A 56,439-nucleotide genomic window follows, 5' to 3' on the forward strand; every position below is an offset into this window, starting at 1 on the left:
CGAGCGAATAGGCATAGCCGCCGCCGGGAAGGCCGATCTGGCCGAGCGCCGCCGCCAGAACCATACCCATCCACACCGGCTGCTCGCCATGCTCGGCGCGCTGCAGCGAATGAGAGACGGTGATCAGTGCGCGCTTTCCGGCGAGCCGGCGCGCCAGCTTGCGGATCGTCTCCGCCTCGACGCCTGAGATCGCGGCAGCCCATTCGGCATGCTTTGCCTGCCCGTCGCTCTCGCCGGTGAGGTAGCGCAGGAAGACCGGCCATCCCTCGGTGTAGCGATCGAGGAAGGCCTGATCGTGCAGGCCTTCGCTGACCAGCGTGTGGACGAGGCCGAGCATCAAGGCGGTGTCGGTGCTCGGCACGCAGGTCATCCACTCCGCACCGGCCTCGACGGGCAGGTCTTCGCGAAGCGGGCTGACCAGGATGAACTCGCAGCCGCGCTTGCGGGCCGCCGCCATGGCGCCGCGCTCGACATGCTTGCTGATCGAGCCGCCGGCCACCATGGAGTTCTTCAGCGCCATGCCGCCGAAGGCCAGCACGATGTCGGTGTGATCGGCGATCTGCTCCCAGGTGACGTTGCGCTTGGTGATGTCCTCATAGCCGGCGAGGATTTGCGGCAGCAGCACCGAGGACGCGCCGGAGGAATAGGAGTTGACCGAGCGCACATAGCCGCCCATCGCGATGTTGAGGAAGCGATGCACCTGGCTCTGGGCGTGATGAAAGCGGCCGGCGCTCGACCAGCCATAGGAACCGCCGAACACGGCGCCAGGCCCGCTTGTATCGCGGATGCGCGACAGCTCGTCGCCGAGCAGGTCAAGCGCCTTCTCCCAGCTCACGGAGACAAATTCGTCGCGGCCGCGGCGATCGTCGGGACCCGGCCCGCGCTCGAGCCAGCCGCGGCGGACCGCCGGCTGGGATATGCGCGCCTGATGGCGGAGCGCACCAGGGAAATTGTCGATGATGCCGTTCGGATCGGGGTCGCCCGCATAGGCCCTGACCTCCAGCCCGGCCGCGCCCTGACGCGCGGAAAACACGCCCCAATGCGAGGTGTGCGGCTTGAAGCCATCCGACAGGTCGAGACCGGGATCGGGGAAGCCAATCGTATCGTCCATCGCGTGATCCTTGTTCCGGCGTCCGGCCTGCTAATCGGGGTGGTAATATACCGATCCGATCGTGAGGTCGTCGAGATCAGCGTTGACGGAAACGCTGGGCTGCCCCGCGATGCCAGAAGTCGTTTCAGGAGGCGTTCGCCCAAGCCCGGAGCTGTCGGCCGCACCGCGAGGAACGAAAGCGGTTTCAAAGGTGCCGCGGAGCGCCCGGGATCTATCTGACCACAACTATTCGACGGGCGCTTAAAGGGGGGACCACGACAGTTTGGCTTCGGCCCAAATCCGCCTGAGGCTCGGCATCACTCCCCTGCGCAGCAATCCACCAACAGCTCCCAGATCCGCTGCGCCTCGCGTCTCTCGTGGCTCTCCGGCACCTTCTCGGCGCCGGACTGACCATAGCCGGCGATGGCGCGCGCTTCACGCGGCACGATCCACCGTTCCGAGATCGGGTCGTACCATTTTCCGATGTTTACCTCAGTCACGGCGATCGACTCACAAATTTTCCAACGGCCGAGCGACGCGCCTCCCGCGGCCCCATGCGAGCCATTCGGCGACGCGTCGCTCAGTTTACCAATCAGCGGCGCGTACGATCGTTCCACCCGCTGCATCATCCCGGCCGGGCCGGATGAAGCGTGCGCGGATGGCGCTCGTGCAGTAGCCGTGCAAGCTCCTCGCGCTCGCTCTCGCGTCCCTTCATGGCGGACTCGAACAGCGCTTCCTGGATGTCGCGAGGCATGTCGCCCCACACGTCCATCGCCGCGCGTCCGAGCAAGCCAGCAAGATGATCAATTCCATCGCTCATTCGGCTCTCCCGATCTGCACACCGGAATGGAACAGCTGCGGCCGCGCAGCGTTCCAGTGTCATCATTGTGAAAAGGAGACGTCTTTTATGGGATTCTTCACTAAGGACATCAAATCGATGGAAGACCTGCTGCTGCACGGGCTGCAGGACATCTATTACGCGGAGCAGCAGATCCTGAAGGCGCTGCCGAAGATGATCGACAAGGCGACCAACAGGGATCTCGCCGCCGGCCTGAAGGCTCATCTGGACGAGACCAACAAGCAGGTCGAACGGCTCGACAAGGTGTTCGCCAAGCTCGGCAAGGAGCCCAGCGGCACGCAGTGTTCGGCCATCGACGGCCTGATCGAGGAAGCCGACGCGACCGCCGGCGAGATCGAGGACAAGTCCGTGCTCGATGCCGCGATCGTAGCCAACGCGCAGGCCGTGGAGCACTACGAGATTTGCCGCTACGGCACGTTGATCGCCTGGGCGGAAGAGCTCGGCCACGACGACATCGTGCGCTTCCTCACGACCAATTTGAACGAAGAGAAGGCGGCCAACACCAAGCTGAACACGGTGGCGCTCCGCAAGGGAGTCAACGCCAAGGCGTCCAACGCCGCCTGATCGATCTGCTGACCAGGACGTGGCGGCCCGGCCCCCGGCGCCGCCACGATTCTTGCGCTGCACTCTCAACGTCGCCGACGCTGACGAGGCGCGTCCAATCAGATGAACGGCTTCCCGCCGGTGACGGCCAACGTGGCCCCCGAGGTGTAGCTCGAGAGCGGATCGGCCAGCATGACGTAGGCGGTTGCGAGCTCGGCCGGCTGGCCGGCGCGCTGCATCGGGACCTGCTTGCCGAAATTCTTGACCCTTTCCTCCGACATCGTCGAGGGGATCAGCGGCGTCCAGATCGGACCTGGAGCGACGGCGTTGACCCGAATGCCCTTCTCGGCGAGCATCTGGGCCAGCCCACCCGTGAAATTCTGGATGGCGCCCTTGGTCGTGGCATAGGCCAGCAAGGTCGGGTTGGGCATATCCGAGTTCACCGACGCCGTGTTGATGATCGCAGCTCCCGGCTTCATATGAGGGACCGCAGCCTTGGTCAGATAGAACATGGCGTGGATGTTGGTCGCGAACGTGCGCTGCCACTCCTCGTCGCTGATGTCGGCGATGTCCTTGAACGTGGCCTGATGGGCCGCATTGTTGACGAGGATATCGATGCCGCCGAGCTCGTCGACGGTGCGACGCACGATGCCGCGGCAGTGCTCGGGATTGCTGATGTCGCCGGGAATCAGGACGACCTTGCGTCCGGCCTGCTCCACCAGCGCCTTGACCTCGGCTGCATCCTCGTCCTCGTTCAAATAGGAGATGACGATGTCGGCGCCCTCTCGGGCATAGGCGATCGCGACCGCACGGCCGATGCCGCTGTCGCCTCCGGTGATCAGCGCCTTTTTCCCGGCCAGGCGTCCGGCGCCCTTGTAACTCTCCTCGCCATGATCGGGACGTGGATTCATCGCACGCGTCGAACCGGGCATCGGCTGCTGTTGCGAAGGATAAGGCGGCTTGGGGTATTCGATCATGGACAACTCCAGCGATTTGCTCCGCTAACGGACCCCCGCCGGAAGCGTTCCTGTGACCGCCTGTTGCACCGCGAAACCATTTGCGCCGCACCATTCAAAAATGAGACTGCCCGTCAAACCAAAGGGGGCGCCAACGCATGCACCGCATCCGACTTCGGTTAGCTTTCCCATCAAAGCCGCGGGCCGAGAGCCACGCGGCGACAAAAGACGAACACACAGGGAGGAGCACAATGTCGAAATGCAGTGTGGGACTGCTCGCGCTGAGCAGCTTGTTTCTTTCAAGCGCAGCGATCGCCCAGGAAAAGATCAAGGTGGGCGTAACCGCAACCCTCGAAGGCACGTACACGGTGCTCGGCGAGGACGGCATGCGCGGCCACCAGACGGCCCTCAACGTCCTGGGCAAGAAGGTCGGCGACAAGGAACTCGAATTCATCGTCGCCTCGACCGACGCGACGCCGGACAGCGCGGTACGCGCCGTGCGCAAGCTGATCGAGCAGGACAAAGTGCAGATCCTGCTCTCGCCGCTCTCCGGCGACGAGGGCATCGCGGTGAAGAACTTTGCGAAAACCCATCCCGAGCTGACCTTCATCAACGCGGCCTCCGGCGCGCAGGAGACGACCTATGTCGATCCCGCCCCGAACTTCTTCCGCTACAACATGGACGGCGCGCAGTGGCAGGTCGGCCTCGGCAAATATGCCTATGAGGAAAAGAAGTATCGCAAGATCGCAACCGTGGGCGAGGACTATTCGTTCATCTACACGCAGGTATTCGGCCTCGTGCTCGAGTTCTGCGGCGCCGGTGGACAGGTCACCAACCGGCAATGGGTGCCACTCGGCACCAAGGATTTCGCCTCGGTGATCGCCGCACTGCCCGACGATGTCGACGCGATCTATCTCGGGCTTGGCGGCGCCGATGCCGTCAACTTCCTCAACCAGTACCAGCAGGCCGGCGGCAAGGCGCATCTGATGGGCGGTTCCATCATGATCGACCAGACCATCCTGTCGTCGAAGGGCAACGCCAAGAACGCCCTGGTCGGCACCATCGCGGCGAGCGGCCAGGCCGATACCTGGGAGGATCCGGGCTGGCAGAAATTCGTGAAGGCCTATCAGGACGCTTTCCCGCCCAACAAACGCTTCCCGAGCCCGTCGCTGCTCGCCACCAACTATTATGACTCGACCATGGCGCTGATCCTGGCGCTGCGTCAGGTCAATGGCGATCTCTCCAACAACCAGGCCAAGTACAAGGAAGCCCTCGCCAAGATCGAGATCGACGCGCCGAACGGCAAGATCAAGCTCGACTCCAACCGCCAGGCGATCGGCACCAACTTCGTCACCGAGGTTGTCGATGACGGCAAGGGCGCGCTGTTCAGCAAGGTCGTGAAGGTGATCCCGAACGTGAACCAGACCCTCGGCTACGACCCGGCCGTATTCTCCAAGATCGGGCTGCCGAGCCGCACCGTGCCGGAATGTAAGAAATACTGACGCATCACCCCTGCGATGCGCAACGCGGGGAGCGACTTGCTGACGCGGTCGCTCTCCGCTCTTGCAATCTCGTCGGCGTTGTTGAACGCTGAGCGAAAAGACAAGAACATTCGGGAGGGGAAGGCATGAGCCGTGCGCTCGCCGTCTTCCACGGCCGGTTCGGCCGGGCGACGGTTTATCAGTTGAACCGCCCTTTCAATATTCACGCCCATCGTGAAGGTCATCTGATTTTCCATGTTGGCGGCATGCCCGCATGCATCGACGTCTCCGACGGACACCACGATCTCAACGAGACGTCCGTCGTCGCGGTCAATCCCTGGGAGCCGCACAATTTCCTGCCCGCCGATCTCGACGGCGGCGCGATCTTCTTCGTGCTCTATGTCAACGCCGAATGGTTTGCACCCGATGCCTCCGGCACCCACCGGATGCGTTTCGGCCGCACCCAGTTCCGGCGCACGCCGGCGCTGGACAAGCACATCAGGCGGACGGCCGCGCTCGTGTGCGGCGCACCATCGCTCTCCAGCCTGGATTCCGAGCTGCGGCGGCTGATCGACATCTGCTACGACGAAAGCTGGCAGCAGGCCGAGATCGCGCGCGATCCACGCGCAAACGGCTCCGTCACCGATTTCCGCGTGCGCAAATGCATCAAGATGATGTCGGAGAGCCCCGGCGCCGAGATCGAGCTCGATACGATCGCGCGGGAATCAGGACTGTCGCGACCGCATTTCTACCGGCTGTTCCGCGTCCAGACCGGCGTGACGCCGAACCTCTATCTCAACACGCTGATCATGGAACATGCGCTCGAAGCGCTGGTGGCGAGCGAGACGCCGATCGCCGATATCGGCTTCGATCTCGGCTTCTCGTCGCAGAGCGGCTTCACCCGCTTCTTCGCCGCCAATGTGGGAATGGCCCCGACCGATTATCGTCGCGCGGCCAAGATTTTGCGCGCCTGAGCGGGCCACGAAAAGATACTCACAATCAAACGTCGTCCTCGCAGCCCCGCTAGGATGCGGGCAACGCGATCCCGAAAGAGGGTCGCGACCGACGGGAGCGCACGTTCATGGCGAGGCTAGCGGCCGGCGCAAGGCTGCCTGACCTGTATTTGGTGGACCTTCGGGATGCGCCCTGGCCAAGCGGGTGGCGCACATGAGCCGCTTTGTCGAACGCCACCCGGCCTGGGCGCTGATCTCGATCATTGCCATTGCCATCGCGCTCTGGCTGGTCTTCGCGGTCTGGCCGCCCGGCCTCGAAGAAGCCATCGGCCGCAAGCGCGTCTTCCTCAACGCGGTCTTCAACGGCATCACGCTCGGCGGACTCTACTTCCTCGTCGCCAGCGGCTTCACGCTGATCTTCGGCCTGATGCGCAACGTCAACCTCGCGCACGGCTCGCTCTATCTGTTCGGCGGCTATGTCGGCTACGCCATCAGCACGGCGACCGGCTCCTGGCTGCTCAGCTTCATCGTCGCCTTCATCCTCACCGCCCTGGTCGGTGTCCTGCTCCAGTTGATCGTATTCCGCCGGATGGAGGGCCAGGACCTCAGGCAGACCATGGTGACGATCGGGCTCTCGATCGTGTTCGCCGATCTCATGCTGTGGGCCTGTGGCGGCGACTTTTACCAGATCCAGACGCCGAACTGGCTGATCGGCCCCATCGAGCTGCCGCTGGTCACGGCGATCAAATCATCGGGCGAGCCGGTCTATCTCCGGTATCCCCTGGTGCGGCTGGTGATCTTCGCCGCCTCCGTCGTGATCGGCGTGGCGATGTGGCTCGCGCTCAATCGCACCCGCGCCGGCATGATCATCCGCGCTGGCGTCGACGACCGCGATATCCTCGCCGCGACCGGGGTGCGCATCCAGCTCGTCTTCGTCGCGGTGTTCGCGTTCGGTGCGGGACTTGCGGGCATTGCCGGCGTCGTCGGCGGCACCTTCCAATCATTATCCCCGGGCGAGGACATCCGCTTCCTGCTCGCCTCCCTCGTCGTCGTGATCGTGGGCGGCATGGGCTCGATCCCCGGCGCGGCGCTGGGCGCGCTGATCATCGGCCTCGCCGAGCAGCTCGGCTCGGTCTACATCCCGACCTATGCCATCGTCGTGACCTTCCTGATCATGGTGCTGGTGCTGGCGATCCGGCCGCAAGGCCTGTTGGCGAGGCGCTGACATGTCGCTCACCCACGATGCCCGCGTTGCCGTTCGCCCCGCCGATGTCGCGCAGCGCCCGGCGCGGACATGGCCGGAGATCAACAATCCCGCCGCCTGGATCGTCGCGATCATTCTCCTGATCATGCCGCTGATCGCGAGCGGCTTCTTCCTGATCGAGATCTTCGCGACCACGCTGATCCTCGGCATCATGGCGCTCAGCCTGATGTTCCTCGCCGGCTATGGCGGCATGGTCAGCCTGATGCAGCTCACGATCGCGGGTTTCTCGGCCTACATGGTCGCCGTGTTCGGCGTCAGCGGCAACGCCAATATCAGCCTGGGCTGGCCGTGGTGGCTCGCGGTGCCCATGGCGCTGGCGCTGGCGACCGCGTTCGGCACGCTCGGCGGTGCGCTCGCGGTGCGCACTGAAGGCATCTACACCATCATGATCACGCTCGCGATTGGAGCTGCCTTCTATTATTTCACCAACCAGAACTGGGCGATCTTCAACGGCCATACCGGCATCAACACCGTGGCCACGCCGCACTTCTGGGGCGTGAACTGGCGCGCCGACATTCCCTTCTATTATGTCGTGCTCGCGGTTGCCGCGCTCTGCTACTTCGCCGTCGAATATATCTCGCGTGCCCCCTTCGGCCTTGCGCTGCAGGGCGTACGCGATAATCCGCGCCGCATGGCGGCGCTCGGCTTCAACGTCAATGCGCACCGTGTCGCCGCCTATGCCTTCGCCTCCTTCGTGGCCGCACTTGCCGGCGTGCTCCAGGTCTGGAACTACCGCCAGATCTCGCCGGGCTCGGTCAGTGTCGGGGCCTGCATCGACGTGCTGATCATCGCCGTCGTCGGCGGCATCACGCGTCCGATCGGCCCCTTCATCGGCGCGCTGATCTTCGTGCTGCTGCGCACCTTCGCGCTCGACTTCCTGGTCAGGCTCGGCCTCGACGGCAACCGCTTCCGGCTACTGATCGGGCTCGGGTTCCTCGCCATCGTGTTCTGGTCCTCGGACGGCGTCATCGGCCTATGGCAGCGCTGGCGCCAGAGCCAACGCCCCCGCACCGACCGCCAAAACGGAGGACGCGGTCATGGATAGCGTCGCGCAGCGCCTCTCGGCCGTCGGTGCCGGTGCCGCGCTGGAGCTGCGCGGCGTGACAAGGCTGTTTGGCGCGCTCGCGGCGCTGACCGACGTCACCATCACCGTGCGCCCCGGCGAACGCCGCGCCGTGCTCGGCTCCAACGGCGCCGGCAAGACCACGCTGTTCAACTGCATCACCGGCGACTTCGCGCCCTCCTCCGGCACCATCCGCTTCTTCGGCGAGGACGTCACCCACTTCCCGCCCTATGAACGCATCCGCCGCGGGCTGCGCCGGACCTACCAGATCTCAGCGTTGTTCCCCGGCCTCACCGTGCAGGACAATGTCTATCTCGCCTGCCGCGGCGTCTCGCGCGGACGGTTCTCGTTTCTGCGGCCGGGACAAAACGATGCCCTGATGCATGCGGCCGACAACCTCGTCCAGGCCGTGCATCTGGCCGCCGTAAAGGACCAGCGCGTGGCCGAGCTCGCGCACGGTCAGCAGCGCCAGCTCGAGATCGCGCTCGCGCTCGCCGGCGCCCCGCGCTTCGTCCTGTTCGACGAGCCGGCCGCGGGCCTGTCCCCCACCGAGCGGGCCGAGCTGATCGAGATCCTGACCTCGCTGCCGGCGCATATCGGCTACATCATCATCGAGCACGACATGGACGTCGCCTTGCGCGTCGTCGAGAGCGTCACGATGATGCACAACGGCCGCATCTTCAAGGAAGGCCTGCCGGAAGAGATCCAGTCCGACCCCGAGGTGCAGGAGCTTTATCTCGGAGGCGGCCATGAATGAGGCCCGCCGCTCCGCCGCCGCGCTCGAGGTCCGCGGGCTCGACGTCTATTACGGCCACTCGCACGCCCTGCAGGGCGTCGACCTGACGCTGGAGAGCGGCGTGTTCTCCGTCGTCGGCCGCAACGGCATGGGCAAGACCACGCTGTGCAAGGCGATCATGGGGCTGGTCGGCGTCAGCGGCGGGTCGATCCGTGTCCGCGGCGAGGACATCACGCGGCGGCCCTCCGCCCAGATCGCCCGGCTCGGCGTCGGCTACGTGCCGCAGGGACGCCGCCTGTGGCGTTCGCTCAGCGTCGACGAGCATTTGCGGCTGGCCGGCGGCATGCGTTCCGGCGCATGGACGGTCGAGCGCATCTACGACACCTTCCCGCGCCTCGCCGAGCGCAAAGATCACGGCGGTGGCCAGCTCTCGGGCGGCGAGCAGCAGATGCTGGCGATCTCGCGCGCGCTGCTCACCAATCCGCATTTGTTGATCATGGACGAGCCGACCGAGGGACTTGCGCCTGTCATCGTGGCGCAGGTCGAGGAGATGCTGCTGCGGCTCGGTGAGGACGGCGACATGTCCGTGCTGGTGATCGAGCAGAACATCGGCGTCGCCACCGCTGTCTCGCGCAACGTCGCGATCATGGTCAATGGCCGCATCAATCGCATCATCGACTCCGCGCGGCTCGCCGCCGACCGCGAGCTCCAGCAACGCCTGCTCGGCGTCGGGCTTCACGCCGAGCTCGAGCCGGATATCGAGATCCCCGCATCCGGCCCGGACGCTAAACCGGCGCCGGCGCCGCGCCGCGACGGGCCGATCCGCATTTACGTCTCCAACCCAACGCTGCCGACGCGATGGTCGCAGCCGGTGCCGATCGCCCGCATCGAGGCGGCGGCGCGCACACTCTCGACCCAGGTCGCGCGGCTCGACGAGACCGCGCGGCGCAAGCGCGAGCCGATGGCGGCGCAGACCGCCGGCCCGCCCGTCGTGCTGGTCGTCGGCACGCTCGACACCAAGGGCCTCGAGCTGCGCTTCATCCGCGACATCATCGCCGAAACCGGCCTGCGCACGCGGCTGGTCGACGTCTCGACCAGTGGCAAGCATTCCAGCTGCGATGTCTCCGCGCAGGAGATCGCGCTCAACCACGGCCGCGGCGGTGCCGCGGTGTTCGGCCCCGACCGCGGCGCTGCCGTGACCGCGATGGCCGACGCGTTCGCCAGCTGGCTGCGGCGCCAGGGCAATGTCGCCGGCGTGATCTCGGCCGGCGGCTCGGGCGCGGCGTCGCTGGTTGCCCCGGGCATGCGCGCGCTTCCCGTCGGCGTGCCGAAGCTGATCATCTCCTCCGTCGCCTCCGGCGAGGTCGGGCCCTATGTCGGTTCGGCCGACATCACGATGATGCACTCGGTCACCGACGTGCAGGGGCTGAACTCGATCTCGCGCGCGGTGCTCGCCAACGGTGCCAATGCGCTCGCCGGCATGGTCAAGGCGCGGCTGGATGTGCGGGCCGCGACGGCACGGGAGGCCGGCGGCCTGCCGTCGGTCGGCATCACCATGTTCGGCGTGACGACGCCGGCGGTGCAGAAGATCGCTGCCGAGCTGCGCGACGATTTCGAGTGCCTGGTCTTCCATGCCACCGGCGTCGGCGGCCGCTCCATGGAGAAACTCGTCGAATCCGGCCAGCTCGCCGGCGTCATCGACCTCACCACGACGGAGGTCTGCGATCTCCTGATGGGCGGCGTGTTTCCTGCAACCGAGGATCGCTTCGGTGCGATCATCCGCACGCGCGTCCCCTATGTCGGCTCGGTCGGCGCGCTCGACATGGTCAATTTCGGCGCGCCCGACACCATTCCCGAGCGCTACCGCGGCCGCAAATTCCACGTCCACAATCCGCAGGTGACGTTGATGCGGACGAGCGTGGAAGAGAACGAGCGCATCGGCCGGTGGATCGGCGAGCGCCTCAACCAGATGGACGGCCCGGTGCGGTTCTTCCTGCCCGAGGGCGGCGTCTCCGCACTCGATGCGCGGGGCCAGCCGTTCTGGGATCCGGACGCCGATGCCGCGCTGTTCCGCACGCTGGAGCGCACCGTGCGGCAGACCGGCAATCGGCAGCTCATCCGCACGCCCAAGAACATCAACGATCCCGACTTCGCCGCCGCCATCGTCGGTGCGTTCCGAACCCTGTTCGGTCGCACCGGCGCGCGGCGGAGACTAGCGAGGTAAGCGATGCCAAGGTTTGAACGCGCAGCACTCCTGAGGCGGTTCCGCGAGATGGCGAAGCGCGGCGAGCCGATCGTCGGCGGCGGCGCCGGCACCGGGCTGTCAGCCAAATGCGAGGAGGCCGGCGGCGTCGATCTTATCGTGATCTACAATTCCGGACGCTACCGCATGGCCGGTCGCGGCTCGCTCGCGGGCCTGATGGCTTACGGCGACGCCAACGCCATCGTGCTGGACATGGCCGGCGAGGTGCTGCCCGTAGTCACGAAGACGCCGGTGCTCGCGGGCGTCAACGGCACCGATCCCTTCCGCGACATGGACGCGTTTCTCGACCAGCTGAAGGCGCTTGGCTTCGCCGGCGTGCAGAACTTTCCGACCGTCGGCCTGATCGACGGCACCTTCCGCGCCAATCTCGAAGAGACCGGGATGTCCTACGCGCTCGAGATCGACATGATCGCCAAGGCCCACGACAAGGACATGCTGACGACGCCCTATGTGTTCAGCGAGAAGGAAGCGGCCGCGATGGCGATCGCCGGCGCCGACATCGTCGTCTGCCACATGGGGCTGACGACCGGCGGCACGATCGGCGCGCAGACCGCATTGAGGCTGAAGGACTGTCCGGCGCAGATCGACACCTGGGCCTCCGCCGCGCTCAGCGTCAACCCTGATATCCTGGTGCTGGCGCATGGCGGCCCGATCGCTGATCCCGCCGATGCCGATTTCATCATGAAGAACACCCGCCATTGCCACGGCTTCTACGGGGCCTCCTCGATGGAGCGGCTTCCCGTGGAGCGGGCGCTGACGGAGCAGGTACGTCAATTCAAGGCGATCGGCGCGCGGTAACGCCTGAAGGTTCGAGGGAGGAAAAGATGTCGGGGATGTTGGTCGGTGAATTGATCCTCTGGCTGATCGTCGCGGTCGTCGTGATCGTGGTCGGCGTCTATATTGTGAACTGGCTCTACCATCGCTCCTCCAAGGAGACCTCGTTCGTCCGGACCGGCTTCCTCGGCGAACGCGTGGTGATCAATGGCGGCGCGTTCGTGCTGCCGTTCATCCACGATTACACGCCCGTCAACATGAACGTGCTGCCGATGGGCATCGTCCGCTCCAGGCAGGACGCCGTGATCACCCGCGACCGCATGCGCGTCGACATCGAAGCCGATTTCTATGTCCGGGTGCAGCCGACCCGCGAGGCCGTCTCGATCGCGGCTGCCACGCTCGGCCGCCGCACCATGGAGCCCGGGCAGCTCCATGCGCTGCTGGCCGGCAAGTTCATCTCCGCGATCCGTTCGGTCGCCTCCGAGATGACCATGGAGGAGATGCACGAGCGGCGCGGCGACTATGTCGTGCGGGTCAAGACCAACGCGGCCGAAGCCCTCGCCCAGAACGGCCTCGAGCTCGAATCGGTCGCCATCACCGATCTCGACCAGACCGATCTCGAATTCTTCAACCCGTCGAACCGGTTCGACGCCGAAGGCCTGACCCAGCTGATGCAGGACATCGAGGCCAAGCGGAAGCTGCGCAACGACATCGAGCAGGATTCGATGATCAAGATCCGGGCGCGCAATCTGGAGGCCGAGCGGCAGGCGCTGGAGATCGAGCGCGAGAGCGAGACAGCACGCCTGGAGCAGGAACGCGACATCGAGATGCGACGTGCGCTTCAGCGCACGGAAGTGGCCCGCGAACGGGCGCTGCGCGAAACCGAGGCCGAGCAGGCGCAGATCTCCGCGCGCGAGGCCATCGAGCGCGCCCGCATCGCCAACGACCAGGCGATCGCGGAAGCCCGCATCGCCTCGGAGCGCGAAACCCGCCAGAAGGAGATCGAGCGGACCCGCACCATCGAGGAGAAGGAGCTGCTGGCGCGCGAGGAGATCGAGAAGACCAGGATCGCCAACCAGCGCTCGATCGACACCACCCGCATCGCATCCGAGCGCGACGTGCGCCAGCGCGAGATCGAGCGGATGCGCACGGTCGAGGAAGCAGAGATCGCGGCCCGTGAAGCCATCGAGAAGGCGCGGATCCAGCAGGACCGCGTCGTCACCGACGCCCGCATCGCCAACGAGGAGGAAACCAGGCGCCGCGAGATCGAGCGCACGCGTGCCGTCGACGAGGCCGAGATCGCCGCCCGTGAGGCGACCGAGAAGGCCCGCATCGCCCAGACGCTGATCGTCAATGTCGAGCGCATCTCTTCCGACGAGCGCACCCGCGCGCTGGAGATCCAGCAGGTGCGCACCATCCAGGAGGCCGAGATCGAGGCCCAGCGCGCGGTCGAGGCCGCCCGCATCGCCCGCGAGCGGACGCTCGCCGCCGAGCGCATTGCCGCCGAGCAGAACACGCGGCAGCTGGAGATCGAGCGCAACCAGGCGCTCGACGTCGCCGGCATTGCGGCGCGCGAGACCACGGAGGCCAGCCGGATCGCCCAGGAGGAGCGCGTGCGCTCACTGGAGATCGCCCGCAACCGCGCCGTCGAGGAGGCCGACATCGCCTCGCGCGAGGCGATCGAGGCGGCCCGCATCGCCCAGGAGAAGGCGGTCGCGGCCGAGCGGATCCAGGCCGAGCGCGACACCCGTTCGCTCGAAATCGAGCGCACCGGCGTGCTGGAGGCGGCCGAGCTCAAGCGGCGCGACGCCATCGAGCGCCAGCGCATCACGGTCGACCTGGCGCTCGAGGCCGAGCGCATCAACTCCTCCAAGAAGCGCGAAGTGCTCAACATCGAGCAGAAGAAGGCGATCGAGATCGCCGACGAGGACCGCGTCATCGCGCTGTCGACCAAGAAGTCCGAGCGGATCGATGCCGACCGCCAGGTCCGGCAGGCCGAGATCGTCGCGCGCAAGGAGGTCGAGACCACCGACGTCTCGCGCGAGCAAGCGCTGGAGGCCGCCCGCATCGAGCGCCGCCGCGCCATCGAGCAGCTCGAGGTCGCCCGCGTCCAGTCGCTGCAGGAGGCCGAGATCGCCTCCCGCGAGGAGGTCGAGCGCGCGCGCATTGCATCCGATCGCGGCCTCGACGAAGCCCGCGTCGGCCGTGAGCGCGAGCTGCGCAAGCTCGAGGTCAACCGCGAAAAGGATGTCGAGACGGTGCTGATGGAAAAGGCCATCGCCATCCATCAGAAATCGCTGGAAGAGTCCGCGGCTCGCGCCGCCGCCGAGGAAGCGCGGATGCGCGCGACCGAAGCCACTGAGCGCGTCATCACCGCGCGCGAGAGCGAGATCGCCAAACGGCGCAAGACGGTCGAGGTGCTGCTCGCAGAGAAGCAGGCCGAGGAGACCCGGATCGCCGCGGAAGCTGAGCGCGTGCGCGCGGCCGTCGAGGCGGAAGCGCAGCGGATGCTGAATGAGGCCGAGAACGTGCTGACCGATCAGGCGCGCTACTCGCTGTTCCGCCGCAAGCTGCTCGACCGGATCGAGGGCATCGTCCGCGAGAGCGTCAAGCCGATGGAGAAGATCGAGGGCATCCGCATCCTCCAGGTAGACGGCCTCAACGGCAACGGCCATGGTGGCAATGGCGGCCGCAGCGCCACCGACGAGGTGATCGATTCCGCCCTGCGCTACCGCGTCCAGGCACCGCTGATCGATTCCATCCTTTCCGACATCGGCGTCGAAGGCGGCAGCCTCGCCAAGATGCCGGGCCTGATCCGCGAAGCCCGCGACATGCAGGGCATCAAGGACTCCGCCCGCAAGAGCGGTGGTGGCGGAGGTGGCGGCGACAAGCCGGCGGCCGCCCCGCCCGCGGCCGAGGGCGGCGAGCCGCCGGCCGAGCGCGGGCCGCGGAAGAAGAGCTGAGGTCGCGCCATGGCCCGCGTCTACGTCTCCACTGTCGTCAATGCCCGCAACGACCGCGTCTGGGCGCGGGTGCGCGATTTCAACGGCCTGCCGAACTGGCATCCGGCCATCGCCGAAAGCCGCATCGAGGGCGGCGAGCCCGCCGACAAGATCGGTTGCGTCAGGGATTTCCGCCTGCGCAACGGCGACCGCATCCGCGAGAAGCTGCTCGGCCTCTCCGACTACGACATGTTCTGCACCTATTCGATCCTGGAATCTCCGATGGGTGTCGAGAACTATGTCGCAACCCTGCGGCTGACCCCCGTCACCGACGGCGACCAGACCTTCATGGAATGGACCGCCGAATTCGATTGCGCGCCGGAGCGTGAGACCGAGCTCGTCAGCAATATCGGCGGCGGCGTGTTCCAGGGCGGATTTGATGCGCTCAAGCGCGTGTTCGGAGGCTGACCGTGCCGCATGTCGTCAAGAGCACGATCCTGGACGCACCGACCGATGCGGTGTGGACCGTGCTGCGCGATTTCAACGGCCATGATCGCTGGCATCCGGTTGTCGCGACGTCCTCGATCGAGCGCGCGCAGTCTTCCGACAAGATCGGTTGCATCAGGCGGTTCAAGCTCAACGACGGTTCCGAGCTGCGCGAGCAATTGCTGGCGCTGTCGGACCTGGAACAGTCCTTCAGCTATTGCCTGCTCGATACGCCGGTGCCGATGTTCAACTACGTCGCCCATGTCCGGCTGCTGCCGGTCACCGACGGCGACCGCACCTTCTGGCACTGGGAATCCCGCTTCACCACCAAGCCGGAAGATCGCGACCGCATCACCCACATGGTCGCGGAAGACATTTACCAGGCCGGGTTCGAGGCAATCCGCCGGCATCTGAGGGAGGCCGCATAGTCATGGCCGTGACAGTGAAGACGTTTGCAAGCGCCAGCGAGGCGGCGGGGGCGCTGTCCTCGGACCGCACCGCGCGGTATCTCGGCGGCGGCACGCTGGTGATGCGCGCGCTGAACGAAGGCGATGTCGCGATCTCGACCGTGGTCCGCGCCCAGGACCAGGCGCTGACCCGGATCGACGCGTCGGGGCCGCGCATCACGCTCGGCGCCGGCGTCACCTTCGCGCGCATCCTTGCCGAACGAGACCTTGCCTTCCTGCACGCGCCCGCCCGTTCGATCGGCGGTCCCGCCGTGCGCAACATGGGCACGGTCGGCGGCAATCTTTTCGCGCCGAGTCCTTACGGCGATTTCACCGTGGCGCTGCTGGCGCTCGACGCGACCGTCGCCGTCGCGGGCGGCTTTGGCGCGCGCGACATCCCGATCGAAGAGTTCCTGCAGGCGCGCGAACGGCAGGCCGGAACATTGGTGCTGTCGGTCTCCTGCACCCGGCCGGCGAGCAGCGACGCGTTCCGCTACCGCAAGATCGCGCGCATCAAGCCGAAGGGCGGCTCGATCGTCACACTCGCGGCGCATCTGCCGATCAGCGGCGGACGGATTGCGGGCGCCCGGATCGCGCTGGGATCGATGGCGCCGACCCAGATCCGCGCCCGTGCCGCCGAGCGCGCGCTGGAGGGCCGCTCGCTCGATGCCGCGACCATCGCGGCCGCCGCATCCGCGGCGACCGAGGGAACATCGCCATCCGACAACGCGCTCGGCAGCGCCTGGTATCGCCGCGAGATCGTCGGCGTGCATCTGCGGCGCCTGCTGTCAGGCCAGGAATAGATCGCCATGTCAAAAATCCCCCTGCAGTTTCGTCACAACGGCCGCGATGTCGCGATCTTCGTCGACGGCGGCACCAATCTCCTGGTGGCGCTGCGTGAGCTGATCGGCGACATGACGCCGAAATTCGGCTGCGGCCAGGGCGGCTGCGGCACTTGCAGTGTGTTGATCGACGGCGAGCTTCATCTCTCCTGTCTGACGCTGGCAGAGACGGTGGCCGGCCGCTCGATCGAGACGCTCGACGGCATGAAGCAGGGCCCGAACCTGCACCCGCTGCAGCGCGCCTTCGCCGACCATTTCGCGGCCCAGTGCGGCTATTGTACGCCGGGGATGCTGATGGCCGCCAAGGCGCTGCTCGACCGCAATCCCTCGCCGAGCCGCGACGAGGTCATTGAGGCCATCTCCGGCAACATCTGCCGCTGCACCGGCTATGAGCCGATCATCAATGCCATCCTTGCCGCCGCGAGCGGCCGGGTCAGCGCCTGAGGTAGATCATGCTGGAACTGCGCAAGGACATCTTCGCCGACGAGCGCGACGATAACTTAAAAGAAATCGGCAAGGGCACCCAGCGTCAGGACATGCTCGGCCATGTCACGGGCACGTCGAGCTACTTCAACGATCACAAGCTGCAAGGCATGCTGCACCTGAAGGTCGTACGCTCGACGCAGGCCCATGCAAGGATCCGCCGCATCGATACCACCGAGGCCGAACGTTCGGCCGGTGTACGCCGGATCATTCGCGGCACCGATGTGCCGGTCAATCTCAACACGCTTCTCAGCCTGATCAATTTCGGCAGGGATGACGAGCCGTCGCTGGCGGTCGACAAGGTCCGCTACAAGGGCGAGCCGATCCTCGCCATCGTCGCCGACAGCGAGCGCGAGGCGTTCGAGGCCATCGCAAAGGTCAAGGTCGATTACGAGCCACTCCCGGCTGTGTTCGACGTCGAGGACGCTCTGAAGCCTGGCGCGCCCGTGGTCAACGAGACCTATCCGAAGAACGCCTTCATCTATCACGACGTCTACGACCACCAGCGCCTGCGCTTCGGCGATGCCGACGCGGCGCTCGCGAGCGCCGACCACGTGCTGGAGCAGCGCTACCAGATGTCGCCGATCGAGCACGCGCCCACCGAGACCAACGGCGCCATTGCGGCGCCCGACACCAACGGCCGTTACGTCGTCTACACCTCGACCCAGGCGTTGTTCTTCTCGGTCGATACCTGCGCCAAGATTTTGGACGTGCCCTCCAACACGTTCCACTTCATCGGCGGCACCGTCGGCGGCGGCTTCGGCGGCAAGGTCGACACCTTGACCGAGCCGCTCGCCATCCTCGGCGCCATGCTGACGGGACGGCCCGTCCGCTACGTGTTCGGGCGCGAGGAGGAGATGCAGTACGGCCCGCCGCGCGGGGCTGAACGCATTTACATCAAGGACGGCGTCATGCGCGACGGCCGCATCGTCGCGCGCAAGATCCGCGCGTTTTTCGACAGCGGCGCCTATACGCGGCTGTCGAGCTACGCCGCCGTGAAATGCGCCGCGCATCTGCCGGGCCCCTACACCATCCCGAACGTCTATGGCGACGTCTATTGCGTCTTCACCAATCGCACGCCCGCGACCGCGATGCGCGGCTTCGGCGTCACCGCGATGGACTTTGCGATCGAATGCCAGATGGACAAGCTCGCGAACCTCGTCGGCATGGACCCGATGGAGTTTCGCATCCTCAACGCCTATCGCGACGGCGACATGAAGGCGCACCGGCGCGAGGCCAAGAACACCGCGCTGATCGAATGCGTTCAGGTCGCTGCCGAAAAGGCCAAATGGCCGATCCGCGACGAGTTCAAGCGTGCCTCCTCGCGCAAGGACGGCGGCGGCGGCCGCGCCGCGATCCCGCCGACGCCAACGGAGTCGCGTGTGCGTCCGGCTGCGCCTGCACAGCAGCGCACGAGCTATGACCGCGCGCCGGTGACCGCGACACGGGAGCCGCCGCGCGATCCGCCCCCGCCGGCACCGCCGCCTCCCCCACCGCGCCCGGCCGCGCCATCGCATGGCGCAACACGGTTCTCATCCGTGTTCGGCACCAGGAGACGCTGACATGACCAGGCATCGCGGACGCGGCATGGCGTCGATCAACTATCCCATCGGCATGAACCTTGGCGGCGATCCAAGCCAGGCCCTGGTTCACTCCAATCCCAGCGGCAAGTTCACGGTGGCGCTGTCGTCGATCGACCTCGGCCAGGGCATGAAGTCGGTGACGCGGCAGATCTGCGCCGAGACGCTGGGCGTGCCGGTCGAGGACGTCTATGTCGACACGGCGGATTCCGACACCGGCCCGCATTGCATGGGCTCGTTCGCCTCGCGCGGCACCCACCGGGTCGGCAACGCCGTGATGGCCGCGGCGCGAGAGGCCCGCGGGGTGATGATGGAGGCGGCAGCCGAGGAGCTCGAGGTCAATGCCGCCGATCTCGAAACCGACGGCCGCGGCAATATCCACGTCAAGGGCGCGCCGCATCGCTCGATCTCGACCAAGGATGTCGCGATTGTCGCGCAGTTCAAGCAGGGCAAGACCATTTCGGGCCGCGGCATCTTTCTCGTCCCGCTCTCCAACGTCGATCCGGAGACCGGCGAGATGTCGCCGGCCACATGCTACGCCCATGCCTGTCTCGTCGCGGAAGTCGAGGTCGACGACGAGACCGGCGATGTCGCGATGGTGCGCATGGATTCCGCCTATGAGCTCGGTCGCGCGCTGAACCCCCGTCTGGTCGAGCAGCAGCTGGTCGGCGGCGCCTGGATGGGCGTCAGCCACGCGCTCTACGAAACCCCGGAGCCCTATTATCCCGATCCCGTTCACGGCCCGCGCGACTTCGTCGAATACCTGATGCCCGGCCCCGGCGACATCTGCCCGCACGATATCGCCGTGCTGGAACGGCCCGCTCCCGACGGTCCGTTCGGCGCCAAGGGCCCCGGCGAGATGTGCGCCAATCCGGTGCTGCCGGCCGTCGCGAATGCGATCTTCAACGCCGTCGGCGTACGCATCGACGACCTGCCGATCACGCCCGAAAAGGTGTTGCGCGCAATCAAGGCCCAGGGCGGCGCGCGGCCGCAGGCGCGGCGCTAGAGGATCGGTCGTGGCGGTTCGCAGCAACATCGTCGGCATCGACAGTCCGGAGGCGCTGGAGAGAGCGCTTCGGGCGGCCTATTACCTTGCCGACGAAGGCCTTGCGACATCAGCCTATCTCGGCCTCGCGCTCGGCAAGCCGCTGCTGCTCGAAGGCGCGCCGGGCGTCGGCAAGACGGAAGCCGCCAAGGCGATCGCCGCCGTGCTCGGCCGGCGCCTGATCCGCCTGCAATGCTACGAGGGCATCGACGCCTCCGCCGCACTCTATGAGTGGAATTATCCGCGCCAGATGCTGGCGATCCGCCAGGCCGGCGACGAGAGCATCGACATCTATGGCGAGACCTTCCTGATCGAGCGGCCAATGCTTGCCGCGCTCCGCGCGCCCGATTCCACCGTGCTGCTGATCGACGAGATCGACCGCGCCGACCAGGAGTTCGAGGCCTTCCTGCTCGAATTCCTCTCCGACTTCCAGATCTCGATTCCCGAGCGCGGCACGGTGCGCGCGGCCGAACGCCCTGTGGTCGTGCTGACCTCGAACCGGACGCGCGATCTGCATGAGGCTCTGCGCCGGCGCTGCGTCTACCACTGGATCGACTATCCGACCGCCGAGCGCGAGGCGCGGATCATCATGATGCGCGCCTCCAGCGTCGCCGAGGCCACCGCCCGCGCCGTCGTCGCAGCCGTGGAGAAGTTGCGGCGCGAGCCCCTGAGCAAGGCGCCCGGCATTGCCGAGGCCGTCGATTGGGCCGAGGCCGCGACGCTCCTGCACAAGGGCGGCGCGCGCTGGCCGGACGCGTTCAAGCGCTCGATCGGCGTGGCGCTGAAGGACGAAGAGGATCTGCATTTCATCTCGCCGCGGCTCGATGCCATGCTCGCGGAGGCGACCGCATGAACCCCAAGCCGCAGCTTCCGCGCGCCGCGCGCATCTTCGTCGCGTTCGTCCCGCTGCTGCGCGCGAACGGCTTTGCGGTGGCGCCGGAGCAGACCACGACGTTCCTCGCCGCGATCGAGCTGCTCGGCCCGCGCGACATCGAGCACGTCAGGCAGGCCGCCCTGGCGACGCTGGCTCCGCCGCCCGAACGCCGCGCGACCTTCGACCGGCTGTTCGATCTCCACTTCCGCGGCAGCGAGGCCATCGCACGAGACGACGAGGGCGAGGATGACGAGACAGTCCGCCTCCAGGAGGAGGGCCGCGGCGACGAGGCGCCCCTGCTCTCCGACGAGACCAACGAGTCAGGCCTCGCCGCGAGCCGAAGCGAGGCGCTGGTCGAGCGCCACTTTCGGATGACCTCAACCGCCGACGCCCTACGCCGCCTGGCGCGCGAGGCACCGCGCCGCCTGCCGCGACGGCGCGGCCATCGCCGCATGCGCGCACGTCGCGGATCGTTTGCCGATCTCCGCCGCACTTTACGCGACTCTGTCCGCAGCGACGGCGAGATCCTGCGGCTCCGTCACATGAAGCGGCGCCAGCGTCCGCGCAAGATGCTGCTGCTGATCGACGTCTCCGGCTCGATGAAGAGCCGCACCGAGGAGAACATGAAGCTCGCGCATGCACTGGTGCAGGCCGCGCCTGGTGTCGAGGTCTTCACCTTCGGCACGCGGCTGACCCGCATCACCCGCCCGTTGCGGCTGAAGCGCCGCGAGCAGGCCATGAACGCCGCCGCGCACCTGGTCAGCGACTGGGACGGCGGCACCCGCATCGGCGACGCGCTCCAGGCCTTCCTCGCCGTGCCCCGCTTCGGCGGCTATGCGCGCGGCGCCGCGGTGGTGATCGTTTCCGATGGACTCGAGCGTGGGGAGACCGATGCACTTCGCGACGCCGTCGCGAAATTGTCGCGGCGGGCCTGGCGCTTGAGCTGGCTGACGCCGCTGGCGACAAGCCCCGGCTTCCGCCCGCAGACCGAAGCGCTCGTCGCCATCGAGCGCTTCGTCGATGACCTCGTGGATGGCGGTTCGAGCGCGTCGATCGTCGCGCATATTCTGGCGTTGGGACGAAGGAGAGCGGCGTGACCGATATTGTCGACGGCCATCATCACATCTGGCGGCAGGCCGACCTGCCCTGGCTGATCGGCCCCATGCAGCCGCGCATCTTCGGACCTTACGAGCCGATCCGGCGCGACTACCCGATCCAGGAATATCTCGACGACCTCAAGGGTACCGGCGTCACGCGCTCGGTCTATGTGCAGACCAACTGGGCCAACGACCGCTTCGAGGACGAGGCCGCCTGGGTGCAGCAGACTGCGGACGAACACGCCTGGCCGCACGCGATCGTCGCCTATGCCAATTTCGCCGTGGACGACGTGCGTCCGCAGCTCGACCGCCTGAAGCGTTACAAGCTGGTGCGCGGCGTGCGCATGCAGCTGCACTGGCACGAGAACCCGCTGTACCGCTTTGCGGCCCGGGTGGATCTCTGCGCCGATCCGATGATCCGCCGCAACGTCGCGCGTCTCGCCGATTATGGCTGGAGCTTCGATTTGCAGGTGTTCACCCCGCAGATGCCGGACGCCGCAGCGCTGGCCGAGGCCTGCCCCGACGTGACCTTCATCCTTCAGCATGCCGGCATGCTGGAGGATCTCTCGCCGGCAGGCCGCGCCGCCTGGCGCGGCGGCATGGCCCGGCTCGCGGCCTGCCCGAACGTGGTCTCAAAGCTCTCCGGGCTTGGCACTTTCATCCATCGCAACGATCCCGCACACATCGCTGCCGTACTCGCGGATACCGTCGCGATCTTCGGCGCCGAGCGCTGCCTGTTCGGCTCCAATTTCCCGATCGAGAAATTGTGGACCAGCTATCGCGAGCTCGTCGGCGCCTTTCGCACGGCCGCGGCGCCGTTCAGCGCGGAGCAGCAGGACGCCATCTTCAGGACGACGGCGACGCGCGTCTACCGGCTTTGACCGACAAGAATCAGATGAGGGAGGGCAACGAATGGCGCTGGAGATCAAGATCCTGGACTATGGCGATATCGAGCTGGAATCGAGCTTTCTGGTTCTCGGCCGCGACTGCGGTCGCACCCGCCGCGTCCTCACCCTCGGCTTCCTGATCCTCGGGGGGAAATATCCGGTCGTGGTCGACACCGGCTACCGCTCCAACCAGATCATGGAGACGCTGGGCATGCGCGGCCTGCAGTACCACGAGAACATGATCGAGAACCAGCTCGCGCGCCACGGCGTGCGCATGGGCGACGTCCGCTTCGTCTGCCACACCCATCTGCACATCGACCATGCCGGCAAGGACGATCTGTTTCCGATGAACACGACCGTCGTGCTCAACCGCAAGGAGCTCGAATATTCCGTCTCCGGCCTGATGCATCCGCAGTATCCGGCGCCCGACATCAAGCACCTGATCGACCGGCTGCACACCAAGAGCGCGCTGCGCTTCCTCGACCTCGAGATCACCGGTCCGATCGAGCTGATGCCCGGCGTCTATTGCGACGCCGCCAATGCGCATACCGAGGGCTCGATGAACGTCATCGTCGAGACGGCCGACGGGATTGCGACCATCTGCGGCGACGTGATCTACGATTTCAACGACCAGATCGTGACGCCCTTCAACGAGATCCACGATTGGGAGCCGCGCACGACGGGCAACCACGGCACCAGCAAGCGCGCCGAGAAGGCCTCGATCAAGAAGCTGCTGAGCAATTCGCGCTATCTGCTGCCGGTGCACGACCGTCCCGCCAAGATCGAAGGCGGCAACGTCGTCGGGCGCCTGCACGATCAGGTCCCCGGACCGATCGTGCAGTCCCTGCCCGCACGCAACTGGTTCCCGGCTTGAGATGATCTTGGGGATCGACCGATGACGCACGTCACCTTGCGAAGCGAATTCGAAACCCTGATCGACCCCTATGCGCCGGTCGCGCAGGTCGGCACCGGCTTTGACTTCACGGAGGGGCCGATCTGGCATCCGGTCGATCACTATCTGCTGTTCTCGGACATGCCGGGTGACGTGCGCCGGCGCTGGGATGCGCGGCGCGGCGTGGTCGAGGTCAAGCGTCCCTCGAACAAGTGCAACGGCATGACCTATGATGCCGAGCTCAATCTGATCGTCTGCGAGCACGCGACCTCGTCGCTGATCCGCGAGCGGCCGGATGGGCGGCGCGAGGTGCTGGCTTCGCACTTCCAGGGCCAGGAGCTGAACAGCCCGAACGACGTCTGCGTGCACTCCTCCGGCGCGATCTATTTCTCTGACCCCTGGTACGGCCGCATGCCGGTCTATGGCGTCGAGCGGCCGCGTCAGCTCGGCTTCCAGGGCGTCTATCGCCTCGTGCCCGGCGGTGAGCCGAAGCTCGTGGTCGAGCGCAATCTGTTCGACCAGCCGAACGGGCTGTGCTTCTCGCCGGACGAGAAGCTGCTCTATGTCAACGACACCGTGCAGGCGCTGGTCCGCGTCTTCGACGTCAATGCCGACGGCTCGCTGTCGAATGCGCGGGTGTTCGCAAGCGGCATCCGCTCCGAGCTCGAGGCCGGCCTGCCCGACGGCATGAAGTGCGACCAGCACGGCAATGTCTGGGTCACCGCGCCCGGCGGGGTCTGGGTCTATTCGCCGCGCGGCGAGCTGCTCGGCAAGGTCCGGGTGCCCGAGATGGTCGCCAACCTCGCCTGGGGCGGGCCGGATTTCCGCACGCTGTATTTGACCTCGACGCATTCGGTCTACGGCATTCCGACCAAGGTCGGCCCGCGGCACGAGCCTTATATGAGCGGCCGGCGAAGTAACGGCGGCGCGGCGGCAAGCACCTCGCCGGCGGCACCTATCCTCGCGGACGGCGACATGCGGCTTGATCCGCAGCGCTGTGCCATGATCATCCAGGATTTGCAGAACGACGTCATCATGGATGGCGGCGCCTTCGCCGAGTCGGGCGCTCCCGGGCATGCGAAGCAGCAGCACGTCGTCGAGAATGTCCGCCGTCTCGCGGAGACCGCGCGGGCACGGGGCGTTGCGATCATTCATGTCTGGTTCGTCGTCGAGCCGGGCGCGCCCGGCGTCACGCTGAACGCACCGCTGTTCGAAGGCCTCGTCGACAGCAAGGCGATGGTGCGCGGAAGCTGGGGCGCGGCGCCCGTCTCCGGCCTCGAACCCCGGCCTGGCGATTTCGTCGTCAAGAAGATGCGGATGAGCGCGTGGGAGGGCACTCGGCTGGAGACGATCCTCAAGGCGACCGGGCGCGACATGATCATCAACACCGGCGCCTGGACCAACATGTCGGTCGAGCACACCGCCCGCACCGGGGCGGACAAGGGCTACTTCATGATCGTCCCCGAAGATTGCTGCTCGACCATGAACGCCGACTGGCACCACGCGTCGATCAATTTCGCCATGCAGAACGTCGCGATCGTCACGAGGGCAGATGCCGTCATCAGGGCGTTGGGATGAGCGGTGGCAAAGATTTTGCACCTCTCCTGCTCGCCACGCCCTGACTCCGAGTCAAGTGCCGGCGCGCGCGTCTTTCTTGACGGCTTTCGCCAGGCCCGGCCGGACTGGGACCTCGATGTCGTGGACCTCTGGCGGGAGCGGATGCCGGAATTCTCGGGCCCCATCGCCGAGGCCAAATATGCACGGATGAACGGGCAAGCCTTCAACGACACGCAACGCGACAGCTTTGCGGAGGCCGAGCGCATGGCGCTGCGGTTTTCGTTGGCCGATCGCGTGCTGATCTCGACGCCGATGTGGAACTTCAGCATTCCCTACAAGCTCAAGCAGTGGCTCGACATCATCGTTCAGCCCGGGCTGACGTTCCGGTTCGACCCGTCACAGGGCTATCTGCCACTGCTCAAGGACCGGCCGACGCTGGTGATTCTCGCCAGCGGCAGTGACTTTGCCACCGGCATGAACCGCGGCCGCATCGACATGGCAACGCCTTACCTGCGAGATATCCTGCGCTTCATCGGTATCGACAATGTCCGCTTCGTGCCGATCGGGCCAACCACGGGACCGCAGCAGCCGATTAAGGCTGCGCGGGAAAGGGCGCATCGACGTCTGGCCGCAATGGCGGCGAATTTCTGAGCGCCCGCCAACGCCGAACCCGTTCAGAGAAGCCCGATTTGCGCCGAGCCTTGCGCGTCGCCTGATCGGGCCTGACGATAGACGTGCCCTGGCTCTGCCCACAGAAACCCATTCGAGAACGGCACACCAGGATAGGCCGCCGCAAGCCGGCGGTTGCCGCCCTCGACATCGTCACGGCCGTTCAGCACGTCGCGAAAGGTCCTGGCGACGACGACCATGTCGCAATCCTGCGGCGACAGGCGAAGTGAGCCGACGTTGCTCTCACGCAAGATGCCGGCCTCGCCCAGCAGATTGGCGCAGGTGTGCGACAGGGTCTGCACCCCGTTGATGGTCAGAAAATCCTGCTGCTCCAGCGTGTTCAGAAGGAGACCATCCGGGTCCTTCTCACAGACGAAGCGGCAATTGTCCTTGGCGAGCTTGTGCAGGCGCGCATGATAGCAACGGGCCGAGATGGCCAGCGGCACCCTGCCGAACGCGAACACTTCGATCGTGGTATCGGGAACAGCCCTTGCGATGGTCGCCACCGAGGCCAGCGGCAGCTCCGGCGGCAGGCAGATGCGCCTCGCCCCGCGCGCGGCGTGAAAGGCCGCGCTCGCCTCGTTGTAGATGTTGACGAACGGCCCGATCGCGTGCGGCCGGCCTGCGAGCGCCCTGAGACAGGTCAGGTCATTGACCTCGACCATCACGCCTTCGGCCGCCGCAAGCTCCTCGGTCTGGCGGCGCTCACGCCGCAGCGAAACCAGGATCAGCGAACCCAGCAACACCTGCTTGCCCGCGCTCTGCAGCCGTTCGACCACGCCCGGAATCAAGTCTGCGAAGAACGGCGAGCGCTTCGAGCAGACGACCTCGCCGACGGATACGACGTCGAGCGGCGCTTCGTCGGCGATCCGGAAATAGAAGTCGCGCCAGCGTTCCGGCGCCCAATTGTACAGAACGGGACCGAGGCTGAGTTGCATCTTCCGGACCTCACCTATTCGAAAAGATTAGCGCCAGGTCTTGCGATAGGCGCCGACCGTGGAGGCCTGCCCTTCGGTGAACGGCTTCAGGCTTGCGATCTCTGCCTCACTGCCGCTCTCGAGCGCGGCGAGCGCATGGCGGAAATGTCGCACCACGCTCTCGACATAGGCACGGCCGCGCTGGCGGCCCTCGATCTTGAGCGCGGTCACGCCGGCATCGCGCAAGCCTTTGAGCAGCGTCGTGGCATCCAGGCTGACGGGGTCCTCGAAAATATAGCCGGCGCCCTGCGCGGTCGAGAAGCGCCCCTTGCACAGCGTCGGATAGCCCGCAGGCTCACTCGACCCGAACCGGTTGATGGTGAAGCCACCCAAACTGGACTTCGTCCCCTCCGCGGTCTGTTCGTAGGTCACATGGCTCGGCGGCGAGCAGACGCCCTGCATGTTCGGTGACTTGCCGGTTGCATAGGACGACAGCGAACAGCGCCCCTCGGCCATCACGCAGAGGCCGCCGAACACGAAGACTTCGGTCTCGCAGGCCGATTCCCGGGTGATCTCGGCGATCTCCGGCACACTCAGGACGCGGGGCAGCACTACGCGCCGCGCCCCGAAATTCTCGGCGTAGAAGGCGATAGCATCGGGATTTGCGGCCGCGGCCTGAACCGAGACGTGCAAGCGCTGGTTAGGATGGCGCCGCGCGGCGTAGTCCATCAATCCGATATCGGCGAGGATCAGCGCATCGGCCCCCGCACTCGCCGCATCGTCCACCGCGCGATGCCAGATGTCGACCGCGGAGGCGCGCGGGAAGGTGTTGATGGCCACCAGGATCTTCGCGCCGCGGCCATGCGCCAGCGCGATCCCCTTGCGCAGCTCGTCGCGGCTGAAATTCAGCCCCGGAAAATTGCGCGCGTTGGTCTCGTCGTTGAAGCCGCAATAGATCGCATCGGCGCCGGCATCGATGGCACTCTTCAGCGCCGCCGGGGTGCCGGCAGGACAGATCAGCTCCATCATCTCGATTGCTCGCCATGGCCGGATGAGGCGATCACGCGGCCACGGGTAGCCTCGAAGGCCCGCCTCGCCGGCGCGCCCAGCGGACCGAACAGCGAGGACAGCTCTTCGGCCAGATCGAGCTGGGCGTCGTCGATCGCATTGCGCAGCGCCAGCACCGCCTCCACATCGCCCTCGACCACGAGCTCACGCGAGAACATCAGGGCATCGCCATCGACCCTGCCTTCGAGCAGAGCCAGCAGATTGGCGAGCGAAGCCGAGATCCGCGCATCCAGACCACGCGGCAAGTCACGCACCACCGACAGGCGCGGCCTGGCCTCGACCACGAAGGCGAAGGGCAGATCAATCGGCTTGATACCGAACCGCGCGCGCGCGTGATCGCCGAGCCGGTCGAATATTGCGGGGTTGCGCCGGTAGATCCGCTGCAGGACACCGCCGAGAGCGAGTTGCAACGGCAGCAGAGGCAGGGGACGCATGGCCAATGCGACAAGCGGCGGAATCGTCGGCAACGGGCCGGGCGATGCGGCGGACGGATCATTCATGGCCACACATCTGGACGGATTGCACGCCGATGTATTTGACCGGGAACAATGAAGACCGAAAACAACCCGGCTAGCTCTCATTTTTTGGGAGCTTGTCCAGTTGCAACGTGATGTGCCGCGCTTTCGCGACTTGTCCGACTTCCTGCGCTTCATCGAAAGCCGGGGACAGTTGCGACGCATTCGCGAGAAGGTCTCCGTCGTCCACGAGATCACGGAAATTCACCGGCGTGTGCTCGAGGCACACGGACCGGCACTATTGTTCGAGCAGCCCGTCAAGGCCGACGGCCGCCCCTCGGAGATGCCGCTCCTCACCAATCTGTTTGGAACGGTCGAGCGGATCGCATGGGGCATGGGCATCGCGCCCGACCGTCTTGGAGAGCTCGGCGAGTTGATGGCCGAGCTCCGCGCACCGCGACCACCGCACGGCATCAGGGATGTCCTCGATAAGCTCCCGCTCGCGCGCGCCGCGCTGGCGACGCGCCCGCGCACGCGCGCGGCGGCGCCGGTCCAGGACTGCGTCGCGATGGAGCCCGACATTGATCTTGCGAGATTGCCGGTCCAGATCTGCTGGCCCGGCGAGCCGGCGCCGCTGATCACCTGGCCACTCGTGATCACCGTGCCTCCGGACTCCGCGACGGCGGACCAGGAGGAGAATGTCGGCGTCTACCGCATGCAGGTGCTCGGCCGCGACCGCGCCATCATCCGCTGGCTGGCGCATCGCGGCGGCGCAAGGCATCACCAGCAATGGAAGGCGCTCGGGCGCGACATGCCGGTCGCGATCGTCATCGGCGCCGATCCCGCCACGATCCTTGCCGCCGTGCTGCCGCTGCCCGAGACGCTCTCCGAGCTGCGCTTCTCCGGCATCCTGCGCGGCGAGCGGCCTGACCTCGCACCATGCCTCACCGTCCCGCTCGCGATCCCGGCCGAGGCCGAAATCGTCATCGAGGGCTTCGTCTCCGCGACCGAAACCGCGCCCGAGGGGCCGTATGGCGATCACACCGGGTACTATAATTCCGTCGAGGAATTCCCGGTGATGCGCGTGACGGCGATCACCAGCCGGCGTCAGCCTGTGTACCTATCGACCTTCACGGGCCGGCCGCCGGACGAGCCGTCGCGGATCGGCGAGGCGCTCAACCAGCTGTTCGTGCCGCTGATCCGGCAGCAGTTCCCCGAGGTGACCGACTGCTGGCTGCCGCCGGAGGCCTGCTCCTACCGCGTCGCGATCGCGGCGATCAAAAAACGCTATCCCGGCCAGGCGCGGCGACTGATGCTTGGCCTGTGGTCGATGCTGCCGCAGTTCAGCTACACGAAGCTGCTGATCGTGGTCGACGACGACATCGACATCCGCGACTGGCGCGCGGTGATGTGGGCCGTCTCGACGCGCAGCGATTCCTCGCGCGATCTCGTGACGCTTACCGACACGCCGATCGACTATCTCGACTTCGCCTCGCCGAAATCCGGTCTCGGCGGCAAGCTCGGCATCGACGCCACCACGAAGATTCTGCCGGAGACGGATCGCGAATGGGGCGTTCCGCTGGCCATGGATCCCGCCGTGGTCGCGCGTGTCGATGCGATGTGGTCGAGCCTCGGCCTATCGGGCATGCCGGCGCGCGCTCCGGTCCTCGCATGAGCGGGCGGCAAGGCATCATCGTCGGCATCAGCGGCGCCTCGGGTGCTGCGATCGGCATGCGCATCGTCGAGCTGCTGGCGGACAATCCGCACTACGCAGTCCATCTCGTGGTTTCGCCCGCGGCAGAGCGTACGCTGAGCGAGGAAGTGGGACGCGATGCGCTCGCGCGGCTGCGCGCCCTCGCCTTCCGCCATCATCTTCATTCCGATATCGGCGCCGCGATCGCCAGCGGCTCGTATCCGGTCGCGGGCATGATCGTGGCGCCGTGCTCGATCCGTACGCTCTCGGCCATCGCCTGGGGGCAGCTCGACAACCTCCTGACGCGCGCGGCCGACGTGCAGCTCAAGGAACGGCGCCGGCTGGTGTTGCTGGTCCGCGAGAGCCCGCTGCATCTCGGCCATCTCAGAGCGATGCTGCAGGCGACCGAGATCGGCGCGATCATCGCCCCGCCGATGCCGGCCTTCTATCTGAAACCACAATCGCTGGATGAGGTGATCGACCAGATCGCCGCCCGGGCGATCAACCTGCTCGACCTTGCAAAGCTTCGAATACCGGCAAGGATCTGGTCCGGCCCGGGCGCCGAAGGCGTCTAGCCGGCCGCCTCGGCGGATCAGTTCACCTCGGCAAATCCGAGCGACGCCTTGACGCCCGGCGCGATCATCCAGGGTTGCCAAGGCGGCTCGAACGTCATGGTGACGTCGACCGATTCCACGCCAGGAACCAGGCACGCGCTGTTGGCGACGCCCTCCTTGAGAAAGGACGCGGCGGGGCAGCCGCGTGTCGTCGCCGTCATGGTGATGTGCGCGGCACCGTCCTCGACCGACACATCATAGATGAAGCCGAGATCGACGATGTTGTGGCCGAGCTCGGGGTCGATCACAACCTTCAGCGCCTGCCTGATCTGCTCCACGAGATCATCATCGTTGAAATTCATGCGCGCACCCTCACGGTCAGTTGATAGGAATCCTTCTGCGGCGTGAAGCCGCCGCGCCACTGATGGCCGCGCTTGGTCAGCTCCCGAAACAGGAAGACCGGCTCACGACTGAGCAAGGCTCCGAGCGTCTGCCCGGGTGCAAGCCGCTCCACTGCAGCCAGAATCCGGACCATCGGCTCCGGCGGATCGAGGTCGCGGTTGTCGAGATGAACCACAGGCTCCGGCCAATCGCCATCGCTCAACGCCGCGCGCGCCGGTTCGGCCGCATCGGGCGAGCCGTCGCCCGGCAGAAACCGGATCTCCCATTCGCCGCCTTCGAGCTCGGCCTCCCGATGCGCAAAGCCCTTGCTCGCCATGACGTCGAACAGGGGCACCGGCTTGAAGGGGGCATAGAGCCGCAGCCCCTCCCCGGGCGCGAGCCGCGCGAGCGCGGCCATGATAATCGAGAACGGCTCGCCGCCTGCACGCAGGATCGGCCGGACATCGACGTCGATGAACTCGGTCATTGCAGTCTCCTTTCAATTTCGCGAGACCAACAGTTGGGGCACGACTGCTCCGGTCGGCAGACGCAGCGGCTCCGCCACGTCCGCAAGCCGCCTTGCCCTGATAAACTCCTCGCCCAGGCCGAGCGTCGCGAGCGTCACGGCGGCGACGGCGATGCGGAAGCCGAGTGCCGCGTCGACCAGGAGCATCAGGGTTGCCGCCCAGCTTCCGGCAAAGAACAGCACGAACCATTTCAACGCGCGGCGCTCGTCAACGAGATCTTGCACGCGGGGCGTCGGCACTCTGCCCATCACCGGACCGTAGGTCTCGAGCCAGGTCAGGAACGGGACGATCTTGTAGAGATTGGCGAGCACGAGGCCAGTGAGCCAGCCGAACGCGCCGAGAAAGGCGAGCGCCCCGACATGCGACGGGAGAGAACCGGTCGCAACAAACGCGGCGCCGAGGATTGCGACCGCAACCAGGCTCGCCAGCGCAACGAGGCTCATGCGTGTATTGAGCTCGAGCGCGCGGCGCTTGCGGGCTCTGTACAGGCCGAGCATGTCGCGGCCGTAGGCGATTAGCGACAGCAGCGCCGCAACTCCTGCCAGCAGAAGCGCCAAATTCACCCCGGTCGCGCGCCTGAGTGCGAGCACGCCGCCGACAGCTCCGACGGCCAGCGCGGCAACGCCGGCAAGCCAGGCCAGCCGGCCCAGCCGCGCATCGCCGTCGGGCGCGAGCATGAACATCGCCAGCAGGCGATAACTGACGCCCATGGCCGTGAATGTCAGCCATCCGCCAAGCCCGGCAATCGCATGGATCGGAACGCCGGACACCAGAAGGTCCGGCCATTGCGCGCCGATAGCCGTTCCGGACAGCACCAGAGAGAACATGCCGCCGAATGCCGCCGTGACACAGATGCAGGCAAGCCCGGCTGCGACGAACCGCGCAGGCCCCGGCAGCGGGCGGGCCGACCAGAGTGTCATGCCGAGATTGGCAACGACCAACGCGAAACCGGCAATCAGCAGGCTCGCGCCGACCGGAAGCAGCCAGGGCGGCCCGGTGAAGTGCCCGCCAAGCGTCAGGAAGCCCGCGAGCAGGATGGTTAGCCCAAGCGTCAGCAGCGCCAGAGCCGGCAGTATCCAGCGCTCCGCATAGAGCGGCCTTGCGACCAGCACCGGCACGAACTGGAACAGCGCGCCACACAAGACCGTGCTCAACCAGCCGATGCTGACCATGTGCACGATGACGAGCGTGTCCGGGCCGCCGATGTCGTGGTTCGGAAAACCGAACCCGGCGACAACAAGCACTTCCGCAAGCAGCAGCCATACGATTGCGACCGCGAAGTAACTGATGGCCCATCTACAGAGGCTGGTTCCAATCACGGCTTGCTTCCCGCGTGCGACACGAAACCCGTGTCGGCACCCGAAAAGGTAAGCAGTTGCAGTCACGACCACTTTGTCGAGGCGCAAACTCCGGCGCCTTTGGCGACTGCCGACATCAGCATCTGTTCAGGGCAAGACCAACTTCTTGCGGATCGCATAGCGGACGAGCTCAGCGGTGGACGACATCCTGAGCTTGCGCATGGCCGAGGCGCGATGGGTCTCGACGGTCTTCACACTCAATTTCAGGATGGAGCTGATCGACCTGTTGGTATGCCCCTCCGCGATCAGCTGGACCACGCTCTGCTCGCGCGAAGTCAGCAGCATGTCGGTCCGATTCTCCTTGTTGCCCTGGTAGTCGTGCAGCAGCCTCTCCAGCAGGATGCTGGTGAAGTAAGGCCTGCCGTCCAGCAGGGCCTCGATGGCGGAAATGAGGTGCTTGCGTGCGTCTGACTTGAACAGAAACCCGCGTACCCCGGCCAGAATGGCTTCAGTCAGAAGCTCTTCGCTCTCGTGCATCGTCAGGATCAGAACCTGCGCGCCAAGGTGGAGTGCCTTGAGGCGGCGACTGACCTCCAACCCGTTCATGACCGGCATGGAATAATCGACGATCACGATGTCCGGCCTGGTCTCGAGCGCCAGCGCGACCGCCTGCTCGCCATCGGTCGCCACGCCGCTCACGATCCAGCTGGAATGCGCTTCGATGATTGCACGCAGCCCGGAACGCACAACTTCATGATCATCCGCAATCAAGATGCGTTTCACCGTGTCGTTCCCGTTGGCCGACCCTTGCGCTTCCGGGCCGATACCGGCAGCAAACCGGCAGCACAGTCGAACGATCATAGGGAGCGTGGCTGGAATCGTTATCCCACAAAACCCTGATATCTCCGGGCGAAGGTACCGACGCCCGTATTGCTCGCCGATATCGCCGTTTCAAGCCTCGACCAGCCCGGTCCGAACGGCGTACCGGACCAGCCCCGCCGTCGAGTTCACTTCCAGCTTGCGCATCGCTGCTGCCCGATGGGCCTCGGTGGTCTTGACGCTGAGGTCGAGGATCGCACTGATGCCCTTGTTGCTGTATCCTTCCGCGACCAGCTTGACGACCAGTTGCTCGCGGGCCGTGAGTTCGTGATGCCGCTCGCCGTTGGTCCGCGGCGCATGGTCGAGTTCGGTCTTCCGGGGCCAGAATGGCCGGTGCAGCAATAAGGCTTCGACAGCTGCGACAAGCAGCTTGTTGGCGTCGGACTTCACCAGGAATGCACGCGCCCCCGCCTCGAATGCTTGCTGGGCAAGCAAGCCCGAATTGTGCACCGTGAAGATCAGCACCTCCGTCTGCAGCGGATACTCTCTGATCCGCCGCGCCACCTCGACACCGGTCATGCGCGGCATCGAGAAGTCGACGATGGCGACATGGGGCCGGCTTTCGATCGCGGCTGCTACCGCCATGCCGCCGTCATTCACCTCGGCGACCACCTCCCAATCCACCCGTTGCTCGAGCACCGCACGCAAGCCCGACCGTACCGCCTCATGATCATCCGCGATGAGAATTCGCTTCATGGCAGAGCACTCCGAATCCGCATCGGCGATGGGCCGTGACTCCGGCCCGCCGCCCCGCGGTTAGTGTTTTTTCGCTGATTGTGCGCCTGCGCGGGCCCTTGCATTTGTCGTGGCCCCGCGGCGATTGGCCCTGTTCGCCGGGGGAGCATAGGGAAATACTGCACACAGCACCGTGCCGGCATGCCGCGGCGCGCGACTGGATTGGATGTCGAGCGTACCTCCGATCTCGTGCAGCCGCGCTTGCATCGCCGGAATTCCGACACCAACAGAGACCGCGCTCCTGCCGAAACCCGGCGGGAGCCCAATTCCATTGTCGCTGAGCGTCAGGTGAAACCGGCCGTCCGCGGTATCGATGACGATGGCCACCTCGGTCGCGTTCGCATGACGGAAGACGTTCGTCAGCGCTTCCTGGACGACCCGCAGCAACGTTCGTTTCGTCTCGTAAGGCAACCGATCCACATCCGGCACGATGTCGACACTCGCGCGCAACGACGTGCGCGCCGCAAATCCCTCCGCGTACCGCTCGATCGCAGCCTTCAGGCCCTCACCGGCGAGGTTCCGGGGATGCAGCAGATAGGCAAAGGCGCGGATTTCCCGGAGGGCTTCATCGATCGATGCATCGATTTCGTCGCAGAGCCGCTCGGCCAAGTCCGGTTCGCCGATGCTGCTCCGGATCCGCATGAGACCGAGACTCGCGGCAATCAGGTGCTGGCAGGTCGAATCATGGAGATCGGAGGCTATCCGCTGCTGGATGCCTTCCTGGATCGATACCAGGCCGAGATTCACGTCGAGCCCGTTGCCCTGTCCGACCCCGCTCTCGAACGCGCGGCTGCGCAGGGCGCGGTGGCTGCCGATCAAGCGAACCGCACCACCACACGAAGATTGAACGACCGGAGTTACTACCGTTTCGACGTTCCGGGGCGAGCCACCGAACGCGAGACGCTGCCGGATCCTGATTTCCGCTCCTTCCGCAACGCACGCCCCCAGCGCCTGGCAGACGATTCTAGCGTCGTCCGCGTTCATGCAATCGAACACATCCATGTCGTAGACGTCTTCCGGCGAGAGACCGAGCCGGGACCCAAACTCCGGATTGATCGCCTCATAGACGAAGCGCCCTTCAGGAGACGGACGCACGACGAAGAGGAGATCAGCCGAAAACGTCCAATAGAGCGCTTCGATCGATTGTTCCGAACCTGTCCGCAGCCAGTTTCCGAGGCCGGTTCGATGCGACTCGCTGGCGGGGGAGACATGTACCTTCACGATACGCACTCACTCTTCTCCGGCGACATCGCGACGCTGACAACAGCATCGCTTGTGTCCGTTCGCCTGTTCGGGGACATCTCCCCTCGCCGGCTCGCGGACGCGCCTTGGAGCCGATCCGACTATACACCCCGGAATCGTCCTACAACAAGAGGTAGCATTTCCATGGGATTAAAATCTTGAATCCGCGACACGCCGTCTGCGCTGCGCGACGAAAGCGGTTCTGCGCGTTCGAATTTGCCGCAACAGAGATTAAAAATGCGGAGTTCCGAGGCAGCGGAGTTCGGAGACAGCGGAGTTCCGAGACAACGAACTCCCGCGCCGATAGGCGGCCATGCCTACCAGCGTACCGATGACGCTAGCGGCTGCCGCCACCATTTGCGCCGGACTTCCTCCTGCGTTCCGTCCTTGCTTTCGGAGCCGCTGGAGGCGGTGCAATCTGCAGGGGATGCGATGGCGGCGTCAGACGGTTTGTCGCGGCATCGTCCCGAAGCGCATCGGTATCAAGACGCTGGCTTCGATCGACGGCGTCACGCGGATCGGCGGCGGCAACGGATGCCGCCGCGATGCCCACAACAATGCCGATCAACAGCGACAAGCCTCTTGCGTGCATCGATCGGATACCTCTCAGAATGCGAAGTCCAGACGAGGGCCGATGCGAACGTCCCTATATCGCCGTAGCGGCACGTTCGACGTTCGCGCCTCGTACAGCACGGTCGTCGTGAGCGACAGATTGCTGGCAAAATTATACTTCAGACCGACGTCCGCCGAATAGAGCTGATCGCGCCGCCCGCTATTGAGTCCATCGGTGAACCAGTAAGCTTCGAACAACGGCGTGCTCACAATCGACCATTTGGAATCGAGCTTGACCTCGATACCGAGCACGGCGTCAAAGCGCCAGCGGCGCGCCTCCGCCAGGTCGGAAAATCGATAGGTCAGGAGCAGCAACGGCGAAAACGTCGCGTTGTTGAAGCGGAAGTCGCGCGCAACCGAGCCCATCACATCGTTCGAGGTGAAGGCGAGGTCGCGGTAGATTCCGTCAAAATCGTAGCGATGCTCGTAAATGGCGGAGAAGCGCCAGCCGTCCCAATTCTGGGTCAGGCGCCCGCCCATCCGCGCGACGGCAAAGTTGCCGTCCTTCTCCCGCGAAAACGCTTCATATTGCGCGCGTGCATAGAGGCGGTACGACAGGTCATTGCTGAGGTTCCCGTCCAGCCGGACGCTCACGTCGGGCACGTAGTAAACGTCCGACTTGCGGTTGTCGCGGGTAAACAGGGCGTTGTCGGTGAAGGTGGGCGCGATGGAACCGACGACGCTCCAGGATGGTACTGAGGTGTACGGCACAGGAGCCGCGATCGTCTTGAGCTCGGTGACATCAAGGTCGGCTGCACCTGCCGTGCTCGCGCCGAGCAGACCAAAGATCGGCAGAAGAATTCTGGATCTTCGCATGGTGTCCCTCGATGGCTGTCGCGTGCATCGGGATTCGCGTCAGGCTGTGACACGATTGTGGCGTGTTAATGTTCTCTGACTAAATCACGGGTTGATAAAATCGATCATCGTTTCGTAACAGGCCGCAGTGACCGCTGATGCGGGCCTAATAGTCGACCGCGTCCCTGGTGATCGGACAACTCATGCAATGACCACCGCCGCGACCACGTCCGAGTTCCGCACCAACGATGGTGACGACCTCGATGCCTTCCTTGCGCAGCAGCGTGTTGGTGTAGGTGTTGCGGTCATAGGCGAACACGACGCCAGGGGATGCGCAGACGAGATTGGCGCCGCTATCCCACTGGGTCCGCTCGCGCATATAGGCATTTCCACCCGTCTCCACCACGCGCAGCTTCTTCAGCCCAAGCGCCTCTGCGACGACCTCGACGAAGGGCTTTTCGTCCTTGCGCAGCTCGATGCCTGCGGAGTTGTCGGCCGGACGGTAGGAAAATGCCGCGATATTGTTGACGATGTCCGGATAAAGCAGCACGCAATCGCGATCGGCGAATGTGAAGACCGTATCCAGATGCATCGCCGCTCGAAGCTTGGGCATGGCAGCCACGATCACGCGCTCGGCCGCCTTCTTCCTGAACAGGGCGGCAGCGAGCTGGCTGATGGCCTGCCGCGAAGTACGCTCGCTCAATCCGATCAGCACGTTGCCTTTTCCGATCGGCATCACGTCGCCGCCCTCAAGCGTCGCAAGGCCGTGATCCTGTGTCGGATCACCCCACCAGACATTGACCTTGCCGGCGAAATCCGGATGGAACTTATAGATCGCGGCGGCGAGGATAGGCTCTTCGTGGCGCGCCGGCCAGAACAGCGAATTCAGCGTAACGCCCCCGTAGATCCAGCAGGTCGTATCGCGCGTGTACAGGGTGTTGGGAAGGGGCGGCAGAAGATACTCGGTCATGCCGGCCGCTTCCCGGATGAGCCTGAGCGTCTCGCCGCCGCGGGCTTCTGGAAAGTCCTGGGTCGACAATCCGCCGATCAGCGTCTCCGCCAACTCGCGCGGCTTGAGGCTTTCCAGATAGCCGCGCAGCTCGTCGATCAGGCCGAGGCCAACCTGATTGGGGATCACCTGGTTGTCGAGGATCCACGTCCTCGCCTCCGGAATCGCGACCGTGTCGGCGAGGAGATTGTGCATCTCGACGACTTCGATTCCGCGGTCGCGCATCTTCTGCACGAAATCGAAATGATCGCGCTTGGCGTTGTCGACCCATAGGACGTCGTCAAAGAGCAAGGTGTCGCAGTTCGTCGGCGTCAGACGTTGATGGGCCCGCCCCGGCGAACAGACCAGCACCTTGCGCAGCTGGCCGACTTCCGAATGAACACCGAAGGGAATCCCTGCATCCGATGTCTGCTTTGTCATGAGGCCTATCTCCGGAACTGCTCCGCTCAGATCGTGATGTAGCCGGTGGCCAGGCCATGAACGCCGACGACCGCGCCGATCGCAACGACAATGAAGATGATCCACTCGGCGAAGGTGAAGACTCTCGCCTTCTGCTCGAGGCGCGCCCACAAATACAGTGCCGTGCCGGGCGCGTAGAGGATGGCCGACAGCAGCAGATATTTCATTCCGGCCGCATAGATCAGGAAGAGCGTGTAGATCAGCGCAATGCCGGTAAAGATCAGCCCGCTTCGACGCGCGTCCGGGCGCTTCTCATAGGTCTCGCCCCGCTTGACCAGCAAGAGCCCGTAGGCGGCGACCAGGAAAAACGGGATCAAATTCATGACGCTCGTCAGATTGAGCATCAGCGAGAAGGCGTCCCGCGACCAGTAGGTGCTGATGACGAAGAGCTGGACGACGATGTTGGTCAGCCACAGCGCCGCAGCCGGGACCTTGTTCTCGTTCTCGGTGCCGAACAGGGCCGGCATATCCCTGGTGCGGCCCGCGGCCGAAAGAACTTCGGTGCAGATCAAGCTCCAGGCGAGATAAGCCCCGAGCACCGAAACCAGAAGTCCGATGCTGACGAAGACCGCGCCCCAATGCCCGACCACGGCCTCCAGCACCGCCGCCATGGACGGCTGTCGCATCTCGGCGATGTCGGCGCGCGGCAGCACGGCGTAGGGCAGCATGGTGACGAGCACCATCAGGCTGGTCACCATCACAAAGCCGATGATCGTCGCCGCGCCGACATGGGATCGTTCCTTGGCATAGCGGGAATAGACGCTGGCCCCCTCGATCCCGAGGAACACGAACACCGTGACCAGCATGGTCGCGCGGATCTGCTCGAAGAGCCCCTTGTCCGGCATGCCCTCGCCGCCCCAGAAATTGTCGCTGAACTGGTCGGCCTTGAAGGCGAAGATCAGGATGACGATAAAGACCAGGATCGGCACGATCTTGGCGATCGTCACGATGGTGTTGATCGCGGCGGCCTGTTGCACGCCACGCAGGATCATGAAATGGAAGAGCCAGATCCCGATCGAGGCGACGATGATGGCGGTGACGGTATTGCCGTCGCCGAACACGGGAAAGAACGCGCCCAAGGTCGACTTGATCAGGACCCAATACGACACGTTGCCAATGCAGCTTCCCATCCAGTAGCCAAGCGCCGAGAGGAAGCCGGGATAATCGCCGAAACCCGCTTTCGCATAGGCGTAGACACCGGCGTCGAGTTCAGGCTTTCGCTCTGCCAATGACTGAAACACGCGCGCCAGCGTGTACATGCCACCACCGGCGATGCACCAGGCGAAGATGGCGCCGAATGGACCGGTTGCGATGCCGAAAGTGCGCGGCAGTGAGAAGATGCCGGAACCGACCATGGAGCCGACCACCATGGCCGTCAGAGCAAACAGCGAAAGCTTCTGGATCGACGGCGTCGCGCTCATGTGAAGGCCTCGGACCGCGAACGATGGTCGGCGCAGCGGCCGCGTCGCTCGCTGCGAGCCGGACGATGCGCCGTGGAGCGCGCATGGCCAATCAGGTGATTACCTAGTCGAGGTCCGGGATTACCCTCACCGCCCACACGCCCTCAGGCCGCGAACGAAGAACCGGAAGCTTCGGCCGGCTCCTTTCCGCCGAACCATGCCACATACAGTGTCGGCAGGAAGACCAGGGTCAGACCTGTCGCAACCAGCAGGCCGCCCATGATCGCAAAGGCCATCGGCCCCCAGAACACCGTCGGAGCAATCGGGATCATGCCGAGAACGGTGGAGACGGCCGTCAGCATGATTGGACGAAAGCGGGAACTGCTGGCATCCACCGCGGCCTGCCAGGGTCCCTTCCCCAGTGAACGCTCCGCCTCGATCTGGCCGATCAGGATGACCGCGTTCTTGCTGATCATGCCGAGCAGAGCAAGCACACCGAGAATGGCGACGAAGCCCAACGGCCGCCCCGACAACAGCAGCGCTGCGACGACGCCGATCAGACCGAGCGGTGCAACGCTGACGACCATCAACAATCGCGGAAAGCTCTGCAACTGGGCCATCAGGACCGTGAACATGACGAACAGCATCACGGGCACCACCGCCATGACGGACGCCTGAGAATTCCGGCTTTCCTCCACCGTGCCACCGACCACGACGCGGTATGAAGCCGGCAGCGCCGCCTTCAGCTTTGCCACGGCCGCGGCCTGCCTGTTGACGACCGTCTCCGGCAGCACACGGTCGGCAATGGCCGCCCGAACCGTGAGCGTGGGCACGCGATCTCGTCGCCAGATCAGCGGAAACTCCTGATTATATTCGAACGATGCAAACTGGCTCAATGGAACGGTCCGGCCACCCGCGATCGGCATCTGCAACGTGCGTAAGCTCGCCAGCGAGACGCGCTGTTCATCGGTTGCGCGGACCACCACATCGACCAGGTAGATATCGTCCCGCACCTGCGTGACCGGCGTGCCGGATATCACGGTGTTCAGAACGGTGGAAATCGTCTGCGAACTGAGGCCGAGAAGTCGGGCCTCGTCCTGGTTGACGCGAATCCGCACCTGGCGATCGGGCTCCATCCAGTCGAAATTCACGCTCTTGGCGGCCGGATCGGCCCCGACGATCCGTGCGACCTCGAGCGCGATGTCACGCACCCGCTCGACGTCGGGGCCGCTGACGCGATACTGCAGCGGCCATCCGACCGGCGGGCCAAGGCCGAGCGGAGATACCGACGAGATCGCGTTCGGAAACTCGTCGGCGAGGAATCGTTCCAGCTTGCCATGCAGCCGCTCACGCGCCCCGATGTCTTTGGCCACGACGACCGCCTGCGTGAAGAAGTCGTTCGGCAATTCGACGCTGAGCGGCAGATAGAACCGGATCGCACCGCGCCCGACATAGGTGCTCCAATGCGCGACATCGGGATCGCCCGTCAGCATCTTGTCCAGACGTTTTGCCGCGGTTTCGCTGGCAAAAATCGACGAGTTCTGCGGCAGGCTGAGATCGACCAGCAGTTCCGGCCGATCGGAGGACGGAAAGAACTGTTGCGGAATGAGCGGCAGCGCGAGCACGGAGGCGACGAACAGCGCGGCGGTCCCACCGAGGGTCAGCCATTTGGCGCGGATCGCCGATATCAGCAAGCGTCGATACAGCCGGAATACCCGTCCGGGAGCCGCAGCGCCCTTCTGCTTGGGCGGGACAAGGATGGCAACGCCGAGCAGTGGCGCGAAGATCACCGCGACGAACCAGGACGCCAGTAGCGCGATCGCGACCACAGCGAACAGCGAGAACGTGTATTCGCTCGCGGCGCTGGCGGCAAAGCCGACCGGAATGAAGCCCGCGATCGTCACGAGCGTCCCCGCAAGCATGGCCAGCGCGTGGGTCCGAAAGGCGTAGCTGGCGGCCTCGACCTTGCTGTCGCCCAACGCCAGGCGAATGAGCGTGGCATCCGTCGTCGTCATGGCGTCATCGACCAGCAGGGCAAGCGCAATGATCAGGGCCCCGAGCGATATCCGCTGCATGTCGATCTGAAGCACCGCCATGACCGGAAACACGACCGCGAGCGTGAGCGGGATCGCCAGCGCGATGATAAGGCCCGGACGAACCCCAAGGCTGATGAAGCTCACGGCCAGAATGATGGCGATCGCCTGCAACAACGAGGTCATGAACTCGCCGACCGCCTTGCCCACGACGACGGCCTGGTCGGCCACCAGGCTGGGCTCGATCCCGATCGGCAGATCAGCGGTGATCCGCGCCATCGCCGCCTTGACGTTCCTGCCGAGCGCGAGGATGTCGCCGCCGTCGCGCATGGCGATGGCAAGCCCGATCGCCGGACGGCCATTGATCCGGAACAGCGGCTGAGGTGGATCGGCGTAGCCCCGCCGCACTTTCGCAAGGTCGCTCAGGCGCAGCATGCGATCGCCGGCGGCGAAGTTGATATCGGCGATGTCCTGCTCGGACAGGAAGCTGCCCGACACCTGCAGCGATATCCGCTCGGTGCCGGTCTGAATCGTTCCAGCCGGCATCACGATATTCTGCGCCCGCAACGCCGCGATCAGAGCCGTGCGATCAACACCGAGATTTGCAAGCTCCTGCTTGGAGAACTCGACGAAGATCACTTCCTCTTGTGCGCCCAGCAGCTCGATCTTCGCGACATCCGGCACAGCCAGGAGCTGCGAACGGATCGCCTCGACCCGGTCACGCAGCTCGCGTTGCGCGAAGCCATCGCTGGTAAAGCCATAGACGATGCCAAAGGTGTCGCCGAAATCGTCGTCGAAGAACGGACCGACGACACCGGCAGGCAGCGTATGGCGAATGTCGCCGATCGTCTTCCGCACGTGGTACCAGGTATCGGAGACATCCCGCGCATTGGTGCTTCCCTTGAGGTTCACGAAGATGGTCGTGAGGCCTGGCCGGGTGAAGCTGCGCAGGAAATCCAGATGCGGGGTCTCCTGCAATTGGCGCTCGAGGCGCTCCGTCAGCTGCTTCATCGTCTCGTCGGCCGTCGCCCCTGGCCAGACGGCATGAACGACCATGGTCCGGATCGTGAAGGCGGGATCCTCGTTCCGGCCCAGCCGGAAATATGACAGGACGCCGGCGGCCACCGCTATCAGCATGAGGTAGACGACCAGCGAGCGTCGCCCCAGTGCCCATTCCGAAAGGTTGAATCCACTCATCGCCCCGACCCGAGCACGCGCACCTTCTGGCCTGGATGAAGTGCCTGAACGCCTGCGGTCACGACGATCTCGCCGCTATCAAGCCCTTGCGCGACGATCACCTGCGCCTGGTCGAACCGCAGCACGTCGACGTTCCGCACTGAGACCGTATTGGCCGAGGGATCGAAGACCCAGACGGCCGGCTGTTGATTCATCCTCGTCAGCGCGGTTGCGGGAATGCCGATCATCGGGCCGGAGCTCGCCTCGGCGCGCCCGACCACGGTCGCCCCGAGCCGCATTGCAGCCGGCGGATCGGTAAGGCCCACCTTGACCTCGAAGGTCCGCGTGACCGGGTTGGCCTGGGCGGCGACCTGCCGGATGCGCCCCTGTGCCGTTACTGCCGGATCGTCCGTGAGCGCGACCGTTACCTGCAGATTGGCAGGCGCCGCTCTCACCAGTTGGGCGGGCACATCGAAGACCGCATCGCGACCGTCCTGGCGAGCGATCTTCGCAATCGTCTGCCCGGCCTGAACGACCTCGCCGGCGGCGGGGCCGGTTTCGGTGACCTTGCCCGGCGCATCGGCGCGCAGCTCGGTAAAGCCAACTTGATCGTGGGCGGCGCTCAACTGGGCTTCGGCCATATCGAGCTGCGATTGGGCGGTCTGCTGCGCCTGCGTCGCGGCTTCGAAGTTGGCGCGGGTGGTCCAACCCTGCGCCAGCAGCGTCTGCTGACGCTCGAAATGATTGCGGGCCTGAGTGAGCTGGCCTTGCGCAGCAGCAAGTGCCGCCTGCGCCTGGCGTAGCGCGTTCGCTTCGTTCTGCGATTCCAGTTGCGCCAGAAGCTGGCCGGCCTGGACGCGATCACCAAGCCGGGTGTTGTTCGAAAGCAGCCGCCCGCCGATTCGAAATGCGATGCTTACCTCGTCCTCCGCCTCGATACGCCCCGTAAACGTGAACGGCGTTAGCTGCTCGCGCTTCTCGACCGTGGTCGTGCGAACCGGACGTGGCGCCGGGGGCGCATCCTCCACCGGGCCTCTTTCACAGGCGGCAACCAGCAGCGTGGTGACCGCTGCGACAAGCGCGATGTTCAGCGGCCGCATCGGCATGACATGATCATCGGTCAACTGCTCCGCTGACGATCTTGTCGATAGATCATCTCGCTTCCATCGGTAAATCTACTGAGCGATCACAGATGCAATCGTGGTCCGGAGAACCTTCCGGCAGCAGTCAGAAGATTCCCAGGGCAACGTCAGGCAATCACCCGATACCGGAAACGCCGCAAGCGGTGCATTAAGGCTGCACCTGCTCCCGCCGCGGCGCGTTCGCCAAAGCAGCAGGTGGCAAGGGAACCGGCCGCTCAGGCTCCGAATGATTCACACGACGACAGGAGGATCGACATGAGAAAGCTGGCTTTGCTGTCCGCGGCCATCTTCATTGCGCTCAGCGCGATGGGTTCGACGACGCCCGTACAGGCGCAGGATCTGGCATGGTGCTCGAAGATCAAGGGAATGCTCAACTGCATGTATGAGACCCGCTCCCAATGCCGCGCATCGGTGAGCGGGCGGCAGGGCACCTGCGTGCAAAATCGCCGCCGCTGACGGCAGCGCTCAGTCCGATATCGGCCGGGCGGCGTAAATGACGTGCTGTTGGTTGTCGTACGCCACCCGGATTCGGCATGAATGCCAACTGTGCCTGCCCCATCGGGACATTCCTCCCCAACATCCGGGGTTTCCTCCAATCGCGGCGGGTCTCCTTGCACGGTAGCATCGACTGCTCCGGTTCGCATTTGGATCAACGGGAGGTGTCAATGTCCGATCTTGTCGCGATCGTGTATCCGTCGGAAGCAAAGGCAGAAGAAGTGCGCCAACAGCTATTCAAGCTGCAGAAGGAATATCTGATCACAATCAGCGACGCCGTGATTGCCGTTAAGACGGACGCGGGCGGCATCAAGCTCAATCAACTCGTCAATACCACTGCCATGGGCGCAATGACGGGAAGCTTCTGGGGCCTTCTCATCGGCGTCCTGTTCCTGAACCCGATCCTCGGAGTCGCGGTAGGCGCCGCGTCCGGCGCGCTCGGCGGCGCGCTCTCGGACTTCGGCATCGACGACGCCTTCATGAAGAGCCTGTCGACCAGCCTCCAGCCCGGCAACGCGGCCCTGTTCGTCCTGATCAAGCACATGACGGCGGACAAGGTAATCAACGAGATCAAGAGCGCCGGCGGCGTTGTGCTCAAGACGTCACTCGACGAGACGAAGGAAAAGCTCCTCCGCGATGCGCTGACGAGTGCGGTGGAGCGGCCGGCGGCCTGAAGCCGCCGTCCTCCCCATCTCAGCGCCGGCCGCCTGCAAGCCGCAACAGCATCATGAAGAGGTTGATGAAATTCAGATAGAGCGACAGCGCCGCGATGACCGACTTGCGACCCGCGGAGGTATGGTCATCCGTGCTGTCGTACATCGCCTTGATCCGCTGCGTGTCGTAGGCGGTAAGCCCGGCAAATACGCCGACGCCAACGATCGAGATCAGCCAGTCGAGCGCGCTCGAGGACAGAAAGATGTTGATCAGGCTTGCGATGATGACGCCGATCAATCCCATGAACAGGAATGTGCCCAGCCCGGAGAGATCGCGTCGCGTCGTATACCCGAACGCACTGAGCGCTCCGAAACTCGCGGCGGCGATGAAGAAGACCCGGGCAATCGACGAGTCCGTGTAGATGTGGAACAATGTCGAGAGCGATACGCCGACCAAGGCTGCGTAGAGGAAGAACAGCAGCCGTGCCGTCGACACGGACAGCGTGTTGATGCGCGAGCCGATGAAGAACACCAGCCCCAACGGCGCCAGAATGAAGACCCACATCAATGGACTCTGCAGCAGTGCCGGGCCTGTGACCTGATAGGTCAGCCAGGCCACAACGGCGGTCAAGCCGACGCCCGCGGCCATGTGAGCGTAGATGCGAAGCATGTATTCATGCAGGCCGGCGTCCACCGCAAACGCACTGCCAGTCGTCTCTGCCGCAGTCAGGTCTTGATCGAAATTTGACACATCCGCCTCCTCAGGGACTTTGCCGAGGGAGGCGACACTAATCCTCGGGCTTCCGGAGCGGCATCGGACAATCACCCGAATGGCGGCCGTGGAAATTACCCTTCTCTGTCGCAACCGCGGGCATCGCAGCGACGCCGCACATGACCGATGCGAGAGCTTGGAACGACGTCTAAGCCCTTTGGCCTACGCTCCTTACAGCTTTGTCACTTGGAAGCCGGGCGGGTCGCGATCTAACCCATGCCATGCGCTTCTTCTTTCACATCGCCGACAAATACGGCCTCTTTCCCGACGGGATCGGACAGGACTGCCTAGATCAGGATGCAGCCATCCTGCACGCCAGGCGCCTCGCCGCCGAGCTCGCCAAGGCCGGTGAATTCTGCCGCGGCGGCGTCGTGCTTGTGGCCAGCCCGCCGCAGACGGCTTGCGGAGCCCCGGGCGGCGGCTGATTTTTCTGCCCTCACCTCCTACAGAGAATCCCTGATGTGCGCATGCGGCAGACACTTCTAAGGTCGTCCGCGGGGGGCGGTCGGCAGATGTGACCACCGCCGCGCTCCGGATTGGGAGGCCACCTTCCGTCATGGCGTCTTCGTCGAACGAGGCCGATCAAGAGCTTTCCCGCAACGCGTTGATTGCGCTTGTGATCGGATCGATGGTGGGATCCGGTATCTTCGCCCTGCCGGCTGCATTCGGACGCGCCACCGGCGCCTTCGGTGCGATCATCGCATGGATCATCGCAGGGACGGGCATGCTTATGCTGGCGCTCGTTTTCCAGTCGCTGTCGCAGCGCAAACCGGAACTGGATGCCGGCATTTATGCCTACGCCAAGGCCGGATTCGGCGACTACATCGGATTCGCCTCGGCAGCCGGCTACTGGATCGGCTGCTGTCTTGCCGACGTCGCCTGTCTCATTCTGATCAAGGCCACACTCGGGCAGTTCTTTCCGATCTTTGGCGACGGCACGACGCCGACGGCCATTGCATCGGCGACACTGCTTCTGTGGAGTGTGCACTTTCTTGTGCTGCGGGGCATCAGGGGCGCGGCCAGGCTCAACACGATTGCAACCTTCGCAAAGATCGTTCCGATACTCCTGTTCATCGTCGTGGCCGCGTTCGTTCTCGATCGCGACCTGTTGGTGCGGAATTTCTGGGGAACGGAGCCGCCGAGCCTCGGACAGGTGCTGAGCCAGGTACGCTCTACGATGCTGCTTACCGTATTCGTCTTCGTCGGCGTCGAGGGCGCGAGCGTCTATTCGCGCTACGCCAGGAATCGCGCGGACATCGGCATTGCGACGGTGGTGGGCTTTCTGAGCGTTCTCTGCCTGCTCGTCCTGGTGACGCTGCTCTCCTACGGCGTTTTGCCGCGGAACGAGCTGGCGGATCTTTCGACGCCGTCGATGGCAGGCGTGATGGAATCAATGGTCGGGCGCTGGGGCAACGTGTTCATCAGCGTGGCGCTGTTGATCTCGATCCTCGGCAACTATCTGTCCTGGTCGCTGCTCGCCGCGGAGATCCTGCATTCGGCGGCGATACACCACACGATGCCGTCCTTTCTCGCGCGTGAGAATGCGAACAAGGTTCCTGTCGGTGCGCTCTGGCTGACCAACTGCGTGATCCAGGCGTTTCTGCTCGTCAGCTGGTTCGCCGAATATGCCTTCACGCTCGCACTGAAGATGACGAGTGCGATGACGCTGATCCCGTACGTCCTCGTCGCGGCCTATGGCCTCAAGCTCGCATCGACCGGCGAGACCTATTACGCCGGCGAGCGCGCCCGCACGAGCGATTGGATCCGCGCCGCCGTTGCGACGCTCTACGCCGCCGCGATGATCTACGCCGGCGGCCCGAAGTTTCTCCTGCTGTCCTCGATCCTCTACGCGCCCGGAACCTTGCTGTTCCTGATGGCCAAACGCGAGCGCAAGGAAAGCACCTTCACGAGAACCGAAGCCATCCTGTTTGCAGCGGTCGCAATCGCGGCGGGCGGCGGAGTCTATGGGCTCGCCGTCGGTGCCCTTTCGATCTGACCCGGCGTCTTTGAACTGTAGGGAGGCGAACATGAACATGACGATCACGCGTTGCAGCTTGCTCCTCGCCGGGTTGCTGGCCGTCATGGCGTCACCCACCGTCACGCTCGCGCAATCGAAGGACAACAGCGCGGCGATGACAAAGGAGACCGGCACCGCCGCATCCAAAAAGCAGGCGCCTCCGAACACCAACACCAATCCGACAAAGCACCGGTACTGGCGTCATCGCGGCGGCAGACACCCGCACTATGGCAGCCGCCGCCTTCGCCCCTGAGACATCGTAGTGGCCCCTCCAATGGATCAACCTGACAGCGTTTCCGGGATGCGCTCCCTAAACTACCGAGAACTCCCTCGGCACGAGACCGCTGTCGACGAGACCGGAGAGGCCGGACGGCCAAGTCTGCTGGCCGTCGGTCTCACCCTGCTCGCCGCCGGCATCGCTTTGTTCCTGATCTGGCAAACGGTCTCCAGCCTTCTGATTGTCTTCGCCGGGGTGCTGTTCGCCGCCTTTCTGGACGCCTTGGCGCGAACCTTGGCGCCGGTCCTTCCACTCAAACGAGCCTGGCGGTTGACGCTCGTTGTCCTGCTTCTGTCCGCGCTCTCCTGCTTTGGCCTCGCCTGGGGCGCGCGCAAGCTGCCGGAACAGACGCGTCTGCTTCTGAAAGTGATGGATGCGCAGGTCGACCTGCTCCAGGAGCACCTGCTGTCGTATGGCGTCGACCTGCTCGGCCCGGAATGGGGCCGCGACTTTGCACAATGGCTGTTCGCCGATCAGGGCCGGTTCTTCAGCCACGCTCAATTTCTGCTCGGCGGAGCATCGAGCCTTCTGACCGCCGTGCTGGTGATCCTGTTCCTCGGCATTCTCTTCGCTTTCGATCCCACCGGCCACCGCGAAAGCGTGATCGCGCTGGTCAGGCATTCCCATCGCGCCCGTGCGCGCGCCGTGATGGACGAGATGGGCAACGTCATGCGGCTGTGGTTCGTCGGACAATTGATCCGCATCATGCTGATGACGTTGTGCGTGTGGCTCGCGCTCTATCTTATCGGGCTGCCCGGTCCCTTCGTGCTTGGACTTCAGGCCGGTCTGTCCAACTTCATTCCCTATCTCGGGCCGATCGTTGCCGCGATCCCGATCGCGCTCGTCGCGATGCCGCTCGGCGCATCGCCCCTGATCTGGGCGGTCGCCGTGTACACCATCATCCAGTCGATCGAAGGCTACGTGATCGGCCCACTGATCCAGCGCCAGGCAGTCGAGACCCCGCCGGCGTGGACACTGGTTGCGATCGTCCTTCTCGGCGCTCAGTTCGGCGTCATGGGCGTCGCGGTCGCGATGCCGCTGGTTGCGATCGGTCGGGTTGCGATCGTCAGGTTCTATGTCGAGGACTATCTGGGCGGCGATCCCAAGCCGCCATTAATTGCGAGCGAGCAGCCATGAGCGAATTCGAAGCGCAGCCGAGTGATGCCCCTGCGCGTTCGACGACGGCGCGTTTCCTGTGGCAGCAACTCCCCTACGTCGTCGCGCTGCTGCTCGCCATCGTCGGCGTTGCCTATACCAACGTCTCGCACCAGCCTTTGACCGGCTATTGGGAATTCCTGGCGCTCGCCATCGGCGTCGTCTGCGTTGTCACCAAGTGGCCGGAGATCGAGGGGAAGGAGGGCCAGATCCGGCTGATCTGGACGCAGGCCCTGCACTGGATCGCGGTCCTGATCACGATGAACATCATGCTGATCTCCGGCGTGCAGCAACTGCTTCCGACCCCTGCAACGGGACTCGTCCTGCTGACGTTGCTCGCGCTCGGCACGTTCCTTGCGGGCCTGAGCCTGCTGTCGTTGCAGATCGCCTTCCTTGGCCTTGCGATGGGCGCCGCCGTTCCGGCGATTTCCTGGCTGAAGCAATCCATCTTCTTCTTCCTGCTCGGCGCAGTGCTGCTGATTGGCCTCGCCATCTCGTTCTGGTGGCGTCAGGACGGCAGCCCCTCGCAGAGCGCCAGGGACATCACGAACCACCGGGAGGATTGAATGCGAACGTTGCGATATCTTGCCGCCATCGGCGCATCACTCGTTCTTTGCGCCGTCACCTCGCCCGCGCAAGCCGAGAGATTCAGGGTGGGCAGGCTCCTGTGCTTCTCGGAGCCACGCGTCGGACTGGTGCTTGGATCGACGCAGGCGCTGCGTTGCGTATTCAACGCGCTGCGCCCGCCCCGGCAGTACGTCTACGAGGGGCGGATACGGCGCGTCGGCGTTGATATCGGCGTGACCAGCGCCGGCGCGCTATCGTGGGCCGTCCTCGCCAGGAACTCGCGGATAGGCCCCGGCACGTTGCGCGGCAGTTACGTCGGCGCGAGCGGCAATCTTGCATTTGGTCCCGGCCTCGGCGCCAACGTCCTGGTCGGCGGCTCGCGCAGGAGCGTGATGCTGCAGCCGATCTCGGTCGAACGCTCGATCGGGCTCAATCTCGCGGCTGGCGTAACTCATCTGACACTGGGACCGCGAGGCGGGCTCTGATCCCGCCGTCTCGGTCCCGCGGTTCGGTCCGCTCTTGATGCCGGTTCGCGCAGGGAGAGGATGAGAACATTCCCGCCCCGCCGCTCAGGGTTTCGTCCGATGTCGGTGTCGGGTGTTCGAAGCTAGGATCCGATGCATGCTCGTTCGGGCCGTAACCGCCCAGGAGGATCGCATGAGAGTGTATGACAGTCGCGGAAGTCTCGATGCCGTGGTTGCTCCGCCGCTGTGGGTTTGTGCGCTCCTCGGCGTCGTCCTGATCGCCGCCGGCCTGTTCGCGCTCGGCGACCTTGCCTTCGCCACCGTCGTCAGTGTCAAGCTCATCGGGCTCACCGCGATCGCCGCCGGCGCATTCGAGATTGCCCACGCCTTCTGGACCAAGGGGTGGGGCGGGTTCCTTTGGCAAGTCGTGCTCGGCGCGCTCTACCTCGCCTTCGGTGTCGTGCTGCTCACCCAGCCGGTCTCGGGCGCGCTTATCCTGACCTATTTCCTCGGCGCGGTGCTGTTCGCTTCGGGTGTCATTCGATGCGTGCTGAGCTTTGCCTATTGGCGGCAGAACGGATGGATGATGCTGATCTCGGGCGTCTTCGCGGTGATCGCCGGCGTGCTGGTCCTGTTCGGCTTCCCCACCATCAGCGCTTGGGCTCTCGGCTTCCTGTTGGGCGTCGACCTGATTGCCCATGGCCTGGCATGGCTGCTCTACGCGCTGCAATCAGTGCGAACGACCGGATAACAGAGGAGAGAACAACCATGGATGCTCCCAGTCGCCGCGTCTTCCTCAGCCTTGCGATGAACACCATTGCCGCCGCCGCGATCGGAGCGTCCGGCGCTCAGTTCATCGGTGTTGCGGACGCAATGCCGGTCGATCCCGGTCTCTCTCGGGCCGGCCGGGCACCGGGGGATCGCGCCATCCCGGTGCAATGGGGACCTCCGCCGCGGCCCGGCTGGGGCCCTTCTCATCCTGGCTGGGGCCCGCGACCGCGCCGGCGCCGCCGCTGGGTTTGCTGGTGGCATCGTGGGCGCCGTCATTGCGGATGGCGCTGGTAGTCCGAAGAGGATGAGGAAATGGTACGCAACAAGAACCAATGGATCGTCGTCGCCGTGCTTGCAGTGCTTTTCCTCGGCGCGAGCTGGTTCTGCCTGTCAGTCTGGACGGCGACACCCTCGATGCCGCTTTACGGAAACATCGTGCTGGCGGCGGCCGCCATCCTTGTTCTGGTGCTCGGCTGCGGCCTGATCGCGCTGATGTTCTATAGCCATCGCAAGGGCTACGACGAGCCGGCGCGCAGCAACCGAACCGCGCGGGACTAGCTCAGCTGGTCGAATCGCGGAGGCCTGACGCCGGCAGTTCCGAGCCTGGTGCAGGGAGCGGACGATGAACCTTGCTGACGTCCGGCTCGGACTGCTGGCGGCGAGCCTCGTGACATTAGCCGGCGAACCCGCGCGGCCGCAGCCGGCCCCGCCTGCGCCCGCCGTCGGCGTTGTCGAAGCGGCGCGGCGGCCGATCACCGAGAGCAGTGAGTTTCTCGGCCGGATCGAGGCCATCAACCAGGTCAACATTGCCGCTCGCGTCACCGCTTTTCTGGAGCGGCGGCTGTTCACCGAGGGCGCCGAAATCAGGAAAGGCGAGCAGCTCTATAAGCTCGAACGCGGCCCGTTCGAGGCCGATGTCGCCGCCAAGCAGGCGGAGGTGGCACAGCTCGAAGCGACGCTCGAGAATGCCAGATTGACCACCGAGCGCGCCCGCACCCTGCTTGGCGGACCGGCCGGGCAGCAATCGACCTACGATGCCGCGCTCGCGAGCCAGCGCAGCCTCGAGGCCCAGGTCAAGGCTGCGCAAGCGCAGGTCCAGGCCTCACAGATCAACCTCGACTACACCATCATCAGCGCGCCGATCGACGGCAAGATCGGGCGCACGGCCGTGACGGAAAGCAACATCGTCAGTCCGAGTTCGGGCGTGCTGACCACGATCGTCAGCCAGGATCCAATGTATGTCACGTTCCCGGTGCCGCTGCGCCAGGGGCTCGAGCTGCGCGAACGCTACGGCCCCCAAGGCGGCCTCGAGGCGGTGACGATCCGGTTGCGGCTGCCCGACGGGCGCATGTATGGGCAATCCGGCAAGCTGAATTTCGTCGACAACACCATCGCCCAGAACACCGACACGATCACGGTGCGTGGAGAGATCGCCAACCCGATCCTGCGCGCTCCCTCGGCCGCAGGCGTTACCGTCCACGAGCTCACCAACGGCGAATTCGTCACCGTCGTCCTCGAAGGAGTCCAGCCTGTCGAGGTGCTGGCGATCCCGCGCTCGGCGGTGCTGTCCGACCAGCGCGGCGACTACGTTCTTGTCGTCGGGGCAAACGATAAGGCAGAGCAGCGGCGCATTCAGCTCGGGCAATCGACTCCCACGATCGCCGCCGTCATCAGCGGATTGACGGCCGGTGACAAGGTGATCGCGGAAGGGCTGCAGCGGGTTCGCGCCGGCCAAACCGTCTCTCCAGAGCCGGCAAGTCCGCTGATCTTGTCGAGCATGAAAGACTCAACCGGCGAGGCGACTCCGCAAGGCGGGCGCGCCCCGCCGCCCCGAACCGGCAAGGGCGGTAGCCAATGATATCGAGCGTCTTCGTCGACCGGCCACGTCTTTCGATGGTGATCGCCTTTGTCATCACCATTGCCGGCGCGCTGGCGCTCACGCAGATCCCGGTGGCGCAGTTTCCCGATATCGTGCCGCCGCAGGTCACCGTAGCCGCGAACTTTCCCGGCGCCTCCGCCGAGGTCGTGGAGAGCAGCGTCGCACAGCCGTTGGAGGCGCAGGTGGTCGGCGTCGACCGCGCGCTCTATATGAAATCGACCAGCGGCAACGACGGCAGCTATACGCTGACGGTTTCGTTCGCGCTCGGCACCAATCCCGACATCAACACGGTCAACGTCAATAATCGCGTCCAGAGCGCATTGTCGCAATTGCCCACGGAAGTGCAACAGCAGGGCGTGACCGTCCAGAAACGATCCTCTTCGATCCTGCAGTTCCTGGTGCTCTACAGTGCAGATGGTCAGCAGGACCCGCTCTTCATCACCAATTACGCCATCATCAACGTGCTGGACGCGATTGCGAGCACGCCGGGTGTCGGCCAGGCCAATCTGTTCGCCAGGATGAATTATTCGATGCGGATCTGGTTCGATACGCAGCGCCTCACCAGCCTCAACCTGACCCCCTCGGACGTGGTCGCCGCCATTCGCGCACAGAGCGTCCAGGCTCCCGTCGGCCGCATTGGCGCGCGGCCGATCAGCGACGATCAGCAGTTCCAGTTCAACGTGCAGACAATGGGCCGCCTCGCCACTGTCGATCAATTCGCCAACATCGTGCTGCGCGCCGAGCCGGACGGATCCTCGCTGCTGGTCAAGGACGTCGCCCGCGTCGAGTTGGGCGCGCAAAATCTCGACAGCGAAGCCCGGATCGACGGGCGAGCTGCAGTTCCGATTGCGATCTACCTCGCCCCCGGCGCCAACGCGGTGACCACCGCGCGTGCGGTCGCGGACACGATGCAGCGGCTGTCCGGCCGGTTTCCGGCAGGGCTCGGTTATCTCGTGCAATACGACTCCACCACGTTCGTACGCGACACGATCACGGAGGTGCTGTGGACGTTGGGCGAGGCCTTCGTCCTGGTTGTGATCGTGGTCTATCTGTTCCTCGGAAACATGCGTGCCACCGCGATTCCGGCCGTCGCGGTCCCGGTAAGCCTCGTGGGCACCTTCGCTGTCCTGCTCGCGCTCGGTTATTCCGCCAACACCGTATCCCTGCTCGCAATGGTGCTTGCGATCGGCATCGTGGTGGACGACGCCATCGTCGTGGTCGAGAATGTCGAACGTGTCATGGCGGAGGAGCCTGCCCTGTCTCCGGCCGAGGCCAGCAAGAAAGCCATGAGCCAGATCACCGCGCCGATCGTCGCGATCACGCTGGTACTGCTCTCGGTGTTCGTGCCTATCGCTTTCATTCCCGGTATCTCGGGCACGCTGTTCCGCCAATTCGCGGTGACGATCAGCGCCGCCATGATGATCTCGGCCTTGAATGCCCTGACGCTGTCGCCAGCCCTTTGTGCGCTGCTGCTGCATCATACAGGACAGCGCCGCGGCATCATCGGCCGCATGCTTACCGGCATCGACTGGGTGCGCGATCACTACAGCGGCGCGGTCCGCCGGCTGGTGCGCATGGCAGCCTTGTCGCTCCTGCTGGTGGCAGCCTTTGCCGCAGGAATCTTCGGCCTGTCGCTGGTGACCCCGACCGGCTTCCTGCCCGAGGAGGACCAGGGTGCCTTCTTCACCTCGGTTCAGTTGCCGGACGGCGCATCGGTAGCGCGGACCAGCGAGACCACCCGGCAGATCGAGGACATCTTGAAACAGATGCCGGCCGTCGACCACGTCCTCGCGGTGATCGGCTTTTCCCTCCTCGACGGAGCCTCCGAGCCGAACAGCGCACTCGTGGTGGCGCGACTGAAGCCGTTCGCCGACCGCAAGACGGCAACGGATTCCGCCCAGGCGTTGATCGCCAAGACCTTCGCCGCCGGCGCCCAGATCCGGCAAGCCAATGTGCTACCCTTCAACCTGCCGCCGATCATCGGGCTCTCCACCGGCGGTGGCTTCGAATATCAATTGCAGGCCCTGGAGGGTCAGGCCCCGGCCGCGATCTCCAGCGTCACGAACGCGTTGATCGGCGCAGCCAATGCCGATCCGCAGCTCGCGCGCGTATTCTCGACATTCACGGCGACCAATCCATCGCTCTATCTCGATATTGACCGCCGCAAGGCCCAGGCGCTGGGCGTCAGCGTCAACGACATCTTTACGGCGCTCCAGGCCACGCTTGGCGGCATCTACGTCAACAACTTCAACCTGTTCGGTCGCACCTGGCAGGTCAATCTGCAAGGTGAAGCATTCGATCGCGCCGATACGTCCGATGTCTGGCGCATCCATGTGCGTAACAGCTCGGGCGAGATGGTGCCGTTACGATCCCTCGCCGGCCTCAAGATCGTGACCGGGCCACAGGTCATCACCCGCTACAACAATTATCGTTCGGTGACCGTCAACGGCAGCCCGGCATCGGGCATCTCCTCCGGGACCGCGATCGCCGCCATGGCGCAGATCTCGGAGGATGTTCTGCCGCCGGGGTACGGTTTCGCGTGGACTGGCACCGCCTACCAGGAACAGCAGGCGGCCGGCCAGACCGGCATCGTGCTTATGCTCGCCGTCCTCTTCGCTTATCTGTTCCTGGTCGCGCTCTATGAAAGCACCGTGATTCCGATTCCCGTGCTGCTCTCGGTCGTCGTCGGCGTGCTCGGATCCTACCTCGGCATCAAGATCGCTGGGCTCAATCTCGACCTCTACGGTCAGATCGGCCTCGTCGTCCTGATCGCGCTTGCCGCCAAAAACGGCATCCTGATCGTCGAGTTCGCCAAGGAGCAACGCGAGGCCGGCGTGCCGCTCGACGAGGCCGCGATCCAGGGCGCACATATGCGCTTTCGCGCCGTCATGATGACCTCGGCGGCCTTCATCCTGGGCCTCTTGCCGCTCGTGATCGCGACCGGCGCCGCCGCGCTCAGCCGGCGCGCCGTCGGCACGGCGGTCTTCGCCGGCATGCTGGCCGCAAGCTCGATCGGAATATTCATCGTGCCGATGCTCTACGTGGTTTTCCAGCGCCTGCGTGAGCGGGCGAAGGCGGCCTTCAAGTCAAGCCATCAGCCGAAATCGCCCGATCGCAATGCAATCTAGACAGGCTTTGGGGGTGCCTTGCATCCCGCAACGCTGCGTCGTTCAACGAAGAAGGCCCCCAGGGGCTGATGACTGTCCAAAGATCTGGTTATCAGCCACCTTCA

At 65.1% G+C, this 56,439-nt stretch carries 56 protein-coding genes (1 of these 56 cut by a window edge); 35 read left to right on the forward strand and 21 right to left on the reverse strand.

The annotated features are described in order from the left end of the window. From GGD61_RS08550 to GGD61_RS08560, 3 genes are all read right to left on the reverse strand, one after another. Positions 1 to 1,111 carry the 5' portion of a molybdopterin guanine dinucleotide-containing S/N-oxide reductase gene (locus tag GGD61_RS08550; RefSeq protein WP_092253122.1) on the reverse strand. 1,211 nt of this gene lie to the left of the window's left edge, so 1,111 of the gene's 2,322 nt are visible here — the first part of the coding sequence; the start codon lies at positions 1,109 to 1,111; its stop codon lies off the left edge, out of view. 296 nt (positions 1,112 to 1,407) lie between these two features. Next, positions 1,408 to 1,719, reverse strand: a complete 312-nt coding sequence (locus GGD61_RS40210; protein ID WP_210311043.1) for a hypothetical protein — start codon at positions 1,717 to 1,719, stop codon at positions 1,408 to 1,410. Then, complete coding sequence (locus GGD61_RS08560; protein ID WP_018318056.1) at positions 1,716 to 1,910, reverse strand: hypothetical protein; 195 nt, start codon at positions 1,908 to 1,910, stop codon at positions 1,716 to 1,718. Before GGD61_RS08560 ends, GGD61_RS40210 begins: the two co-directional genes overlap by 4 nt. Positions 1,911 to 1,997: 87 nt before the next feature. On the opposite strand from GGD61_RS08560, the gene GGD61_RS08565 reads away from it, so the two are divergent. Further along, positions 1,998 to 2,513 (forward strand): ferritin-like domain-containing protein, encoded by a 516-nt coding sequence (locus tag GGD61_RS08565; protein ID WP_092253124.1) that lies wholly within the window; start codon positions 1,998 to 2,000, stop codon positions 2,511 to 2,513. A gap of 98 nt (positions 2,514 to 2,611) precedes the next feature. Here GGD61_RS08565 and GGD61_RS08570 read toward each other — a convergent pair whose 3' ends face one another. After that, positions 2,612 to 3,469 carry an SDR family oxidoreductase gene (locus tag GGD61_RS08570; protein WP_092253126.1) on the reverse strand — a complete coding sequence of 286 codons (858 nt, stop codon included), beginning with the start codon at positions 3,467 to 3,469 and terminating at the stop codon, positions 2,612 to 2,614. Positions 3,470 to 3,699: 230 nt separating this feature from the next. On the opposite strand from GGD61_RS08570, the gene GGD61_RS08575 reads away from it, so the two are divergent. Beyond that, a complete protein-coding gene (locus GGD61_RS08575) occupies positions 3,700 to 4,950 on the forward strand; it encodes an ABC transporter substrate-binding protein (RefSeq protein WP_018318059.1) in 1,251 nt (416 codons plus the stop codon). Here the strand turns inward: GGD61_RS08575 and GGD61_RS08580 are convergent. After that, positions 4,881 to 5,174, reverse strand: a complete 294-nt coding sequence (locus GGD61_RS08580) for a hypothetical protein (RefSeq protein ID WP_183230735.1) — start codon at positions 5,172 to 5,174, stop codon at positions 4,881 to 4,883. The two genes, GGD61_RS08575 and GGD61_RS08580, sit on opposite strands and share 70 nt — an antisense overlap. Here GGD61_RS08580 and GGD61_RS08585 point away from each other — a divergent pair. From GGD61_RS08585 to GGD61_RS08675, 19 genes are all read left to right on the forward strand, one after another. Beyond that, entirely contained in the window at positions 5,076 to 5,903 is an 828-nt protein-coding gene (locus tag GGD61_RS08585) for an AraC family transcriptional regulator (protein WP_018318060.1), read from the forward strand. The genes GGD61_RS08580 and GGD61_RS08585 overlap by 99 nt on opposite strands. 193 nt (positions 5,904 to 6,096) lie before the next feature. Then, complete coding sequence (locus GGD61_RS08590; RefSeq protein ID WP_092253950.1) at positions 6,097 to 7,107, forward strand: branched-chain amino acid ABC transporter permease; 1,011 nt, start codon at positions 6,097 to 6,099, stop codon at positions 7,105 to 7,107. A 1-nt stretch (position 7,108) separates the two neighbouring features. Next, positions 7,109 to 8,191 (forward strand): branched-chain amino acid ABC transporter permease, encoded by a 1,083-nt coding sequence (locus tag GGD61_RS08595; protein ID WP_092253128.1) that lies wholly within the window; start codon positions 7,109 to 7,111, stop codon positions 8,189 to 8,191. After that, the gene (locus tag GGD61_RS08600) at positions 8,184 to 8,966 is read left to right on the forward strand and encodes an ABC transporter ATP-binding protein (protein WP_018318063.1); all 783 of its coding nucleotides are present in this window, start codon (positions 8,184 to 8,186) and stop codon (positions 8,964 to 8,966) included. Before GGD61_RS08595 ends, GGD61_RS08600 begins: the two co-directional genes overlap by 8 nt. Then, positions 8,959 to 11,169 carry an ABC transporter permease gene (locus tag GGD61_RS08605; RefSeq protein ID WP_092253130.1) on the forward strand — a complete coding sequence of 737 codons (2,211 nt, stop codon included), beginning with the start codon at positions 8,959 to 8,961 and terminating at the stop codon, positions 11,167 to 11,169. Before GGD61_RS08600 ends, GGD61_RS08605 begins: the two co-directional genes overlap by 8 nt. A gap of 3 nt (positions 11,170 to 11,172) precedes the next feature. Continuing rightward, positions 11,173 to 12,006, forward strand: a complete 834-nt coding sequence (locus GGD61_RS08610) for a phosphoenolpyruvate hydrolase family protein (protein ID WP_092253132.1) — start codon at positions 11,173 to 11,175, stop codon at positions 12,004 to 12,006. Between the two features lie 26 nt (positions 12,007 to 12,032). Continuing rightward, on the forward strand, positions 12,033 to 14,945 hold the full coding sequence (locus tag GGD61_RS08615; protein WP_018318066.1) for a flotillin family protein: 2,913 nt from the start codon (positions 12,033 to 12,035) through the stop codon (positions 14,943 to 14,945). 9 nt (positions 14,946 to 14,954) lie between these two features. After that, positions 14,955 to 15,392: an SRPBCC family protein gene (locus GGD61_RS08620; protein WP_018318067.1), complete on the forward strand. Its 438-nt coding sequence runs from the start codon at positions 14,955 to 14,957 to the stop codon at positions 15,390 to 15,392. A 2-nt stretch (positions 15,393 to 15,394) separates the two neighbouring features. After that, positions 15,395 to 15,838, forward strand: a complete 444-nt coding sequence (locus tag GGD61_RS08625; protein ID WP_092253134.1) for an SRPBCC family protein — start codon at positions 15,395 to 15,397, stop codon at positions 15,836 to 15,838. Positions 15,839 to 15,840: 2 nt separating this feature from the next. Continuing rightward, entirely contained in the window at positions 15,841 to 16,659 is an 819-nt protein-coding gene (locus GGD61_RS08630) for a xanthine dehydrogenase family protein subunit M (protein WP_183230532.1), read from the forward strand. A gap of 6 nt (positions 16,660 to 16,665) precedes the next feature. Next, the gene (locus tag GGD61_RS08635; RefSeq protein WP_028143768.1) at positions 16,666 to 17,142 is read left to right on the forward strand and encodes a (2Fe-2S)-binding protein; all 477 of its coding nucleotides are present in this window, start codon (positions 16,666 to 16,668) and stop codon (positions 17,140 to 17,142) included. An 8-nt stretch (positions 17,143 to 17,150) separates the two neighbouring features. Next, on the forward strand, positions 17,151 to 18,743 hold the full coding sequence (locus GGD61_RS08640; protein WP_092253138.1) for a xanthine dehydrogenase family protein molybdopterin-binding subunit: 1,593 nt from the start codon (positions 17,151 to 17,153) through the stop codon (positions 18,741 to 18,743). Position 18,744: 1 nt separating this feature from the next. Continuing rightward, positions 18,745 to 19,767: a xanthine dehydrogenase family protein molybdopterin-binding subunit gene (locus GGD61_RS08645; RefSeq protein ID WP_183230533.1), complete on the forward strand. Its 1,023-nt coding sequence runs from the start codon at positions 18,745 to 18,747 to the stop codon at positions 19,765 to 19,767. Between the two features lie 10 nt (positions 19,768 to 19,777). Then, positions 19,778 to 20,659, forward strand: coding sequence for a MoxR family ATPase (locus GGD61_RS08650; RefSeq protein ID WP_018318073.1), 882 nt, complete (start codon positions 19,778 to 19,780; stop codon positions 20,657 to 20,659). After that, positions 20,656 to 21,777, forward strand: a complete 1,122-nt coding sequence (locus GGD61_RS08655; RefSeq protein WP_092253140.1) for a VWA domain-containing protein — start codon at positions 20,656 to 20,658, stop codon at positions 21,775 to 21,777. Before GGD61_RS08650 ends, GGD61_RS08655 begins: the two co-directional genes overlap by 4 nt. Then, positions 21,774 to 22,658 carry an amidohydrolase gene (locus tag GGD61_RS08660; RefSeq protein WP_092253142.1) on the forward strand — a complete coding sequence of 295 codons (885 nt, stop codon included), beginning with the start codon at positions 21,774 to 21,776 and terminating at the stop codon, positions 22,656 to 22,658. The genes GGD61_RS08655 and GGD61_RS08660 overlap by 4 nt, the downstream gene beginning before the upstream one ends. Before the next feature lie 31 nt (positions 22,659 to 22,689). Then, positions 22,690 to 23,538: an N-acyl homoserine lactonase family protein gene (locus tag GGD61_RS08665; protein WP_018318076.1), complete on the forward strand. Its 849-nt coding sequence runs from the start codon at positions 22,690 to 22,692 to the stop codon at positions 23,536 to 23,538. 21 nt (positions 23,539 to 23,559) lie between these two features. Continuing rightward, positions 23,560 to 25,134 carry an isochorismatase family protein gene (locus GGD61_RS08670; protein WP_183230534.1) on the forward strand — a complete coding sequence of 525 codons (1,575 nt, stop codon included), beginning with the start codon at positions 23,560 to 23,562 and terminating at the stop codon, positions 25,132 to 25,134. A 3-nt stretch (positions 25,135 to 25,137) separates the two neighbouring features. Beyond that, complete coding sequence (locus GGD61_RS08675) at positions 25,138 to 25,764, forward strand: FMN-dependent NADH-azoreductase (RefSeq protein ID WP_092253146.1); 627 nt, start codon at positions 25,138 to 25,140, stop codon at positions 25,762 to 25,764. A gap of 23 nt (positions 25,765 to 25,787) precedes the next feature. On the opposite strand, the gene GGD61_RS08680 is transcribed toward GGD61_RS08675, so the two are convergent. Genes GGD61_RS08680 through GGD61_RS08690 form a run of 3 tightly spaced genes read right to left on the reverse strand, consistent with a single transcriptional unit; the run spans position 25,788 to position 28,267 of the window. Beyond that, positions 25,788 to 26,720: a U32 family peptidase gene (locus tag GGD61_RS08680; RefSeq protein WP_092253147.1), complete on the reverse strand. Its 933-nt coding sequence runs from the start codon at positions 26,718 to 26,720 to the stop codon at positions 25,788 to 25,790. Positions 26,721 to 26,747: 27 nt separating this feature from the next. Next, on the reverse strand, positions 26,748 to 27,725 hold the full coding sequence (locus GGD61_RS08685) for a peptidase U32 family protein (RefSeq protein WP_177236998.1): 978 nt from the start codon (positions 27,723 to 27,725) through the stop codon (positions 26,748 to 26,750). Continuing rightward, entirely contained in the window at positions 27,725 to 28,267 is a 543-nt protein-coding gene (locus GGD61_RS08690; RefSeq protein ID WP_092253151.1) for an SCP2 domain-containing protein, read from the reverse strand. The genes GGD61_RS08685 and GGD61_RS08690 overlap by 1 nt, the downstream gene beginning before the upstream one ends. Before the next feature lie 100 nt (positions 28,268 to 28,367). Here GGD61_RS08690 and GGD61_RS08695 point away from each other — a divergent pair, with 100 nt between their 5' ends. Both GGD61_RS08695 and GGD61_RS08700 read left to right on the forward strand, forming a co-directional pair. After that, entirely contained in the window at positions 28,368 to 29,897 is a 1,530-nt protein-coding gene (locus tag GGD61_RS08695) for a UbiD family decarboxylase (RefSeq protein ID WP_092253153.1), read from the forward strand. Beyond that, a complete protein-coding gene (locus GGD61_RS08700; protein WP_092253155.1) occupies positions 29,894 to 30,490 on the forward strand; it encodes a UbiX family flavin prenyltransferase in 597 nt (198 codons plus the stop codon). Before GGD61_RS08695 ends, GGD61_RS08700 begins: the two co-directional genes overlap by 4 nt. A gap of 17 nt (positions 30,491 to 30,507) precedes the next feature. Here GGD61_RS08700 and GGD61_RS08705 read toward each other — a convergent pair whose 3' ends face one another. The 12 genes from GGD61_RS08705 to GGD61_RS08760 all read right to left on the reverse strand — a co-directional run bounded on the left by GGD61_RS08705 (position 30,508) and on the right by GGD61_RS08760 (position 44,139). After that, positions 30,508 to 30,831: a metal-sulfur cluster assembly factor gene (locus tag GGD61_RS08705; RefSeq protein ID WP_092253157.1), complete on the reverse strand. Its 324-nt coding sequence runs from the start codon at positions 30,829 to 30,831 to the stop codon at positions 30,508 to 30,510. Continuing rightward, a complete protein-coding gene (locus GGD61_RS08710) occupies positions 30,828 to 31,337 on the reverse strand; it encodes a DUF2249 domain-containing protein (RefSeq protein WP_092253160.1) in 510 nt (169 codons plus the stop codon). Before GGD61_RS08710 ends, GGD61_RS08705 begins: the two co-directional genes overlap by 4 nt. Before the next feature lie 12 nt (positions 31,338 to 31,349). Beyond that, complete coding sequence (locus tag GGD61_RS08715) at positions 31,350 to 32,696, reverse strand: hypothetical protein (protein ID WP_177236948.1); 1,347 nt, start codon at positions 32,694 to 32,696, stop codon at positions 31,350 to 31,352. 126 nt (positions 32,697 to 32,822) lie between these two features. After that, positions 32,823 to 33,458 carry a response regulator transcription factor gene (locus GGD61_RS08720; RefSeq protein WP_026201965.1) on the reverse strand — a complete coding sequence of 212 codons (636 nt, stop codon included), beginning with the start codon at positions 33,456 to 33,458 and terminating at the stop codon, positions 32,823 to 32,825. 168 nt (positions 33,459 to 33,626) lie between these two features. Then, positions 33,627 to 34,250 (reverse strand): response regulator transcription factor, encoded by a 624-nt coding sequence (locus tag GGD61_RS08725; protein WP_018318087.1) that lies wholly within the window; start codon positions 34,248 to 34,250, stop codon positions 33,627 to 33,629. A 60-nt stretch (positions 34,251 to 34,310) separates the two neighbouring features. After that, positions 34,311 to 35,519: an ATP-binding protein gene (locus tag GGD61_RS08730; protein WP_092253162.1), complete on the reverse strand. Its 1,209-nt coding sequence runs from the start codon at positions 35,517 to 35,519 to the stop codon at positions 34,311 to 34,313. A 349-nt stretch (positions 35,520 to 35,868) separates the two neighbouring features. Further along, on the reverse strand, positions 35,869 to 36,108 hold the full coding sequence (locus tag GGD61_RS08735; protein WP_143109024.1) for a hypothetical protein: 240 nt from the start codon (positions 36,106 to 36,108) through the stop codon (positions 35,869 to 35,871). Positions 36,109 to 36,137: 29 nt separating this feature from the next. Continuing rightward, a complete protein-coding gene (locus GGD61_RS08740) occupies positions 36,138 to 36,959 on the reverse strand; it encodes an outer membrane beta-barrel protein (RefSeq protein ID WP_092253165.1) in 822 nt (273 codons plus the stop codon). Positions 36,960 to 37,104: 145 nt separating this feature from the next. Beyond that, positions 37,105 to 38,367, reverse strand: a complete 1,263-nt coding sequence (gene arcA, locus GGD61_RS08745) for an arginine deiminase (RefSeq protein WP_092253167.1) — start codon at positions 38,365 to 38,367, stop codon at positions 37,105 to 37,107. A 26-nt stretch (positions 38,368 to 38,393) separates the two neighbouring features. Next, entirely contained in the window at positions 38,394 to 39,827 is a 1,434-nt protein-coding gene (locus GGD61_RS08750; protein WP_183230535.1) for a basic amino acid/polyamine antiporter, read from the reverse strand. Positions 39,828 to 39,970: 143 nt separating this feature from the next. Next, positions 39,971 to 43,036 carry an efflux RND transporter permease subunit gene (locus GGD61_RS08755; protein ID WP_092253172.1) on the reverse strand — a complete coding sequence of 1,022 codons (3,066 nt, stop codon included), beginning with the start codon at positions 43,034 to 43,036 and terminating at the stop codon, positions 39,971 to 39,973. Beyond that, on the reverse strand, positions 43,033 to 44,139 hold the full coding sequence (locus GGD61_RS08760; RefSeq protein ID WP_092253174.1) for an efflux RND transporter periplasmic adaptor subunit: 1,107 nt from the start codon (positions 44,137 to 44,139) through the stop codon (positions 43,033 to 43,035). Before GGD61_RS08760 ends, GGD61_RS08755 begins: the two co-directional genes overlap by 4 nt. A 273-nt stretch (positions 44,140 to 44,412) precedes the next feature. Between GGD61_RS08760 and GGD61_RS08765 the strand changes: the two genes are divergently transcribed. Then, entirely contained in the window at positions 44,413 to 44,613 is a 201-nt protein-coding gene (locus tag GGD61_RS08765; RefSeq protein ID WP_018318095.1) for a DUF3551 domain-containing protein, read from the forward strand. A 209-nt stretch (positions 44,614 to 44,822) separates the two neighbouring features. Next, the gene (locus tag GGD61_RS08770; RefSeq protein ID WP_028143792.1) at positions 44,823 to 45,326 is read left to right on the forward strand and encodes a DUF1269 domain-containing protein; all 504 of its coding nucleotides are present in this window, start codon (positions 44,823 to 44,825) and stop codon (positions 45,324 to 45,326) included. Positions 45,327 to 45,345: 19 nt separating this feature from the next. Here the strand turns inward: GGD61_RS08770 and GGD61_RS08775 are convergent, their stop codons facing one another. Further along, positions 45,346 to 46,056 carry a Bax inhibitor-1/YccA family protein gene (locus GGD61_RS08775; protein WP_183230536.1) on the reverse strand — a complete coding sequence of 237 codons (711 nt, stop codon included), beginning with the start codon at positions 46,054 to 46,056 and terminating at the stop codon, positions 45,346 to 45,348. Between the two features lie 242 nt (positions 46,057 to 46,298). On the opposite strand from GGD61_RS08775, the gene GGD61_RS08780 reads away from it, so the two are divergent. The 10 genes from GGD61_RS08780 (at position 46,299) to GGD61_RS08825 (ending at position 56,335) form a co-directional block, all read left to right on the forward strand. Next, positions 46,299 to 46,502, forward strand: coding sequence for a DUF6894 family protein (locus tag GGD61_RS08780; protein ID WP_092253178.1), 204 nt, complete (start codon positions 46,299 to 46,301; stop codon positions 46,500 to 46,502). 131 nt (positions 46,503 to 46,633) lie between these two features. Beyond that, positions 46,634 to 48,073 (forward strand): basic amino acid/polyamine antiporter, encoded by a 1,440-nt coding sequence (locus tag GGD61_RS08785; RefSeq protein WP_092253180.1) that lies wholly within the window; start codon positions 46,634 to 46,636, stop codon positions 48,071 to 48,073. Between the two features lie 31 nt (positions 48,074 to 48,104). Beyond that, positions 48,105 to 48,347 carry a hypothetical protein gene (locus GGD61_RS08790; RefSeq protein ID WP_092253182.1) on the forward strand — a complete coding sequence of 81 codons (243 nt, stop codon included), beginning with the start codon at positions 48,105 to 48,107 and terminating at the stop codon, positions 48,345 to 48,347. 48 nt (positions 48,348 to 48,395) lie between these two features. Continuing rightward, positions 48,396 to 49,508 carry an AI-2E family transporter gene (locus GGD61_RS08795; RefSeq protein WP_092253184.1) on the forward strand — a complete coding sequence of 371 codons (1,113 nt, stop codon included), beginning with the start codon at positions 48,396 to 48,398 and terminating at the stop codon, positions 49,506 to 49,508. Then, the gene (locus GGD61_RS08800) at positions 49,505 to 50,092 is read left to right on the forward strand and encodes a hypothetical protein (protein WP_018318102.1); all 588 of its coding nucleotides are present in this window, start codon (positions 49,505 to 49,507) and stop codon (positions 50,090 to 50,092) included. Before GGD61_RS08795 ends, GGD61_RS08800 begins: the two co-directional genes overlap by 4 nt. After that, entirely contained in the window at positions 50,093 to 50,578 is a 486-nt protein-coding gene (locus GGD61_RS08805) for a DUF992 domain-containing protein (RefSeq protein ID WP_092253186.1), read from the forward strand. A gap of 172 nt (positions 50,579 to 50,750) precedes the next feature. Further along, positions 50,751 to 51,308, forward strand: a complete 558-nt coding sequence (locus tag GGD61_RS08810; RefSeq protein WP_183230537.1) for an HdeD family acid-resistance protein — start codon at positions 50,751 to 50,753, stop codon at positions 51,306 to 51,308. Between the two features lie 332 nt (positions 51,309 to 51,640). After that, complete coding sequence (locus GGD61_RS08815; RefSeq protein ID WP_092253190.1) at positions 51,641 to 51,886, forward strand: hypothetical protein; 246 nt, start codon at positions 51,641 to 51,643, stop codon at positions 51,884 to 51,886. A 64-nt stretch (positions 51,887 to 51,950) separates the two neighbouring features. Further along, a complete protein-coding gene (locus GGD61_RS08820; protein WP_183230538.1) occupies positions 51,951 to 53,186 on the forward strand; it encodes an efflux RND transporter periplasmic adaptor subunit in 1,236 nt (411 codons plus the stop codon). After that, positions 53,183 to 56,335: an efflux RND transporter permease subunit gene (locus GGD61_RS08825; protein WP_092253194.1), complete on the forward strand. Its 3,153-nt coding sequence runs from the start codon at positions 53,183 to 53,185 to the stop codon at positions 56,333 to 56,335. The genes GGD61_RS08820 and GGD61_RS08825 overlap by 4 nt, the downstream gene beginning before the upstream one ends. Positions 56,336 to 56,439 lie beyond the last annotated feature (104 nt).

Origin of the sequence: Bradyrhizobium sp. SBR1B (assembly GCF_014198205.1) — a bacterium.
In the GTDB taxonomy this organism is placed as follows: Bacteria; Pseudomonadota; Alphaproteobacteria; order Rhizobiales; family Xanthobacteraceae; genus Bradyrhizobium.

What these genes read in the sequence shown, in the direction of transcription:
- GGD61_RS40210 (WP_210311043.1), bottom strand. Translation starts at nt 1,719, where the DNA reads ATGATGCAGCGGGTGGAACGATCGTACGCGCCGCTGATTGGTAAACTG.
- GGD61_RS08560 (WP_018318056.1), bottom strand. Translation starts at nt 1,910, where the DNA reads ATGAGCGATGGAATTGATCATCTTGCTGGCTTGCTCGGACGCGCGGCG.
- GGD61_RS08565 (WP_092253124.1), top strand. Translation starts at nt 1,998, where the DNA reads ATGGGATTCTTCACTAAGGACATCAAATCGATGGAAGACCTGCTGCTG.
- GGD61_RS08570 (WP_092253126.1), bottom strand. Translation starts at nt 3,469, where the DNA reads ATGATCGAATACCCCAAGCCGCCTTATCCTTCGCAACAGCAGCCGATG.
- GGD61_RS08575 (WP_018318059.1), top strand. Translation starts at nt 3,700, where the DNA reads ATGTCGAAATGCAGTGTGGGACTGCTCGCGCTGAGCAGCTTGTTTCTT.
- GGD61_RS08585 (WP_018318060.1), top strand. Translation starts at nt 5,076, where the DNA reads ATGAGCCGTGCGCTCGCCGTCTTCCACGGCCGGTTCGGCCGGGCGACG.
- GGD61_RS08580 (WP_183230735.1), bottom strand. Translation starts at nt 5,174, where the DNA reads ATGACCTTCACGATGGGCGTGAATATTGAAAGGGCGGTTCAACTGATA.
- GGD61_RS08590 (WP_092253950.1), top strand. Translation starts at nt 6,097, where the DNA reads ATGAGCCGCTTTGTCGAACGCCACCCGGCCTGGGCGCTGATCTCGATC.
- GGD61_RS08595 (WP_092253128.1), top strand. Translation starts at nt 7,109, where the DNA reads ATGTCGCTCACCCACGATGCCCGCGTTGCCGTTCGCCCCGCCGATGTC.
- GGD61_RS08600 (WP_018318063.1), top strand. Translation starts at nt 8,184, where the DNA reads ATGGATAGCGTCGCGCAGCGCCTCTCGGCCGTCGGTGCCGGTGCCGCG.
- GGD61_RS08605 (WP_092253130.1), top strand. Translation starts at nt 8,959, where the DNA reads ATGAATGAGGCCCGCCGCTCCGCCGCCGCGCTCGAGGTCCGCGGGCTC.
- GGD61_RS08610 (WP_092253132.1), top strand. Translation starts at nt 11,173, where the DNA reads ATGCCAAGGTTTGAACGCGCAGCACTCCTGAGGCGGTTCCGCGAGATG.
- GGD61_RS08615 (WP_018318066.1), top strand. Translation starts at nt 12,033, where the DNA reads ATGTCGGGGATGTTGGTCGGTGAATTGATCCTCTGGCTGATCGTCGCG.
- GGD61_RS08620 (WP_018318067.1), top strand. Translation starts at nt 14,955, where the DNA reads ATGGCCCGCGTCTACGTCTCCACTGTCGTCAATGCCCGCAACGACCGC.
- GGD61_RS08630 (WP_183230532.1), top strand. Translation starts at nt 15,841, where the DNA reads ATGGCCGTGACAGTGAAGACGTTTGCAAGCGCCAGCGAGGCGGCGGGG.
- GGD61_RS08635 (WP_028143768.1), top strand. Translation starts at nt 16,666, where the DNA reads ATGTCAAAAATCCCCCTGCAGTTTCGTCACAACGGCCGCGATGTCGCG.
- GGD61_RS08640 (WP_092253138.1), top strand. Translation starts at nt 17,151, where the DNA reads ATGCTGGAACTGCGCAAGGACATCTTCGCCGACGAGCGCGACGATAAC.
- GGD61_RS08645 (WP_183230533.1), top strand. Translation starts at nt 18,745, where the DNA reads ATGACCAGGCATCGCGGACGCGGCATGGCGTCGATCAACTATCCCATC.
- GGD61_RS08655 (WP_092253140.1), top strand. Translation starts at nt 20,656, where the DNA reads ATGAACCCCAAGCCGCAGCTTCCGCGCGCCGCGCGCATCTTCGTCGCG.
- GGD61_RS08665 (WP_018318076.1), top strand. Translation starts at nt 22,690, where the DNA reads ATGGCGCTGGAGATCAAGATCCTGGACTATGGCGATATCGAGCTGGAA.
- GGD61_RS08670 (WP_183230534.1), top strand. Translation starts at nt 23,560, where the DNA reads ATGACGCACGTCACCTTGCGAAGCGAATTCGAAACCCTGATCGACCCC.
- GGD61_RS08680 (WP_092253147.1), bottom strand. Translation starts at nt 26,720, where the DNA reads ATGCAACTCAGCCTCGGTCCCGTTCTGTACAATTGGGCGCCGGAACGC.
- GGD61_RS08685 (WP_177236998.1), bottom strand. Translation starts at nt 27,725, where the DNA reads ATGGAGCTGATCTGTCCTGCCGGCACCCCGGCGGCGCTGAAGAGTGCC.
- GGD61_RS08690 (WP_092253151.1), bottom strand. Translation starts at nt 28,267, where the DNA reads ATGAATGATCCGTCCGCCGCATCGCCCGGCCCGTTGCCGACGATTCCG.
- GGD61_RS08700 (WP_092253155.1), top strand. Translation starts at nt 29,894, where the DNA reads ATGAGCGGGCGGCAAGGCATCATCGTCGGCATCAGCGGCGCCTCGGGT.
- GGD61_RS08705 (WP_092253157.1), bottom strand. Translation starts at nt 30,831, where the DNA reads ATGAATTTCAACGATGATGATCTCGTGGAGCAGATCAGGCAGGCGCTG.
- GGD61_RS08710 (WP_092253160.1), bottom strand. Translation starts at nt 31,337, where the DNA reads ATGACCGAGTTCATCGACGTCGATGTCCGGCCGATCCTGCGTGCAGGC.
- GGD61_RS08725 (WP_018318087.1), bottom strand. Translation starts at nt 34,250, where the DNA reads ATGAAGCGAATTCTCATCGCGGATGATCATGAGGCGGTACGGTCGGGC.
- GGD61_RS08740 (WP_092253165.1), bottom strand. Translation starts at nt 36,959, where the DNA reads ATGCGAAGATCCAGAATTCTTCTGCCGATCTTTGGTCTGCTCGGCGCG.
- arcA (WP_092253167.1), bottom strand. Translation starts at nt 38,367, where the DNA reads ATGACAAAGCAGACATCGGATGCAGGGATTCCCTTCGGTGTTCATTCG.
- GGD61_RS08750 (WP_183230535.1), bottom strand. Translation starts at nt 39,827, where the DNA reads ATGAGCGCGACGCCGTCGATCCAGAAGCTTTCGCTGTTTGCTCTGACG.
- GGD61_RS08755 (WP_092253172.1), bottom strand. Translation starts at nt 43,036, where the DNA reads ATGAGTGGATTCAACCTTTCGGAATGGGCACTGGGGCGACGCTCGCTG.
- GGD61_RS08765 (WP_018318095.1), top strand. Translation starts at nt 44,413, where the DNA reads ATGAGAAAGCTGGCTTTGCTGTCCGCGGCCATCTTCATTGCGCTCAGC.
- GGD61_RS08770 (WP_028143792.1), top strand. Translation starts at nt 44,823, where the DNA reads ATGTCCGATCTTGTCGCGATCGTGTATCCGTCGGAAGCAAAGGCAGAA.
- GGD61_RS08780 (WP_092253178.1), top strand. Translation starts at nt 46,299, where the DNA reads ATGCGCTTCTTCTTTCACATCGCCGACAAATACGGCCTCTTTCCCGAC.
- GGD61_RS08785 (WP_092253180.1), top strand. Translation starts at nt 46,634, where the DNA reads ATGGCGTCTTCGTCGAACGAGGCCGATCAAGAGCTTTCCCGCAACGCG.
- GGD61_RS08790 (WP_092253182.1), top strand. Translation starts at nt 48,105, where the DNA reads ATGAACATGACGATCACGCGTTGCAGCTTGCTCCTCGCCGGGTTGCTG.
- GGD61_RS08795 (WP_092253184.1), top strand. Translation starts at nt 48,396, where the DNA reads ATGCGCTCCCTAAACTACCGAGAACTCCCTCGGCACGAGACCGCTGTC.
- GGD61_RS08800 (WP_018318102.1), top strand. Translation starts at nt 49,505, where the DNA reads ATGAGCGAATTCGAAGCGCAGCCGAGTGATGCCCCTGCGCGTTCGACG.
- GGD61_RS08805 (WP_092253186.1), top strand. Translation starts at nt 50,093, where the DNA reads ATGCGAACGTTGCGATATCTTGCCGCCATCGGCGCATCACTCGTTCTT.
- GGD61_RS08810 (WP_183230537.1), top strand. Translation starts at nt 50,751, where the DNA reads ATGAGAGTGTATGACAGTCGCGGAAGTCTCGATGCCGTGGTTGCTCCG.
- GGD61_RS08815 (WP_092253190.1), top strand. Translation starts at nt 51,641, where the DNA reads ATGGTACGCAACAAGAACCAATGGATCGTCGTCGCCGTGCTTGCAGTG.
- GGD61_RS08820 (WP_183230538.1), top strand. Translation starts at nt 51,951, where the DNA reads ATGAACCTTGCTGACGTCCGGCTCGGACTGCTGGCGGCGAGCCTCGTG.
- GGD61_RS08825 (WP_092253194.1), top strand. Translation starts at nt 53,183, where the DNA reads ATGATATCGAGCGTCTTCGTCGACCGGCCACGTCTTTCGATGGTGATC.